The sequence below is a fragment of the Paraburkholderia sp. BR14312 genome (assembly GCF_040948675.1).
Lineage (GTDB): Bacteria > Pseudomonadota > Gammaproteobacteria > Burkholderiales > Burkholderiaceae > Paraburkholderia > Paraburkholderia nodosa_A.
In genome coordinates this window covers 1-57,671 of sequence record NZ_JBFPKI010000022.1, presented here as the reverse complement: position 1 = coordinate 57,671, position 57,671 = coordinate 1, and the positions used below count along the sequence as shown (strand labels likewise).

Genomic DNA, 57,671 nt, shown 5'->3' with positions numbered 1-57,671 from the left:
AGGCCATGCCGATTGTCGGTTAGCGTGTGGCCCATGTAACGCAATTCGCTGGCCGTTTTGCCTTTGCGATAGAGCCGCGCACCGGGATGCGGTCCTGGACTCATGCGTCTCGTTGCTACGCTTCTCGCCCTTGGAGTCGCCCGTACCACCACCTTCGCTGTCCTGATCGTCACTGTCGTTGGGCACAAAGCTCTTGTGCCCCGCCCACGCCTGGATCAGCGTTCCGTCCACACTGAAGTGCCCGCCCGAGAGCAGGCACTTCTTCCCGGCGATCGCCACAACTTTGAGCTTGCACTCAAACCTCCTATCTACCGTCAAAGCTACAAAGCATCGTGGATTTTTGCGACGGTAACCGATCATCAATCGGAGGATGTTATTAAACTCACACCATTGGGAGTGACGATCTCACCGGAATCCGGGTCGACCCAGTGCACCTGAAAGATGTTTTTTGGCAATGTCCACAGCGGGCGGCGTTATAGAGCCAATTCGGGGGCGGCCTAATCGAGCCACTGCATGGGCGGCGTGCAGAAGCCAGCGGCAACGGGCGCAAGCGCAACTCGAACTTTCCAATTCGGTTCACTCCGTTCATTTGAACGGAGCGCCTATGGCCAACAGTGCAGAAGTTGCTGCGTGCACAGCGCGTGACGTTACCTAGGCGCGGCGGCGTCGAGTTGAGCTGCGTTGAGGCATGTGAAGTGGATGCGCCCACCGGTGTGCAGTCCGTCGTCTGGCGCCTGCTGAGCAACCGCGAGGTGTCCGATGCACATGTATCACCGAACTGATCGACTGGTACCGCGCGAGGCGGGAGATCGAGATGTTCTTCAATGTGTTGAAGAACGCATGTCGGGTTGAAACGTTGCAGCTCTCACAGATGGAGCGCGTGGAGAAGGCGCTTGTGCTGTATATGATGGTGTCCTGGCGTATCGCACGGCTCATGCGGCTGGGCAGGACCTGCCCGGACCTGGATGCTTCGCTGTTCTTTGATGCTGACGAGACACACGGCGCTCACGTGCTCTCAAAGCAACCCCGCCCGAATAAGCCGCCGACGCTGAACCAGAAGATTCGGATGATCGCGTCACTGGGTGGATTCCTCGGGCGCAAGGGCGAAGGTGAACCCGGCGCGAAGACACTGTGGATTGGCATGCAGCGTGATGGACGCGGTGGTCACTATCCAGATCCTGCGCGAAGGGTACAAAACTTCTGGTAACGAGATGTGCTTAACCTGCATTGCGAACTACGCATCCCACGAATCCGCATCGCGCGACCACGCGACACATGCGGCATAACCGCTCAGGGCACGAAGCCAAACAGCGTCGAGTCTCGCAATCAAGTCGCGATTGCATACGCTCTCCTCGCTAACTAGGATGCTTGGTTCGTGCTGCCTGTCGCCAAGTACAGAAAACCATGTCATGCCCCCTCCGATGCCGACGCCAAGTGCCTTCAACACCGCTTCCTTTGCCGTCCATACGTCATAAAACGCGTCGGTTCGCCTGTACATCGGCAAAGCGGTCACTTGTGCCTCGTCGCGCGGCGCAAATACCGCTGATGCGAGCTTCCTCCAATTGATGTCTTTGCGCGCAAATTCGATATCGACACCAACCCTCCGTCGCCGGCCAATTGCGATCAGAGCATACTGCTCCGAATGCGAAACGTTAAAGTCGAGTTGCCCACCGAACCTGCTTTGCATCGACTTATCGAGACGCGGCCGTCCGCCGGTGTCTCGCTCGAAACGCAATTCACTGGCCTCCGAGTCTGTTCGTTCCGCGAGCAACTGACGCAGTACGACGCGCGTCACCGCACAACGCAGCGCATCGTCGCGGCGTCGGAAGCGCGCGACCTTCGCACGCTCATCGTCCGAGAGCGGAGCGAATGCGGGACAGTCGAGCATGACGCGAAAATCGAAGCTGATGCAAAATATTTCAATATCTGCTGCGGAGGCACGCGGTGGAGCGAGCTCGTGCACATTGAAAGCCGACGTTGCAGGGACGATCATCAATTCACTCCGTTAGTGACGGTAACAGGCAGTTGCTGTGCGATTATGCCGCGCGAGGAACAGAGGTGCTCAAGTTCCTGAAACAGGTTGCAGATCACGTGCGCTCGTCTGGAGCAAGTCGGCCGATGAAATTCTGTCGCGTCTCGAACGGTTTTGCGCACGCGTCTAAACGATACGAGATGAACGCCATGAACATGACACACCAGCGATTGACGACGCCGTGCTCGCGCTCCTCTATTCGACATTGCACGCCCGGCATTGTCACCCATTGAAAGGCCGTTGGAAAGACAGTACAGCACTACGCACAAGGCGCAGCCTTCCGTTGTTGCGAAACCTTCGCCAACCCCGCGCGAAGCGCCGCGACGCATCCGATATTTCGTTCGCCTAGTGGCGGAATTGATCCACGAGCACGAAAGCGCCGGATAGCGATCAAAGGAGGTTTGCACGAGAGCCGTCTGCGACGGCACCGACTCCCAGTCCATTGAACCATTGAAGTCCTACCGAAACTGGACAAGGGCCGTCCGGAAGATGAACCCCTCTTCTGCATGCAAACATGCTATGTATCTGATTTGACTTCACGGTTCGCTCGCAAACGGCCCGCTCACTCATGCGATGAGCCGACTGCAATGATTGCTGTTCGGCGCTTGATCGGTGCTGGATCAATGCCGGGTGTGGCACAGCTGCACAGATGGCGGAAGCATCATTCTCGTCGTTCTTGCCGCCGACCACAAAGGGTTTCACATATTGTGTCGGCAGCAGTCGAACCGTGTGCCCCCTGCGAGATAAATTCCAGAGCCCAGAAGTGCGAACCGTGACGGTGTTCGATGCCGATCAGGCTCGGTTCCAATCTCGAAAAGAACTTGCGCAGCTGCGGAAGTTTGCGCAGCTGTATCGGAGCAAGATCTGCGAACAGGCAAGGATGGTGACGTGGCCCCGGTGGACAAGTGGCCCTATGGCGTGTTCACGCTAATATCGTTTGATCGTCCACTCTGGCGATGGAAATCACCGAAGCCCAATATCAACGGATCGAGCATTGTCTGCCACGACAGCGTGGCAACAGTCAGTCCGACGAACCTGCAAGTGCAGTGCGATCTTTATGTCGCCGAGCACGGCTGCAAGTGGCGTGGACTGCCGAAGCGCTTCGGTAGATGGCATACGATTTACACGCGGATGAACCGCTGGTCCAGAAGTGGCGTGCTGCGTTGCGTGTTCACGGAATTGCAGCGTGCACAGAACAAATTCATCGATATCTTCTCCCATCGCGAATTCCGGAGTGTGTATTACCAAGTATCTCGTCGACGCAAAGGGTTTTATGACCCAGTAAGATTTGCGAAATGAGACGAGTTTCTGGCCTGCGGGCCGGCTCATCATCACACCACCACTTTGTGGCCAACGCAGACTGGTCTGATCCCGCGGTCTTGCAGCGGGTACGCGAATGGGTGATGCCCGCGTTAGATGCACACGCAAACGGGGATGAAGCCCAAATCGAGTCCAGTGGCCTGCTTTCGCCGCCTTCGTACGCTTTATCCATCAACAGGTGCAGCGGTCAATTGGCCGGCCCGAGGCTCTTTAGCAATTCGCGTCCCTGCGGCGCGTCGCCTGCGTGGCCGGCAGACAACGCGAACGTTATGGCTGTTCGAGTATCCGCGGCAACCATATAAATCTTGGTATTCCCTTCGCCTCGGGACTTTACGATTGTTTGAGGTCCGTTTTTTAACGCACCGGTGCCATCAGGATGAACCTTTACCATAGTGCTATCCAGCGAAACCGCGTCGATCCTGATGCGAACGCAAATAGCGGGAGCACTGATATCTTTGAGGCGCAGGTTCGTGAGATCGAATTCGGCGGCGGTCCGCGCCGGCCACGGCTCGGATGCGGCAAGATAAATTGCTGAACTTCTCAACGGTCAATATCGTGCGAATCGCCTGTCGGCAATGGTTAGCAGTCTTTCTCGTGTCCCCAAAGCCTTGCCTTTAACCCGTCCGCCCTCGCCAACCCCGCGAACCTTTCCCGACGGGGCACGCAGACAAATTCCGCCCCTTCGGAAAAACCCGCAATCAGCTGCAACTTTCGATGTTGCTGTTCTTGTCGCAATTGGATTTCCCCACTGGATTTGGCGAGCCATCGCCATACATGTCGTTCGCGAACTCATTTGCGATGCGAATCAGTGTTATCCAAACAATCGATTTTGTAGCTTGAGGTGAGATGCCTCATAGTCGCTTACTACGACTCGCGGCACAGCTGCCGACTATCCGCACCGGAAAGGGAAACTTTCCTGACGTGCCCCGATGCAAGCGACGCTATCGGAGCGAATATTCATGTGAACGTCAAAATAAATTTTCTGCGCGAGCGGATACGAACAACCATTGGAACCGTGGCAATGACTGTATCGATCGTGATAGTGGGTGCCGGCTTTTGCGGGACGATGACCGCCACATGGCTACTATCGGATCAAACCGCAAAGCCCCTGTCGATCGCACTGGTCGATGCCAGCTATAGCGTTTCGCGCGGCATTGCTTATCGGTCGGACGAGGAAGGCTGGCTCCTGAACGCCCCCGCACGGGCCCTCAGTGTTGAGCGGGACAACGGGAACGGCTTTGTCGATTATTGCCGACTGCGGGGCCGGCCTGCGGAACCCGATGATTTCCTGCCACGCGCCTGGTACGGTGACTATCTTGCACATCGGCTAAAACAGGCAGTAGGAAAGTCGGGGAAGCATCAGTTTTCTCAACACGACGGATACGCCGTTGCGCTGGCGCCCGAAGAGGATGGCCGAACGAAGGTTTACTTGCACACGGGTGTGGAGATTTCTGCCGATCACGTCGTCCTTGCGACGGGCCACAGCTATGGCCGCCCCTCCATCACTGTAGCAGCGACCGGTGGCGCTTCACTCGATCAACGTTTCCTCGCGAATCCCTGGGACGCAGTTAAACTGCGGGCCGTGCCGGATGACAGCCAGTTCTTCATGTACGGGTCTGGTCTGACGGCACTCGACGTTGTTTACGCGCTGCATCGGCGCAGCGAAAAGTTGTGCTTCACCCTTATGTCCCGCCGTGGTTTGTTGCCCCAACACCACTGCCGGTCACTGCCGAAACTTCAGCTACAAGCGCGGCGGGCGCTTCTCGATCAACTGACTGCTGGCCCTAGGCATTGCCTCACCGCCGTACGCAAAGTCATTGCTGAACATCGCGCGAGAGGCGGTGACTGGCGCGAGGTGATCGATAGCCTGCGTCCTGCGGTACCGCAGATCTGGTCAAACTGGTCTGAGGCCGACCGGCGCGCTTTCGTGCGTCATATTGCGCCTTACTGGGAAACACATCGTCACCGACAGCCACCTTCCACGGCAGCGCTCGTCGCGTCACTCAGGATGAGTGGCCGCCTCTCGCTTATGAGTGGGCGAATCGAGACAATCAGCGCACATGGCGACGGGCTGCTGCTGGCTATTCGCCCGCGCGCAGCAACGGGCTCGCGCGTTGTGCGCGCATCGTATTTCGTCAATTGCACGGGTGCCGGGATGGCTCCCGCTCATTCAGCTGCGGCGTCAGATACAGTACCGGATGCAGATCGCCTACATCGGCCTATAGCACACGGGTGCGATTCTCTTTTTGATCAGTTACGGCGCGACGGGATTGCAAAATTTGACTGGGCGGGGTTGTGTGTTGATGAGTCTTACCGCGTAGTCCGAGTCAATGGCTGCACGAATCCGTCGCTCTTTTATATTGGCCCCGCGCTTAGAAGACGCTTTTGGGAGGCGACGGCGGTGCCCGAATTGCTAATGCATATCGAGCGGATGACGGAGATCATGAGGCGGCAGTTTTCTGCACGTTAGACGCGAGCGCGTGGCCTGACAGGGTCATGGATGCAAGCGCACGCTCTGGTTCTGGCTCCAATATCGACGCCTGCCTTGTGATGTAAGCAACCGGTGAAGTCACCTTGCCCGGCGCGCGCGGAATCTATAGAGCGCTGGCGGAAGGTTCCCATCGGTGAGGCAGCAAGTCGTCGATGTCAGTCGCGAGATATGTGGGCAGGCGCGCGAGCACATCCTTCAGATAGGCGAGCGGATCGTGCCTGTTCAGTTGTCCCGAACGGATCAGGCTCATGATGGCAGAGGCCCGTTCCCCGGCGCGAAGTGAGCCCCGCAAACAACGAGTTTTTTCTCGCGGGGCCTAGGTGTCGATGGCGGTCAGTGTCCGCCCTTTTCAGGCGTCGTCGTATATCGACGTCGCGACAAAGGGCGAACAATCCAGATACTGCAAGCGCTAAGTGCGCTGTGAGCGGTATGACGACGATGCAGGTCGCGGCGTAGGGGCGCGTAGGGCGATTGGAGACACGCCCCGCGTCGCGTCGTGACAGCGGCATGGAAGAAAGGCGGTATGCGGTCCATTAAACTTGCGGCAACCCATGATTTTTTGAGAGTTCAAAGCCGAGTTGTATATCGATGAGTCTTCGCAAACCTCTCCAGATCGCGGTGTTTCCGGGCGGCGGGGCACTGGCTCGATCCATATCCGCCAAGCTGGGCAAGTTTGAGGAGATATCGTGTAAGAGGCGTAGCGTTCGAAGCTTCGCGTAGCTTCAAAGTGCCCGCGCACGATATCCTGCTCACAAGCTTTCGGATTTGAAAGAAATCGGTAAGCCGCCTTCGTATTGCACCTTTGGTATCGGAGTTGTAATAGGACTGGATGCAGAGAAATTCCCGGATTGCCGCATAGTGACGAAACAAGACGGGCGACCTTGCCCTGTTGTAGCCGAATGCGGCCTCGGCGCCTATGTTCGCGCTCGCCCGGATGTGCTCGATGACAGCGGGGGGGAATGGCGTCAACGAAGGGAAAGTAGTGCATCTGCTGAAAGGCCTTCAGCAAAACCAGCAGGCCCAGTCTCGAGGACTGGCCACGCGCGTTGCGGCGCACCCACTCGAGCTCTTCGACGTCCGGCGAATAGAACGCTTGCAATTCCTCCGGTGAAAAAACCTTGGGAAACCTCGGATACGCGGTACTTTCGATGGTCGCCATGCCGAATTCCGGATCTCGAATGGGCTGGCCAGTGTAGCGCAAAAAATCCGGCGAAGCCGTCACACCTGTGCCAGTCTTGAGCAACCAGTTGGCCGCGATAATTTTCGGATTCAGAACGCAGCGAAGGGGCAGAAACATGGGCAAAGCCAGCCAGCAGAATAAATCGTCGCGTGCCCGCAAACTGGGCGTTGGCGACCTGGATGCATTGCGACGGGGAGCGGTTCAGTCAGGGAACCCGACGCTATCGTTCTCGATCGGAATGAACTGCCGCCGGAGCAGAAAATCTCCTGGCGCTCTCGCGCAAATGCTTCAGGATGAGGTATCCGATCATCCAACACTGGAGGAATATCAGAGCGCGCTAACGGCGATTGCGGCGGCGTGGAATACCAGCCTCCCGCCCGAGAGAGCGTGCTGAAGCGCTACGCGATCAGTTCGGATTTGATAAAAGTGTTCCACCCGAAATACGGCGCGAGATCATACAGGGCATCGAGCGCCTGGTTGGGAAAATCTAACCCGCTTTCCCGTGACCTCCGTCGTATCGTTTCGTGGAAGGCAAGGCTCGAAGGTGACGTACTCCGGGTCGTTGCCGCAGCGTCCGACGGTCCCCGGCACGACACTCTTAAGTGATGTCATACGGGGTTTGGCGCGAACGATGTCCGCGTAAGAAATCGCACATTCAGACCAGTCGGCCAAGGACTCGGCCGTCCCGCGCTGGCTGACCACGTTGACCTATCTGCATCTCGACGACGCAAGCGGACGCGATAGCTCAGGGAAGCATCCGCAGCCCGATTTCCTTACTCCACCAAGGCATAAAGATCCGCCACCTCATAACTTCTACACTTATGATCGCTATTCGGCTGAATCGTGGTCAGGGGCATTCACGATATGCGGAAGGCCATTGCGAGTGGCCGCATTCGCGCCGAACGCCATTGAGGGCATGCGCCGGGTTATCTTCGTCATTTTTTCTCGAATCCTTTGCCCGCAATATCGTCGGCTCAAACTCCTACCGCCGTTCGCCAATCCGGTTTTATGCGCTTGCTCGCTATCTCTCTGCGGTGCTTCGAGGATAGCCGAGGGGTGGAAACTACAGGGCTTTGGCATTCCATGCCTTAACGCCTCGAAAACATGGATTTGCCATACCCATCAACGACATTGACTCTCGCATAAATTTTATTTGTTATGGTTAGCGCTATTACGGTATAAACTATGTGCTCGATTTCAGGCGATCACGCAATCGAAGTTCTAAAAAGACGGAATTAGACATCATCTAAACTACAATGGCTTGCATTTTAATTTTCGTTAAATGCATTGCCAGATGCTCAGATAATTTAGCCCACTGCCATTGCAAAATGGAGGAATAAAGCCGACGATGAGAAATCTCTTTCTTGTTACCCTTGCGCTCAGCGCATCGTATTGCGCTGCTGCTGAAACATACGAAAGCTGCCCGACGCCCGCCGTCATCAAAATTGCGCGGAACGTGTACACTGCAACAACCAGCGATAACGAGGGGGAATGGACGGGTTTTGCGAGAGGACCGGACGACGGCAATATCAAGGAATTCACCTCAGCCACGTTTGATCCACCGCAGCTTGATAATGACGGTGTTGTGCAATCGGCGTCAGTCCAGTGCTCCTACGAACTTGCCAAAGGCGGACATGTGAATCTACGGTACATGCCTAAGTCTCCGCTACCAAGTCTAAGGGTAGATCAAGGCTTATGGCGCCGGAAATCTGGCCTTCGCGACCTTGACTACTATGAATGCACTCAGCCGACCGCGTTGCGTTGTAGGTTCGTTGTCGTTCGACGGTCCTGAACAAGCTGAGCGTCCGGCAGCGGCGGCTTCCCGGTGGGAGCCGTCTTGGTGCAATTTCAAGGACATTGACCTGTCGCCTCGCGAATCCTAGCGAGATTCAGACGAGGTCAACGGTACGTTTAGCGGAGAAGAATCTGCTCCGGCATCCGCTGCGAGAACAGGTCAATGTGAAGCACCAACTGGTGGATCTGGCTGGAACCGACCTTCTGCTTGGTTTTCGCGTCCCAAAGGCCTCTGGTTGCACGGCAGCATCCGGACAGCAGCGCAACCAGCAGCAGCGTCAGACACGACACGGACCATTCCCGCACGAAGGTATCCGCGCATTGCGCGAATCGCGCCACCGCCGCTGCGCCCCGCTGGAGTTCGCGCAGGATCACGCCCACATCTCCTACCGGTGCGCGAGGCACTTTCCTCCTCCATCGATCCCAGCCGATGGCCAGCGCCGCGCCAGCCAGGACAGGCCACAGCGCCCCGGGCGCGAGCGCGTCGGGCAGCGTGCCAACCGGGATGTGCAGATACAGCACTCATAGCCCGATCAGCGAGGCCAGCACCATGGCGAACCAGGTGAGCGGTGCGGGGACGCGGGCATGGGCATCCGTCGATCAGCCCCTTCGTGCCGATCAACGCCAGAATGCCCAGAATCGCGACGATACCGAGCGGCCGGTTGAACACCAGCAGCGCTGAGCACCACGCCGATCAGGCCCAGCGGCATCACCGCAACCTCCATGGCCAGACGCCGGAAGCACACCAGCAGCACCATCATGCTCGTGAACATCAGCACGATCATGACCGGCACCACCGCAAAGACCGACGTCCGGGAGATCGCGCTTTCCTCGAATAGGCCGCTGGTTTCGACCCGGTAGCCGCCCGGCAGCTTCGCCTTGAACGCGTCGATCTTCGGTGCCACCGTCGCGACGACTTCGTCGGACACGCCGACCAACATAATTTATATGAACGCCCCCGATGCGCCAGTTTTTCTTGTGTGTTGATTCGACACGTTTCGCAACGAGAACCCGATCGACATCGCGGCCAGCCTCATTCGCTGCGGGCCCCGATGAAATCCGCTGACTCGTCCCTCATTTGTCGCACGAGCTCAACGCTCGAATTATGCTTCAAGTTCAGCGAGTCACGGTCCGACCAGTCTTGTCATCACGCTCGATTGCCAACGCAACCTTTCGACGTCATTCGTCCAAGCTTTACTCTGTTGCTCGATCTATCAAGCTGACTTCGCTAGAAGTCAGAGGCCCCGTAGCTTGGATAGCAGGGTGGGGGGAAACCAAGCCTCTGAAGCCTATCGACAGGCATTTCCTAGGGGAATGCGCGAGTCATCGGGCCGTAACAAAAGTGAACGTAGATGTGGCCTCGAAAATGAAAAGCTCCGAGGGCCGAGCCCGCAACCGTGAGGGTGAAGGCAGCATGGGTAGCGGAATTCTGACCGATACGGCTATTCCACTTCGGCGGGGTGGAAGCGACGGCACGAAGACAAGGACATGCTGAGCAACTGGAGAAGCCCTCCTCGCCCCGGCGCGAAATCGCCGGAGCAAGGTAGGTTCTATAACCGGCGAACCCGGGAAGTGGACCGAAGGCGAGAGGGTGGCGGATGGGCCCGTAGTAGCCGTGAAACCGGGTAACGCTGGTGGAGCGAAGGGGCCCTGCTGTTTGTAACTTCCTCGACAACATGGGAGGCAAGGACGAGATGACAAAGGCCAGTGTCGAACAAATGCGACACCGTTCCACGTGCCGCCAGTTTGCTTTGTATTTCACTGATTATCGAAGGTCTTCACCTCCCTACAGTCAGTTAATCTCACCGGTCGCTGGAACCTCGCTTGCGCTCAGCGGACACTGATCATACCCACTCGCATTCACTGATGGCATATAAATTGCCTCAAGGTAAGCCGACGACGTAACCGATACACCTATACATAGTCAAGGCCAAACATCCATGCAAAAAATTGTCACCATCTTTCTGCTTCTAATTTCCTACTGCACGTTGCTATCGGCTGCTGACAACCAGGGGAACGGAACCATACCCCCCCCCTTTCCTCTTACCCCCTCAGACTTTCAGCGGGCTCTCACAGTTCGTTATCAATACTCGGATAAAATTGTCAATTTCGTCGATACCCCCCCTTTCTGGCTTTCGCCCGAGACCCTTGCCTACCGACGGACGACACATGGTGAGCGCCAGTTCATTAAACTCAATATCAAAACTGGGAAGAAGCAACCAGCTTTCGATCATGGCCGCCTTGCCGAAGCATTAAATAAGGCGGCCTCCTCGAATTTCCGAGGCAATTCGCTGCCCTTTGACCGCTTCGAAATCGGACAAGACGGCAACCAGTTGCTGTTCTCCATTGGTTCCGTTCAGTGGAGTTGTGATCTTTCAAGCTACATCTGCACTAGGATCTCTCAGGGCGAAATCTTGCCATTTCATAACGACTTCACGCCAACGGCTGCAAGCGATAGTCGAATCACAATCGATTCACCGGACGGCAAGTGGAAAGCATATATCAAAAACTCCAACGTCTTTCTAATGAGTAAGGACGGATCCGTAAATGTACCGTTAAGTTGGGACGGGACAGAAGCGAACAATTACGTCTTCTCATCCCTAAAGTGGTCCCCTGACTCCAATCACCTCGCAGGTTACCGTGTCGCCTTCGGCCAACCGCGTCAAATCGTGCTTGTCAATTCCTCAGCAACAAACCATCAAGCCAGGTATGAGCCAATAGAGTATGCCAAAGCGGGAGATATTCTTCCGCGACCGCAACCGGTACTATTCGACATAGTCAACAAGCGCATGATCAATATCGACAATGCTTTGTTCCCGAATCCTTTTGACCTTTCCAAAATTAATTGGCGGAAGGATGGGGAAGGCTTTACATTTGAGTACAACCAACGCGGCCATCAGCTCTACCGAGTAATCGAGGTGGAGGCCGCCACCGGCCGTACGCGCTCTTTGATCGATGAGGTCAGCTCCACGTTCGTCGATTATACAGATTTAAGAAATAACCAAATAGATTCCGGAAAATACTTTCGCTACAATGTTAATGATGGAGAGGAAATTATCTGGGCATCCGAACGCGATGGATTTGAACATCTGTACCTCTTTAATGGCCGTACCGGTGTTTTAGAAAACCAAATCACCAAAGGTGACTGGATTGTCCGCGCGGTGGACCACATCGATCCAGTCAGAAGGGAAATTTGGTTTGAAGCAAGCGGAATGAATGTCGGCGAGGACCCTTATTTCGTTCATGCCTACCGAATTGGCTTCGACGGAAAGGGGCTGACATCACTTACGCCAGAACCGGCCAATCATCACATCGAGTTTTCTCCTGACGGTAGCTTCTACGTCGACCTCTGGTCGCGTATCGACCTTCCCCCACGCATGGCGCTTTTCCGGTCTAGCGACAACGCTAAACTGATGCAGATCGAGAGCACCGACATCTCCCAACTCGAATCTAATGGATGGAGAGCACCAATCAATTTTGTTGCCAAAGGGCGCGATGGTAAGACCGATATCTGGGGAATCATTCATCTACCAAATAGATTCGATCCACATCTGAAGTATCCTGTGGTGGAGGATATATATGCCGGCCCGCAAGGCTCTCGCGTCCCAAAGTCATTCACAACCACAACAGAGCCCCTTACTCAGTTGGGTTTTATCGTTGTGCAAATCGACGGAATGGGCACTAACAACCGTTCACGCCTTTTTCATGACGTCGCGTGGAAGAATCTGAAAGATGCAGGCCTTCCCGATCGCATTCTGTGGCATAAGGCGGCTGCCTCTCTATATCCCTGGTACGACATCTCGAATTTAGGAATCTTCGGTACATCAGCTGGCGGCCAGAACGCCATTGATGCACTGCTATTCCATTCTGACTTCTATAAGGTTGCGGTAGCCAACAGTGGTTGCTATGACAACCGTATGGACAAGATATGGTGGAACGAACAGTGGATGGGCTGGCCCGTCGGCATTGAATACTCACAGTCCTCTGCCATCGACAATGCCGACAATCTACACGGCAAACTTATGCTTGTTGTGGGCGAAATGGACCACAATGTCGATCCGGCCTCCACCTTTGCGCTCGCCGACAGTCTCATTAAGGCGGGAAAGGAATTCGAAATGGTCTATGTGCCTGGTGCTGATCATGGAGCCCCCGGTATCTTCACCGAGCGCAAGCTCATGGATTTCTTCGTTCGCAATGTTTTCGGACAAGATCCGCCTAATTGGAATGCCATATCGACGCGTTTTCCGTCGAGTTGATGACCCTTTATACTGATCGCCGTGGCATTGAGTTCGTAGGATTTTTGTATGGTCACATTCAATCGCTTACGTTGGGCTTAGGACTGCTATTGCTTGCCTTCGTTGAACGCAAGCCCGCAAGATTCGTGTGGGAGACCGGCGCAGTGTCATCGCTGGTCGCTGAGCGTCGCCGTCGTTCAGGCGCCACGCCGAAAGCAGTGGGGTCAATGCCTTTGCGCGTTGGCGATCGTACTCGCTCTGGCGCTTGAAAAATTTCTCGCCTCAGCGGTCTTGGACCTGAGGATTGAAAGTGGCACGGCCATTGGGATGCCAACGAGATCATTCGCTTGTAGGGGTTATAAGCTGGAACCGCCGATTTTTTCGAAATTCTTCGGGTTCAATAGGTTAGCGGCTATTTTCGGGCGGCAAAGGCCTGATCCATATCCCTCGCACGCTGGATTTCGTCGCCATGCAGGTACATCGATGTCGTCGCGATCGATGCATGGCGCAGGTTGTCGCGCACGCTGGCCAGTTTGGCCCCGCTAGCGAGCGCGTGGCTCGCGTGACTGTGGCGCATCCAGTGCGGATTCGCGCGGCGCAATTTTTCGGCAGCTACCGGATGATCGGCCTCGATCACGTCGGCTGCCTGTGCGAAGAAGCGGCGCATGACGCGCCCCAGACGCGAACCCGCGATACCCGCGTCGCCGTCTTCGCCCAGACTCGCGACCAGTGATGTCTTCGGGTTACAACGTTGTGGCGTGACAGGCAGGCGTCGCTGTGCAAGGTACTGATCGAGCGCAGTACGCGCGAGCGGCGGCAGTGCCACCTTGCCGGGCTTGCTGCCCTTGCCGACCAGATGCAGCCAGTGATCACCGTGCCCGTCCACGCGGATGCTGCCGAGCTCGGCGCCGACCAGTTCGCTCGCGCGCAGACCCGTCGCGTAGCCGAAGTCAAGCAGGACGCGCAGCCGCTGCGCCGCTGGCTCCGACCAGCCATAGGACGTAAGCGGTAATTTCAGCACACCGAATAAAGAATCGTTTGCGACAGACGAGCAAGCGCAGCCGTACCGCGATGGTCGGGGTCAACCGGCGATATCCGCGTCGAGGTGATGAGCCTGCGCGTGAGCCAGCATGCCGACGCGCATTCAGTTCGTCAGCCGGTCTCTTCCTTTTCCTTTTGTTGCCGGGCGTAATTGAACGGCAGAAGGTCGGTTACATCTGCGTCCGGCACACGCTGCGGCGTTGCCGCAACCGGTGTAGCGCCAGCACGGCCTGCTGGGCCTCTGTCTTCACGGCGACGCGCTTGCAGAGCATCTGCGTGGCCATCCCGATCGCACGAGCGTCGGCGGCATCACTCTTGAGCGGAGTTGCAATGGAGGGCGCTGGTGGCGCAGTGACAAACCGTCAGGAAGCAACGCCGCAACGGTGGCGCTCTCGGAACTGAGGTTCGCGGCGGCACAGGCGCGGCGATCGGCGGACAAAGATGTCAGGAAATTCGTGTGCTGAGGCCGGTATGAAGTCTCAGCTGATGGCGGTGTTGAATCGCTCGCAGGATGGCGACCTGATTGACTGCTTGCCGGCAAGTGATAGGTGGCATATTTCCAATCCTTGTCGATGGTGCGCAAGGCCAAGCGCAGCAGTTTGGTGGCGGCTCTTTGTTCTTGACCGTTGCCTTCGCCGCAGATCTTCAGCCGAAGCTCGTCGAAATACACGATCGAAGCCATGACTCTCGGCGCGCCCGGGCGAGAGCGGCAGCATCCGATCCTCGCGATCCAGCGCCTGGATGGCTGTTTTCTCGTCGACGCAGAACACCACCGCGTGCAACGGCGGATTGAGGTACAGCCGGACCGCGTCGGCTGCCTTCGCCTCAAAGTCAGGAGGTGCTGGCCGAAGTCGCGCAGTGGCAACAACGTCCGCTCGAGGCGATGTGGCATCGGCGCAGCCACGCGGAAAGGAGATTCACGTGATCTGCGACAACGTGAGCTGCCACAAAACCGACGCTGTTCAAACATCTCTGGCTGACCACCCGAAGATCTCGATACATTACACGCCCACGTATTCGTCATGGCTGAATCAGGTCGAGAGCTGGTTTGCCCGCATCCAGCGCGACGTCATTGCGCGTTGCGTATTCACCAGCACCAAGGATCTCGACAAAAAGCTCGTGCGTTACATAGGTCAATAAGAGGTGGCCTCATTCGTTCGGACAGGATCCGCGAGTTTTTAAGTGGAATCGCAGAGGCAATCAAGCTGCCGATTTTATCGCTGGCAGCGTGGCGAAGTACGCTTCATCCGGTGTCTGATCGGCCAGCCGAGAATGAGGCCGATTCTGGTTATACCAGTTCAGGTAGTTGCCGATTGAGCGGCGAGCGTGGCTGACCGAGTCGTAGGCTTTCAGATAGTTGAGTAGCCCAGCGGAATCGCACCGCCAGGCCCTCCCAGAACTGTACGTGAGCCTCTCGACTCATACAGCTCCTATCGTCCAGCCGTGGCTCCGAGCGTCCAATGCGCGAAGAGGGTCGGGCGCTGCGTTTTAAGACGCCGCAACCAATCCCACGCCCGCAGTTTGTGCGTTCGGAGTTTCTTGTATTTGCGCTGGGCCCAACGCACAATGAACGAATCCAGTGTACGCAAAGCCCCGCGAAGCGCAGAAGGCCGGAACCGCCCGTAGTAGCGAACCCAGCCCAGAAGCACGGGCTGCGTCCATCGAGCGACTTCGGCAAGTTCAAGATCATTGCGACTGTGCAGCCGCCATCGACGCATTCGCAACCGCATCGACTTGGCCGCCTTGTCGCTTACCGCAGGAGCGAAGCTAACGAACAGTGTTCCAGATCGACTCATTGAACTCCGCGGCCGAAAGCAGTAGCCCAGGAAATCAAAGCGTTGCACCGGATAGCTGCCGCGTCGGTTGTCGTCCTTGCAGTAGACGATTTTCGTCTTCTCCGGGTGAAGCTGTAATTTGCAAGCCGCAAGCCGGGCATCGAGCTCCGCTCGTAATTGCCTAGCCTGCGCCTCGCTCTTGCAGTGGCAAATGACATCGTCGGCGTAACGCTCAAACAGGACGCCGGGATAGTTCCGTGACATCCATTGATCGAACGCGTAATGCAAGAACAGGTTAGCCAATATGGGACTGACAGCCCCGGCAACAACATAGCAAACTCGCGGGTAAGATGGGGCCTTCGCATATCGAGGGAGTGTCTGGCGCCATGGTCCAGAGAATGTCCTGCCAGTAATGCGGTTCTCGTGCTTGAGGCCGTTGCTCCCGCTAACCGGGAGCCCAGTCGATGACACGGGGACGACGCAAACACTGGCGAGTGCGTCTCGCTTTCGAGCCGAACCGCTATTCCAGCGAACAACTGGAGAAGGCCTACGACCAGCTCAGTCCGATTGATGCCCGAAGCACGAGGCGCGCATCGGAAGCAAGGCCAGCAACGGCGAAAGCTATGAAGCGAGGGAAACGATGAGCAACGTTGCCATGGTCGCGCTTTACGCGCGAGTGTCATCCGAGCAGCAAAGCAAACGCGGCACGATAGACAGCCAGATCGCCGCATTGAAGGAACGAATTCAGGCCGACGGGGCGCAGATTGTGGAGGACATGTGTTTCGTCGATGCTGGGGTGAGCGGTGCAACGCTGGTCAGGCCGCAATTGGAGCGCCTGCGCGACGCCGCCGCGCTCGGGACGGTCGATCGGCTGTACATCCTCGCGCCAGACCGCCTGGCGCGCAAATATGCGCACCAAGCCCTGCTGATGGAGGAATTCTCCTCGTGCGGCGTACAGGTCGTGTTTCTCAATCATGCAATTGGCACGACGCCGGAAGAATCACTGCTGCTGCAGATGCAGGGCATGATAGCGGAGTACGAGCGGGCAAAAATCGCAGAGCGTCACCGCCGCGGCAAGCTTCACGGTGCGAAACGCGGTACCGTCAATGTGCTATCAGGGGCGCCTTACGGCTACCGCTATATCCGAAGACAGCTCGACGGGACGCCAGCCCGGTACGTCATCGAACTGCCGCAAGCCGCCACGGTGAAAGCGATCTTCGAGTGGGTCGGGCTGGAGCGCCTGAGCCTCGGAGAAGTGATACGTCGGCTTGGCGAGGCCGGTACCGTGACGGCATCGGGCAAGCCGTACTGGGATCGCAGCGTGGTATGGGGCATCTTGCGTAATCCGGCGTACATGGGGCGGGCTGCGTTTGGCAAAACGCAGGCGTGCGATCATCAGGTGCGCGTGCGTGCCCAGCGTCACAGCGCCGACGTGCCCAGGAAACCGTATTCAGCGAAACGCGCGGACCGGCAGCAGTGGATCGAAATTCCGGTGCCGGCAATCGTCAGCGAAGCACTGTTCGAAATCGTTCAGGAGCAGCTTGCCGAGAACCGCAAGCTGGCACGCCAGCGCCGGGATAATGCGCCGCTTCGCCTGCTGCAGGGGCTCACTGTTTGTGGACAGTGCCGTTACGCCTACTACGCGAAGAAAGTGAGCAAGTCGGCGGCCAAGGGACATCAGCGAGACTATGCCTATTACCGCTGCGTTGGAACCGACGCCTACCGGTTCGGCGGCGAACGTATCTGCGACAACCTGCAGGTACGGACAGACAAGCTCGATGAGCTGGTATGGCATCAGGTTGTGGAATTGATCAGGCATCCAGATCGACTGAAAGAAGAGTATGAACGTCGACTCGACGTGATGGAGCGTAGCGAAAAGCGCGGCTTCGATACCGGCAGTCTGGAAAAGCAGCGGCTTCAGCTCGAAAAGAGCAAATCGCGACTGATCGACGGCTACTCCGACGGTATCATCGACAAGGCTGACTTCGAGCCAAGGATGCAGCAGTTGAAGAGTCGGCTCGAACAGATTGAACAGCAGATCCAGGAATCACGGCGCCACGGCGCGATGCAAAGCGAGCTGTTTCTCGTCATTAACCGGCTTGAGGAGTTTGCAGCCGCCGTCACTGAAAAGCTGGATGCGATTGATCTTGAAACGAAACGCAAGATCGTTCTGGGCCTGGTCAAGCGCGTAGAAATCCACAAGGACGAGATCGTCGTCGTGTTCCGTGTCGATCCGCAACCGCCGGTTCGCGGCAGCGAAAATTCGACCGACTCAGACGCAGGAGAGAAAAGTATGCAACATTGTAGGAGGCGTAATAACTGCCCCTTGCGGTGTCCCCCGATCCCGCATTACCAAGGCGCCATCGGGCATACAAACCGGTGCGACTAGCCATCTCTCAACGTATAGAAGCACCCACTTGCAGTTCGTATGCCGTCGCAGCGCGCGCATCAGAAGTTGATGGTCGATATTATCGAAGAAGCCTTTAATATCGAGATCCAGCACCCAGTCCGCGCGCCAGCAACGCTGACGCGCAACTGTGAGCGCCTGATGCGCTGAGCGGCCCGGTCGAAAACCATACGAATCATCATGGAACACTGGCTCCAGGATGGGTTCGAGATATCGCCGTACCACCATCTGCGCGATGCGATCTGACACGGTTGGTATTCCTAACGGCCTAGTCTTACCATCAGCCTTTGGAATTTCAACGCGCCGCACGGGAGGCGGAACATAACTTCCCGAGGACAGCCGGTTCCAGAGTCGATAGAGGTTATTACTCAGGTCCTCCTCAAGCTCGGCAACCGATTGACCATCGACGCCCGCCGCGCCGTGATTTGCCTTCACCCGCTTGAACGCTTCCCACACTTCGCGTTTGGAAATATCAAACGGCTTTGCCTTATCCATGCGAGTCCTCCCCTGGCGGGTTGCTCGCACGGTCAAGCCAGACGACGGCGTTCCTTCGGTCCAGCCCCATTACAGAGCCTTCAACCCTACTACGAACGCCTCCGCCCCTGTGCCCCGCATCGGTACTCTCACCCTTGCGGAGGCTATCCGCTTGGATTTCTCCCTTAGCATCGGGGCGACAGGTTCCTACGTTCCTTATCAAAGCCTGGATCAAGATCACGCCGCCTTCATGCCGGAAGCCAGTTGGGCAGTAAGCAGGTTAGCCCCCAACCTTTGGTGCGGGATAGAGATCCGGATCCCGGTTTCGACTCCAGTTCGTACGTTTCGACACGTCATCAGCGGTTCACTCGCGTTCGTCTTCCTGACCCTCACCTGACGGAGTCGAGCCCCGCCTTTTCCATCAACGCTCACCACGCGAGCTCTTAACTCGCGCAGCTTGTGGTGGTTTGAAGCCTGCTCCTGCAAGCCGACTCCGAGGGGCCCGCCCTCATCTTTGATAAAGCATCGCAACGGCCCGGACTTCGAACCATCGCGTTCGTAGCACACGACCTCTTCGTATTTGACGCTGCGCCACACCCGTTCAACGAACACGTTGTCACGCCAGGCACCCTTTCCATCCATGGACAGAAGAACGCTCCGGCTGAGCACCGCGTCGGTGAATTCGGTTGCGGTGAACTGGCTGCCTTGATCCCTGTTGACGATCTCAGGCAGGCCGTATTTCGCAAATGCTTCCTCCAGCGCCTCGACAGCATGGCAGCTCTCCAGCGTGATCGCCACCCGGTGTGCCAGCACCCGACGGCTCGCCCAGTCCACGACAGCCGTCAGATATACGAAGCCGCGCGCCATCGGGATATAGCTCGTATCGAGCGCCCAAACCTGATTGGCCCGGTCGATTTTCCGGTTGCGAAGCCTTAATGCCTTCGCGACGCAGCAGCCGTACCAGCATTCGCGCCCCCGCAAACGGATGCTCGAGGTGAAGCTCGTCAATCCGGCGCATCAAATTTCAGATCCGCTTCGTTGACCCCACGTGATTGGTAATAGGCGCTCGACCGGCTGATGCCTAACAGCCGCGCCTGCTGCGTCCACCGGCAGGGCGTGATCACGATCGATCATCGCTTTACGCCCAGCAGTCCCGCCTTGCTGAGCGCGCTTTCTAAAAAATCACCTTCACGTCGACTGGCGGTGCCGATGGCGCCGAGTTGCCCGTGTCGAACACATCGGCAACCCGCTCCTGCAGTTGCTTCTTCCAGTCCGTAATCTGGTTCGGATGGACATCAAACTGCTGGGCCAGCTCTGCCAGCGTCTTGTCCCCCTTGAGCGCTGCCAGGGCCACCTTTGCCTTGAACGCTGGTGAGTGGGTCCGTCGGTTTCGTTTCGTCATCTTCTGGTTCCTTGTTGCCGGCCATTATGGCCGACTCACGCCCCAGCTTTCCACTCAACGTACTGTCCGAATTCTCGAAGCCACCTCTATACAACAAGCAGGCGCTTCCATTGAAATGGAAGTACACCGACCCATCGCGGCGAATCCGGTGCAATTCAACACAACAACGCGACGAAATCGCCGCCGATGTTAAGCGGTTGGTTGTTACCACTTCTTTTGCCAGTCCTGACAAAAATGCCGGGAGTCGGAGGCAGAACCGCCGCCAGACCCTCGCCGAGGCCTTGCATTAACCATTCAATTCGGCAGGTCACTTGGCGACCCACCTGGCGTCGCACCAGTTTCCCGGCGTTCAGGCTCCTCTATCCGTGCCGAGCCCCCGTCCAAGCGCTGCAACAACGTGCTCGGCGACTTGCTTCTATCGACCCTCGTCGCCTTAGAGACCTATCTTACGGCCCTCTCTACGCACGCAAAGTCCAGCAGTCCAAGCGACAAAACCAAGCGCTCATTTCACTGGCACGGCGACGCTACGACGTCCTGTTCGCCATGCGACGGGACCTTTTCCGAACACAAGTCAGCCCTTAACGCTTGATGAACCGCATAGGGGGGCATCCCAACATGAAAACCAAGACATCGATCTACTGGCGACGCATCTTGTCGAGATCGAATAGATTCAGGGTTGACCCGCCCTGACTTGGGCCTACCGGCTTCTGCGGCACGACCGGGTCGTCGTCGTCCTTCATCAGGTTGTTGTCCTGACGATACGCGCCCTGCACACCTTGAATATAGTCGTAGCGGTTCGACGTGACAGCCTGCGCCTTATCCCGATCGTCTATGATGACCGGACGCAGGAATATCATCAGATTCGTCTTTTCGCGGCTCTTCTGCTCCGAACGGAACAGCTGGCCGATCCACGGCACGTCGCCTAGCAGCGGCACCTTGCTGTTGCCGTTCGCGTACCCATCTTTTATCAGGCCGCCGAGCACGATGATCTCGCCATCATCGGCCAGCACCGTCGACTGCACCGAGCGCTTGTTGATTGTCACGCCGCCCTGATTGTTCGTCGATGCCGAATCGACGGACGAAGCTTCGGCATAGATTTGCAGCTTTATGATGCCACCGTCGGTGATCTGCGGCTTCACGTGCAACACGATCCCGACATCCTGTCGATCGAACGTGTTGAATGCGGTCACGGACGTTGCGGCATTCGCGGTCGGCGTGGCGTATGAACCCGTCACTACAGGCACGTTCGAGCCAACGACGATCTTCGCCTCTTCGTTATTGAGCGCGATGAGGTTAGGTGTCGATAGGACGTTCGCGTCGCTCGACTGCGACAGCGCCTGCAACAGCCCCCCGAGACCGAACACGTCGCCGAAGCGGTGCAGCAGGCCTACGTTCAGGCCGTTGTTCAGCAGGTCCGCGCCCTTCGTCGCGAGCGCTGCGGCGGGGGCGTTCGCGATGATCGCCCCCTGCGCAGTCAGGTTCACGATGCCCTGGCTGCCGTTGGAATTGAAGTTGGAGCTGCCGTAGAGACCGTTGTTTCCACCATTCGAAAGCAGCGCACCCTGCCACTGGATGCCGAGGTTCGCGTTTGTCGTCGCCGACAGTTCGACGATTAACGCCTCGATATATATTTGCGCGCGGCGGACGTCAAGCTGATCGATCACGCTGCGCAGATTGCCGTAGACGGCGTCCGACGCGGTAATGATCAACGAATTCGTCTCCGGATCGGCCTGGATCATCCCGCCGGGCTGGTTCTCTTCACTGTCACCGCCTTCCTTTTCGCCAAGAAACGCCGCGTTGTTACCTTGACCGCCGTTGTTGCCGCCGCCTGCAAGTCCATTGCTTCCCATCGACGAGAATGACGAACCGCCCAAGGATCCGCCTGGCAGTGGGGGCTGGCCCGGCGTGCCCGCCGACGAGTCCATGTTTCCTTGGTTGAACGAGTTCGCGGCACCACCGCCCACTGTGGACATCAAATCATTGCCGCCCTTGCCGAGCATGCCGCGCAGCGTCTTCGCAAGACGCCCGGCATCCGCGCCCCGCAGTTGCACAACGTGGATGTTACCGGGCCGCCCGGTTGCCGCATCAAGCTGCTTCGCCAGCGACTTCGCCCCCGCGAGGCGCGCTGCGTTCGACGCTCGCAGCATTAGCGAATTCGTGCGCGGATCGGCCTGCACCAAGACTTTCAGCGTCGCATCCGTATTGCCGATCGACCCAAGGTCGAGCATCTTGGTCATCTGCGTCGCAACGTCGGTCGCATTCGCGTTCTTCAGTTCCACTACCTGCACCTGCTGGCCGGCCGCAGAATCGACGCCCGCGATGATCTGCGCAATGCGGCGGACGTTATCAGCGTAGTCCGTGACGACGATCGTATTATTCGATGGATAGGCCGCAACCATATTGCTCGGCGAGATGAGCGGACGCAGCACTGGCAGGAGGTTGTTCGCCGATTCGTTCCTGAGGCGAAAGATCTGGGTGACGACCTGATCGCCGTGTGCCGAAGGCGCATTTCCAATGTACGTCGGCACACCCTCCACTTTCGCGTCCGCTTCGGGCACGACCTTGAGCACACCGTGATCCTGCACCAGCGAGAAACCCTGCATTCGCAGCGCAGACTGCAGAGTTTTCAATGCTTGATCCTCGGAAACAGGGTGCTCAGAGACGAGATTCAGCCGCCCTTCGACGCGCGGGTCAACAATGATCGTCTTCCCTGTCGCCGCGCCGACCGCCTTGGCGACCTGATCGATGCCGGCATCGACGAAATTGAGCATCACATCTGCCTGCGCGGTATGGGCGGTAATCAATCCAGCCAGCAGTAATGCGGTTGCGATGCGACGTAAAGCCATACGGTTTGTTCTTGTTAGGTTAACAGTCTATGTGGATTTGCCGGCAGTTGAATCAACACGCACAGCGCATTTACGTTGTGGACAGCTGCCGCTTTGTTCGCAAGTCGTCGTCAAACTTCAGCAGGACCGCATGAGGGGAAACACGATCGCTACGCATGCAACGGTGGGAAGCAATCAGTTGCACGGCAGGCCATGGCCGCCACATTGCAGAAGAACGAACGGCGTGGCGATGAACAGCGACGTCAAGAGGCCTTGGCAGACCATGGAACAGCGCGCCCATCCGCCTCATCATCACGATGCAGTTGAGGCAGCCGAGCTGCTGAGCCGATTCCGACCACCAGCTCGGTGAACGAGGTGGTCAAATATCCTGACCGTCGCTACACGGAGCCGCCCTACGACGCAGATGGCGACTGCTATTGCGAGACCGCCTTAGCACACTTTGACCGGTTCGAAGTAGACAGGGCCATCCTTGCGAGGACACACGGACAATGGCAATCCAGCGCGGCCGCCGCATCACGCTCTCGAGCTCCAAGCTCGCGAACAAAAAAGGCATCGGAGGCGCGCTGAACTAGCTTGTCACGGGCCGCGACAACTCCGCGCACGCTGGATTCGACAGATCGCCGTGTGCCACCAGCGCAAACCCTGTGGCAATGCAATCCGCTTGGACGGCGTCCAACTCCGCGCTCGCACCTAGCCCCGTGGCAACGATGTACGAATCGTAACAGCGCGGGTTCGTTCCGTATAAGTCGCTATTTTTTTTGGATGCATCAAGCACATTTATGAGTCGCGATTTGTGCCAAAAGCGAGCTTACGTTGGCAAGGGCGGTTAGGTTAGGGAACTTAAGGAAAAGCCGAAATAGGTGATCACGGCCACCGGTATTCCATCCGCCGTTGGCGCAATAAGAGGTGTTAACAGAATGACTTTTGCTGGTGTCGCCAACATATGATGCAGCAGCGGAAAGCCTTGTGGATGGAAGCGAGTTGTTCGAAGCGGATGCGCGGTCGGCGGAAGTTGTGAAGCCGCGAGATGGTCCGCTCAACAACCCAGCGTGTTTTGCCTAGCCCACTACTATGTAGGCAGACCACGTCGAGCGATTTCGGTTGCAATGCCGGCAGCATGCAGTGGACGTCGATATTTGTCGTGGTCGTAGCCTCTGTCGCCCTGAACGAACCGAGGCTTTGATATGGTCTGCCATGCTTGGCCGGAAATGCCTCGACCAGCGCTTGAAGTTGAGTGACGTCATTGCGGTTCGCGACGGTCAGAATCACCGCGAGCGGGATACCCTGCGCTTCGGTGATGGGATGGTGCTTTGAACCGGGTCGCGCGCGGTCTGTGGGATTTGGTCCTGTTTTTGACCTGAGCCCACAGCGCGGATTGAACAGGAATCGACGATGACGCGAGGCCAGTCGATTTGCTCGGCTGCGCGCAATCGCCCAAGCAGCACCTCGTGCAAATGCTCCCACACGCCAGCGGCTTGCCAGTCACGCAGGCGCCGCCAGCAACGCATGCCGCTGCCGCACCCCATCTCTCGAGGTAGCAGGTCCCAACGCAGGCCTGTCTCTAAGACGAAGAGAATGCCGGTGAGCACCGCACGATTGTCGAGCGGCTTGCGCCCCGGATAACGGGTTCGCCGTGGTTTGAGAGGGGGCAGCAGCGGTTCGATGAGTGCCCACAGTTCGTCTATATGAGCGCCTCCCTTTGCACAAGGTCCGTATGTTCAATCCTGACAGGATGGGTTGCTGCTCTATATCCGGGCTTGTTGCAGCCTACGGCCGCGGCCCTCTATGAAATCCGCTGACTCGACCCTCATTCGTCAAGCGAGCTCGAGGCTCTACGAACTGTCCAGGTTGTCGGGTAAGCGCGCGCTGTTGCCAGCACGCGCTCCCCTAAGAACCGGACAGGCAAGTCACCTCGCATCCGGCTCAAGCCATGCTTCAGCACCATGGACTGGCACCGGGCAGCCTGACAGAACGTTTTGAAGCTCGACGACGAGCAAAGTAAGTCGTCCATTCCGGGTCGAACGGATCAGCTGGTCCACGGACCTTTGCATGGCGCGTAATCGCGACCGTTGAAGCACGAAAGAGCCAAGCATCGCCGCTGCTACTGGCGGCCAGCCCCCTCGTTGCAAAGTTCCAAGACCTTTGTCCGTTCGCGCGGAAGTAACGCTGCTTAACCCATCGTGCTCCCTTCGTGGGGTGTCTGCGTTTCGCCCACTTCCAGAGCAGGCGCCAGATGTGCGAGTCTATCAATGAGAAGGTTGCTTTCGCCACGATGTGACGATGGTACATGGCCCAGCCCCGTATGACAGGGTCGAGTTGTCGTATCAGCATCTCTTGCGTGACGCTCGCGTTACCCTTGATGATCTCCCGGACCTTGTCAAGCAGCGATTTAATACTCTTCTTCGCTGGCATGATCAGCAGCTTGCTGCCGTACTTGCGCACGTTCTGCCCAAGGAACTCGAATCCTTCCGATATGTGCGTGATTCGCGTTTTCTCCTCCGACAGTTCCAGCCCGCGATCCGCCATGAAACGTCGGATCGCGGGAAGAACGCAGGATTCGAGTACGTCTTTCGACGCACAGGTCGCCACGAAATCATCGGCGTACCGGATGACGTTGAGTTTGAATTTTTGGCGCGCGAGTGCCGTTGCACCGACACTCGCATAGACTGCCGCCTCCAACCCGTCTAACGCCATGTTCGCGACCACGGGCGAGACAGCCCCGGCAACAACATAGCAAACTCGCGGGTAAGATGGGGCCTTCGCATATCGAGGGAGTGTCTGGCGCCATGGTCCAGAGAATGTCCTGCCAGTAATGCGGTTCTCGTGCTTGAGGCCGTTGCTCCCGCTAACCGGGAGCCCAGTCGATGACACGGGGACGACGCAAACACTGGCGAGTGCGTCTCGCTTTCGAGCCGAACCGCTATTCCAGCGAACAACTGGAGAAGGCCTACGACCAGCTCAGTCCGATTGATGCCCGAAGCACGAGGCGCGCATCGGAAGCAAGGCCAGCAACGGCGAAAGCTATGAAGCGAGGGAAACGATGAGCAACGTTGCCATGGTCGCGCTTTACGCGCGAGTGTCATCCGAGCAGCAAAGCAAACGCGGCACGATAGACAGCCAGATCGCCGCATTGAAGGAACGAATTCAGGCCGACGGGGCGCAGATTGTGGAGGACATGTGTTTCGTCGATGCTGGGGTGAGCGGTGCAACGCTGGTCAGGCCGCAATTGGAGCGCCTGCGCGACGCCGCCGCGCTCGGGACGGTCGATCGGCTGTACATCCTCGCGCCAGACCGCCTGGCGCGCAAATATGCGCACCAAGCCCTGCTGATGGAGGAATTCTCCTCGTGCGGCGTACAGGTCGTGTTTCTCAATCATGCAATTGGCACGACGCCGGAAGAATCACTGCTGCTGCAGATGCAGGGCATGATAGCGGAGTACGAGCGGGCAAAAATCGCAGAGCGTCACCGCCGCGGCAAGCTTCACGGTGCGAAACGCGGTACCGTCAATGTGCTATCAGGGGCGCCTTACGGCTACCGCTATATCCGAAGACAGCTCGACGGGACGCCAGCCCGGTACGTCATCGAACTGCCGCAAGCCGCCACGGTGAAAGCGATCTTCGAGTGGGTCGGGCTGGAGCGCCTGAGCCTCGGAGAAGTGATACGTCGGCTTGGCGAGGCCGGTACCGTGACGGCATCGGGCAAGCCGTACTGGGATCGCAGCGTGGTATGGGGCATCTTGCGTAATCCGGCGTACATGGGGCGGGCTGCGTTTGGCAAAACGCAGGCGTGCGATCATCAGGTGCGCGTGCGTGCCCAGCGTCACAGCGCCGACGTGCCCAGGAAACCGTATTCAGCGAAACGCGCGGACCGGCAGCAGTGGATCGAAATTCCGGTGCCGGCAATCGTCAGCGAAGCACTGTTCGAAATCGTTCAGGAGCAGCTTGCCGAGAACCGCAAGCTGGCACGCCAGCGCCGGGATAATGCGCCGCTTCGCCTGCTGCAGGGGCTCACTGTTTGTGGACAGTGCCGTTACGCCTACTACGCGAAGAAAGTGAGCAAGTCGGCGGCCAAGGGACATCAGCGAGACTATGCCTATTACCGCTGCGTTGGAACCGACGCCTACCGGTTCGGCGGCGAACGTATCTGCGACAACCTGCAGGTACGGACAGACAAGCTCGATGAGCTGGTATGGCATCAGGTTGTGGAATTGATCAGGCATCCAGATCGACTGAAAGAAGAGTATGAACGTCGACTCGACGTGATGGAGCGTAGCGAAAAGCGCGGCTTCGATACCGGCAGTCTGGAAAAGCAGCGGCTTCAGCTCGAAAAGAGCAAATCGCGACTGATCGACGGCTACTCCGACGGTATCATCGACAAGGCTGACTTCGAGCCAAGGATGCAGCAGTTGAAGAGTCGGCTCGAACAGATTGAACAGCAGATCCAGGAATCACGGCGCCACGGCGCGATGCAAAGCGAGCTGTTTCTCGTCATTAACCGGCTTGAGGAGTTTGCAGCCGCCGTCACTGAAAAGCTGGATGCGATTGATCTTGAAACGAAACGCAAGATCGTTCTGGGCCTGGTCAAGCGCGTAGAAATCCACAAGGACGAGATCGTCGTCGTGTTCCGTGTCGATCCGCAACCGCCGGTTCGCGGCAGCGAAAATTCGACCGACTCAGACGCAGGAGAGAAAAGTATGCAACATTGTAGGAGGCGTAATGATTCCGCCCTGGGGTGTACCCGCCCGCGTCTCAAACAAGGATCCCTCATCGATATATCCGGCTTCAAGCCATCTGCGCAGAACCGTCTTATCCATCGGGATGTGCATCAGAAGCCAGGAGTGACTGAAGTTGTCGAAACAGCCGCGAATGTCACCCTCCAGAATCCACTCCGACGAGGTACGTCTTGCCAGAGTGATGAAGCACTGCTCGATGGCGTCGGCAGTCGAGCGCTCGGGCCGAAAGCCGTAGGAATTCGGGTCCGCCAATGTTTCCGCAATGGGTTCCAGTGCGAGTTTCCATAAAGCCTGCATCGCACGGCACCGCATACATGGAATTCCTAACGGACGCTTCTTTCCATTACTCTTGGGGATGTAAACACGTCGCAATGGCATCGCGCGATAGCCTCGATGACGCAGTGACAACATCCCATTCCATCTGGCCGCCGGAGATAGCCAAATCCTGCCGTCCACCCCCGGCGTTCTCTTGCCGCGATTTTCCGTCACTCGCCTGACGGCCAACATCTTGCCGTTGTGCGAGCGGGTCAGCAGACGTTGCAAGGCTTTCGCCTTGCCCCATCGACCTTCCCGAACTGCCTTGGCGATACGCATCTGAAGCCGCTTCACCTCCGCCTCGATGTGTGACCAGTTCGCCTGGTCCCACTGTCGTGCGGCGTGCGAGGGCGCACCAGTGTCCGACACCATCGCGTCGTTCTCCGTCATCTGCCTTCCCTCGTGCAACGGTTAATCAAGATTCTCTCGCCATGAATGACCGCGCGGAAGTCTGCCCGCTTTCGCGTCGGGCAATGTCGCAGCCCGTATCCCGGCCATTACAGCCAGGCATTCGCTTTCTCCGCATTCCTTTACCCACCGCGCCAACAGCGTTCCTTACGGTTCGCCTGCCGTTAACCGGCAGCGCGATGGGCTTACCCTGTTCCGCGTGTATCTCCGGATGGTGCGGACCCGTCCTATGCGCCGGCGGCGTTCTGTCCATGATGGTCCATCACCAGAAGACCATACCTTGCCGCGTACCTTTTGGTGCAAGCCTCTCAGCACGTTTGGCTTGTTCCGTATAACAGCGCCTTCCAGACGTTCACGTGTGTTGGTCGTACCCATCCATCCCTTGCGCCTCTCCGCCTTCGTGCTGGCAGATTCCGCCTCACCTCACGGCTCGGCGTACCGCGTGACCGGTGGCTACGTTGTCCCCGAAGCTTCACACCGAGCCGTTACCAGCTCCGCATGTCCGGGTAGGGAACAGTTGATGGAACAGCCGGTTTCATCAGGTCATGCAGCCCCCGTGAAACAGAGATACATGCGACTTTGCAGGTCGCACTGGCGAGTCCCGGTCCGACATGTTTTGCCATCACTCTCAAGTGCCAGCGCAACCTTTTGACGTCCCATCCTCCGACTACAGAGCTGATTTCATGTGCGTTCGAAAATCGCTCAAACTGGCCTGGCGCTCACATATCCACTCCGATAGGAACAACCATGTGCGAGGATGGCCAAAATGGTACGGGCCATCTTGTCCGCCAGTGCAACGATCTCGACGTTCAGTGGCCGGCGCTTCTTCATCTGCTCGATTGCGCGGTTTGCGAAGTACGCGAGAAACTCCGCCCGTTTGATCGGCTTGTTGACGATTTCGCCGGTCTCTTCGTCCACGTGGTGTACCTGAAAGACTTTTTTTGCGATATCGACACCAACTGGCATAGGCTTCACCCGTCAGCATTGGTGAAGCTCAATACTCAGTCCATTCGCTCCGCCGCGTGAACTCCTCCCCCCCGCCGGGCCACCATTGGAGGGTAAAACTCTCTAAAGGGTTTTCCGCATCCTGCCACGTGCATTCCTTATCCGAAGCAGCAGCCAACACCGCCGCCCCGACCAGCGCAGCGACCATCAGAGCACCACACAGCACCCTCTTTAGCTTCTTCATAACTGCCCCCGTCGGTCAACGTTAATATCCCTAATGGTCTTCGTTTCATATCACTCTCCGTACTGCCCACCAAATCACATACATTACGCGATTCTTCCTGCAACCGACAGGGAAACGAATCAAATATACCTACGTCAATCGGAGTCGCCACTGATCCGCACATTCATTCCGGCCCAAAGCAACTGGAATATTCCGCACATTCCCCGCAGCTTGAGGCCCGGCAGACGTTCAACGCCTCGGTCCCGCAAAGTTCCTTGTAGAGAAACTTCTTCCACCTCATGCCGTGAACGTTCTTTTCAGCAAGCGCCGGAAACCAGTACTCGAGAAGCGCCGACAATTCGCCGCGCGAAGAAAGGCGCAACTCCTGCCACAGATGTTTTTTGCCTGCGCAAGCGTAGACCAGCGCGTGAGAAATGCAATTGATCTCGGTCGTTGTGCCTGCCCCCGGATTGGCGTGTGTCTTTAACAACATTACAAGATCGATGTCGTCATAAGACGGTCCTAGCTGTGAATCTGCAGCCGACGCGCCAAAGTAAAGACCCAGAGAACTCTCGGCATCAGGGAACCAGCGAGCAAGCATCCAGTGTGTCTCCGCTGCATCCAGTCCGGGGATAGGCAATCTTTCCGTACCGCCTTCGTCGAGCGCCGCCGCGAGCACACCGGCGACCGCAAGCACCGTCAAGTCGTCCGGGCTTTCCGCATGGCGCATTAACACCGCGTAGTAATCCATAGGAATTCTCGCTTGCTCACACTTGAGCCGCAGCATGTGTGTAGCACCCTTTCGGGCATATCTTCGCACATGCCGTGCAGCCAACGCAGAGACCTCGATGCGCAATTGTCATGACCTTCTTTTCATGCTCGTCCTCCTCTTCATCGTCATCATCCAGTGGAACATGATCGCCAGCTTCATCGATGCCTAACAGTTGAAGTACGCCGCGAGAACAAACCCGGAAGCATCGCCCGCAACCGATGCACTTTTGTTCGTCGAGTGAATCAACAAAGTGAGGTATCCAAGCCTCTCCGCTTGGGAGTATCACACTAAAAGGATGGCTCATTTGAAGGTCCGGAGTTTAATCGGAAGCCGAAACTGCGGTCTGACGTGCCTGCATCAACGCCGCATGCGCGTCGTGACAGCGTTGCGCGACTACCATTATCTGCTCCCAACCCGTTGGTAGATCTTCTGACAGATCATGCAGATCCATCTTGGCCTGCGTGGCCAACGCGTTGAGTTTTTTCAGGCGCGTCTTAAGTTCCCGCGAGTCGTTGCACATCATGTCCTCCTTATCGGACGACGCACTACAGGCGTCACTGGCAACAAGAACCGTCATACTAGGGAGATCGGTTTTAGCCAGGGGGCAACTCGTCATCCCCCGCAAAATCGTACGATGTGCCACGTTCCCTGGTGAGCTTCTTGCGCAACCACGGAGGCGGCGTGCCTTTCAGAACCCTGCTCAGCTTGATTAGAATCTCTTCGATCGGCAATGGCTGCGGCACCTTCACTGGATGGACCTTAAGCGCTACTACGCGCGCAGCCGCCGTACCGCCTATGGCCGCGACATACAAGATCGCGCAGTCGCGGATCACTTCGAGCTTCGGCGCAAGTTTCTCATCATCACCGTCCTGCATCAGCTTGTCGCCGAAATCAAAAATCTGTAAAAGTGAATGTCCTTCCGTCGTCACGTCGTATACCGCAATGCCTTTCGCCCAGCCAAAATGAGCGTCGACGTGCACTTTGTCCTGTGTCGCAAAGGCGATCTTCATGCGCTGGTCTCCTCATCAAGTTCAAGTTACGGCATGTAACACCCTTCTCTTAAACCTAACCCTGAACCGAAACATCAAGGCCGCCCGATGATTGCGCCAGTTTCCAGTCGCCGGGATGAGGTTGCGAGATCCTCTCGAACATAAGATTGGCAATCTCGAAAATAAGATTCATTGTGCCGCGATAACCTATCTGGCAACGATGGGCGTTGCCGACGCGGTCAAACACCGGAAAGCCCGCGCGCATCAGCGGCTTTCCGAGGCGACCTGCCATCTGCCTGCCGTGCGAATGCGTGATCAGCAGGTCGCAGTTACTCGCGCCTCGTTCCATGTCCTCCAAGTCCCCCAATATGACTTCGCTTGCCGGCAACAGCGCATGCGATGCCGAAGCAGTGGTACTGATGCAAACAGATAGTTCCGCACCCATTTCACGGAGCAGCGAACCGATCGAAAGCAGCATGTCCGGCTCCGCACCAATCGCCACTTTTAGACCACCCGTGTAAAAATGGCTGTCGAGCATCGCATCCAGTAGTTGGCTGCGCTGCCGGCGATACCGGGCCGGGACTGCACGCCCCGAAAGTTGTGCAAGACGTTGCAAGAACCGGTCGTTCGGCTCCAGCCCCGTTAGCCGCTCGAGGATCTCGAACGGCACGCCGGCAATTGCTTCGAGCGTCTCGGCGGCGTCGCGCGTTTGCTCACCAACGCCAATTGTGAATGACGACGCCCCCGCCGCACGGATCTGATCAATCGTCGTTCCGCCCAGCGTCGTCCCACGCCACGCAGAATCAAGGTGGCCGTCGAGGGAGCCGGAAACATCTGGAAGCACAATCGGCTCCAGCCCGAATGCGCAAATAATCTCCCGAAGCTCGTCGATGTCACCAGGCGATAGATGACTGCCCGGCACCAGATTGATCTGCTGAGGTATCGTCGGCAACGGCTTCACCAGTGTCTCGACGATCGCGGTCACCGCGCGCCTGTAGCCGTCCTCAAAGGCACCAATATAGTCCGGTGTCGATACGAGGATGAGTTCAGTATCGTCCAGTTCGCGCTTACGTTTTCGCACCATCGCAAGGTGCCCCTCCACATCTTCGCCGTTCGTCTCAGTCAGGCCAGTCGTGCAGAGCACAATGATCTTAGGCGCCGCGCGCTTGCGAATGTTCAGCAGCGCTGTCTCTACGTTCTCGTATCCGCCGAGAATCGTGGTGACCTCGCTCATCGCCGTTGTTTGCAGCGGAATGGCTTCTTTGAAATGGCGCACCAGTAGTACGAGCGCGAACGACGTACAGCCCTGCGAGCCGTGCATTACCGGCATGCATGCGTCAAGCCCCATGGCTGCATACGTCGCGCCGAGCGGTTGACTCATTCTTAGGGGATTAACGGTACAGGCTTTTTCTGACTCGACGACTATCGCCATGATATGTGCTCCACTCCGAAACTCAACTCGATAACGCCGCGCGGAGGTTCCAATCGTATGCCTCACCGTCTGCGCCCCGCGGAATCGGATTGATGTGCGTGGAAGACTTAAGAATCCCCTCGCGATGCACTACCTCTTCGTCGTCCCACGGCGCAGGAATACGCACCTGCTGCCAGACTGGGTTCTGGATTGCGCGGTCGATCTCCTGCACCAATTTAACAATGCCCTCGTAGCCAGCGTACGGATGGTGTCGCTCCTGATTCACGTCGAGCCAGGGCATGCGCGCCTTAAGCGCGACAAACTGCGAGCGCCCGCCAGACAGCATGATGTCCGCCTTCGCATCCCGGAGCATGTTGTACATCTCGCGCGCCGTCAAATTGTCGACCATGCGCGTGTCATTGCCCATGATCTCCTTGATTCTTTCCTTATCCCCATCCGTACTTTTCTTCACACTAGTGCCGACGATCTCGAGCCCGGCCTCCTGCAGCGCCGCGACCACTGACCATGACTTCACGCCGCCCGTGATGAGCAGCACACGTTTGCCATCGAGCCGCTGCCTGTACGGGGCAACGCGCCCCCATACGCGCGCCTCTTCTGCCTTGACAAGGTGCTCGGTGCGCACGATAAGATCGTCCGGCGCACCCTGCTCCACCAGTAGCCTCGCGACCCCGCGCAGCGTGTCGCTCGTGTCGCCAATTCCGTAGAATGAACCCTCGAGGTATGGAATACCGTAGCGCTTCTGCATTTTTGTCGCAACGTTGAGCATGGACTTGGAGCACACCACCAGGTTGACCTTCGCGCGGTGTGCGCTCGCGATCTCGCTGTAGCGGCCGTCTCCCGAGATGCAGGACAGGAGCCGGATGCCGAGCGCCTCGAACAACGGCTTTATCTGCCACAACTCGCCCGAGAGGTTATATTCACCGATAAGATTAATATCGAATGGTGTCTTGTACGCCGGCTCGCGCGTGCCGATGACGTAATCGAGGATCGTCTCCCCTGCGAGCTTGTTGCCGAAGTTTTTGGATCCTGCGAAGCCGGGCGCATTCACCGGTATGATGGGCTTACCGAACTTTGCCGACGCGTGCCTGCATACGGCGTCTATATCATCGCCGATCAATGCGGTCACGCACGTCTGATAGACGAACACGGCAGGCGGATCGTACTTTTCAAAAATTTCACGCAGACTCCTGAAAAGCCGCCTCTCACCGCCGTAAATTACATCGAGTTCATTGATATCGGTTGTGAACGCGGTGCGGTAGAGAGTCGGCCCAGACGATGCCGAATGGCGGTTGTCCCAAGAGTTTCCTTCACATGCAATAGGCCCGTGCACCAAGTGTGCAACGTCGACCACGGGCTGCAATGCGATCCGCGCGCCGTCGAATGCGCATCCGCCAGCGGCCGCCCCCGGCGAAACCTGCTTCGAACAGCCTTGCTTGCGCTCCTTTTCGCTCTTCGCGAGGTTCTTTGCGCAACCCGGTTCGTTGAAGATCTCGACAGCGCTCGTCTTTAGCCACATCGTAGAGTCCTGACAATAGAAGTCCACGACTACAGGCAAATTGCGTACCACCATCGTAGCCCAAGCTAACAGTCATAGTGACGCTATGCCGAAGCCGGATTTGTCGTCCTTGTTACCTGCTTTGAAGGAGTTGAACCAATCACTACAATGTTGCGACACGCGAGAGCCTGCCGGTAGCCTTCTCGCCCAGTCTCTCCAAATGCATCCGCGCAACCGCCGCTGCCTTCAGAAGCGGCGCAGCTTGATCCCGTGCTTACGCAGTGCGTAGCCGATCTGCCGCGGCGTGATATGTAGGAGTCGTGCGGCCTTCGCTTGCACCCATCCACAGCGCTCCATTGCCCACACAAGCTGTTCCCGCTCGCTGCCCGGCATGTCGCTACCGCTTGGCGTATCGAAGCTACGCCCATTCCAATCACCGGCACTTACGCTCGCCAGGGCATTCGGCACTTCACTGTTTGTAGCGTCCAACGTGCGGGCAGCACGCACAGCGTCTTCTCGTTCGATGTAATGTAGCTCTTTGGTGAGGCACCGGCCTCTCTCACACAGAAAGGAAAATCGATCTATCGTGTCGTGATCCGCCATGGTCGCGGTACGCTCAACGCAATTTTCCAGTTCGCGCACATTGCCAGGCCAGTAGCAGCTGGAAAGAACCCGAAACGCTTGTTCATTGAAATGCAAAGATCGACGATTGTCGCGGTTAAAGCGATCCAAAAAGTGCTGCGCCATTGCCGGAATGTCCTCACGGCGTTCGCGCAACGGCGGCAAAAGGATACTAACGACGTTGATGCGGTAGTAGAGATCCGCACGAAATTCCCCCGCCTTCACCATTTGTTCGAGGTTGCGGTTCGTGGCAACGATCAGCCTCACGTCGACTCTTACCGGGGTGGTGCCACCCACCCGCTCGAACTCTCGTTCCTGCAAAACTCGCAACAATTTGGCTTGGAACGAAGGCGAGATGTCGCCGATCTCGTCGAGGAAAAGTGTCCCACCGTGCGCCAGTTCAAAACGCCCTTTGCGTTGATATTGCGCACCGGTAAACGCTCCCTTCTCATGGCCGAATAATTCGCTTTCTAGCAGTGTTTCAGTGAGCGCCGCACAGTTCACCGATATGAACGGCCGGCCCTTGCGGGGCGATAACCCATAAATCGCGCGCGCGATCAGCTCCTTTCCAGTTCCGCTCTCGCCGCGCAAAAGCACCGTCGTCCGCGCTGGCGCTACTTGATGAACTTGCGAAAAGACGCGTTGCATGGCGGCAGATTCTCCGAGCACATTGTCGATACGAGACGAAGTCTGGTCTGCGTTGACCGCTCGTTTCATCTCCTGTCGCGCGGTTTGGTCCATCTGTCCCGACGCACGATCAAGCAGAAGTGCCTGGCCCATCGGCGCCGCGACGACCTTCATGAGTTGGAGGTCGCTCGCAAAGGCGCGCTGTCCGTCCGTGTTCTCGCAGAACGCAACAAGTACGCCGAGCGGCCGCCCTTCATACCTGATCGGCGCCCCGAGCAGTGCCACATGCTCACCTTCCAATCCGTCGAAGATATCGATGCTGTCCACGAAGAGTGGTTCATCACGCAGTCTCGCCACCACGACCGCTGAGTCGTTTGTGTGTATTCGCCCCAATACCCCGTCATTGGGCAAGAAACGCAGACGTTCACGCCAGCCCGCTGACAACCCCGTGCCACACAGGCCGCCCAGATGGCCGTCTGGCTCAGTGACCGCAATAAACGCGGAGCGCCATCCACACGCATATGAGAGGTAATGCAAAGATCTCTCCAACGTCCTTTCGGTATCTCGTGACGAGGTCAACGTCTTTACTACTTTGTAGACCACATCAAAATTGAGATGACTCTCATTGACATCGAGCTGCGACATAGATCTGAACTCCGGAAATTGCACGTTAGCGCCGCGGGACCCGGGTCCCAACACAATGAATGGCGGCGCTACATTTGCGCAAGCCACGGTGAATTCTTATCGCAACGGGCACGAAAGCCGACAAAACAGACAGAGACGCGACAATCGGAGTCGCGGTGTCAGAAATACGACAAAAACACGAGGTATCTTTGTGCGCAGATGGGATACTACCGAAAGAAAGCGTTGGTTTTACGACAAATTTAGATTTGTGCGGCAGTCTATGTTTAAATGCATGAGTCGCACTTGATTTGTGGGGAAATAGCATGACTGCGCGTGAATTAGAGAACGCGCTTCACGTAGCATTGATGCTGGATTCAAAAGACAGGACGTTATCGTCTGCACCTCCATTTGGCGCGCCGAAGTTCGGCCCTTCGACGCGTTTTACCTCAGAGGCTCATTAGTTTGAAGCACGCAGTGGCAAGCCTGATGACGCTCCGTCGTGTACACCGTCTCCAAGAGTACTCAATTGCAGCGAACGGAAGAGAAAACGCTGAAGTGTGTTGGCCGCAGACGAGCGGTCTTCTAATCGCCCAGGACTAAAGAGACCGAATTCCGCCACCGGCGGCAGCGGCAACCCTACTGCGCTGGGATCGATCGCACGCATCGTATCGCGGCGCACCTGCCAATCCAGAAGTAGCGCAACGCCGAGCCCAGCTTCAACGGCTGACTGAACCGCAGAGAGGCTCGTGCTTTTGCAGGCCACGCGCCAAGCGATACCTGCTTCAAGCAACGTGGCAAAATAGCTCTCCTGCCACCTGCATGCACCGCCGAATGCAACAATCGACAGCGGACCGTCTCCGAGATCATCATTGCGCGTGCGCGCAGCCGCCCAGCGAAGGGGATGTCGCCAGGTGACGAGCGGTTCCGCGGGGATCTGGGCTGGATCACCAATCGCGAAATCGAGTGTGTTGCTCATGAGCCGCTGCGATAAGGCCGGACTCGCATCAACGACGATCTCCAGGGCTACATCAGGAAACAATGTCGAAAATTGCCGCAGTGCATGGCGGAGGTGACTCATCGCGATGTCCTCGGGAAGTCCAATTTTCACGGTACCCGCAACTTCACCCGAAGTAAGAGCGGAACGCGCCGCAAGGCCAATTTCGAGCAGCTTGTGTGCATACGGCAACAGAACATTGCCCGCAGAGGTCGGCTTCACGCCGCGCGGTGAACGCTCAAGGAGGCGCTGGCCGACTTCGTCTTCGAGCCGCCGGAGGGCCATGCTGACGGCAGCCTGTGTACGATGCAGCTCCATGGCAGCATTGCTCACACTGCCGGCTTCCACTACCGTCACGAACGTACGCAGTAGTGTGCTGTCGAGATCGCGAATCATCAATTTCCCTCATGCAAACATAAACATTATCAGCTTATACCACGCATACCGCTGCAGTTAGTATCCTTCCGTCGCCCAAGTCGAGAGCATGGGTGAGCAAAAAACGAATGGGAATGGAGCCTAGATACCTGTTACAAAAAGCATTCGCTGTGTTTAAGGAAACGATTGGGTCAGTTGTCGGTTGACAGCAATCATTTCGATGCGATGGCGTTTGCCAAAGCAGACCGCTCTGCAAAGAGCGACCCAATTTGGGGCCACCCGAGAGCGGTCGGCCTTCAACGCCCTCTCGTTGCACGGCGTCCGGTGCGCTGCTTCGAGGCCAAGCGTGGGGACTTTCGCAAAGCTAGCGAGCCACCATTGCTTCGTGCCACGCGCAGTTCGTGTCTCCGGTTTATTCGCCGCTGACCCGCTACGCAGCGGGCCGCGTTCGCTCCTTCTCATCCTATCTGGAGATCACATGAATACACCCAACGATCGGGTTCGCTTCGAGGAGCTTGCCAAGCATGCCATGGACCAGGCACTCGCAATTTCGCCGGAAACCGCTGCGTTCCACTGCGGCGACTGGATCGACAGTGAGTACTATCGGCGCCATCTCGTCGAAACCGTGTTGCGCATCCGGCTCAACAACGAGGTAGGCGCATTCGCGCTTTACAAGATAGGCTGCCAGGACAACTCGCTCGCGCAGATGCTGGCGCAACACCTCGCACAAGAGTATGGGCAAGAATGCCTTCTTCTGCATGACCTCGAGAGGTTCGGCCTGACCGCAGCAAGCGTGGACAGCATTAGACCATTCAATAGCACAGACAAGCTAATCGGATATCTCTACCTCAGCATTGTCCGCGATGGCCCGCTCCCTACGATGCTCTTGAACTGGTTGCAGGCATGGTATTCGGGCCGCTACAACAAGGTCATCGCGGAATCAGCCGCGCGCGCATTCGGGCACGATCACGTAAAGGGTACACTCAGCCACATTGAGTACGCCGAATCGCGCAGCCTGGAAGACTCCACATGGATCGCTCTGAAGCTCGCGATCGGTGGCTGGGGCGGAATGGAGAAAGCAGAAATCTATTTGAACAACTTTGTCGGAATGATTCACGAGTATTTCGAAGAGTTGCGTGTGGCGACCCTACCCCGGCCGGAAACCGGCACTGAACAGGCAGCGATCAAATGACCGCCATCATCGTGATTGAGCCGCGCTCGTCCGGGACCGCACTGGTCGCCTCAGCCGTGCGCCTTGGCGTGGCCACCCACGTATTTTCGGCCAAAAGCGATGAGCCCCCCCTGTCACGCGAACTGCAGGCCGCCGCGGTGTCGTACACGATGGTGGACACTGCCTCGCCGAACGCCGTGGCGGCCGCCGCATGCGCCATCGGCGTCGATGCGATCGTACCCGGTTGCGAATACGCAACCGGCGTAGCAGCTGAATCAGCGGCGCTCCTTGGTCTTCCCCATTTGCAGCCGGAAGCGGCAGCACTCACGCGTGATAAATATCGCAGCCGCATGCATCTCGCCGCCGCCGGACTGGCGGTTCCTGAGTTCGCCCTCATCGCACATCGTCGCGACGTCATAACAGCCGCTTTACACGTAGGTTTTCCAGCCGTCCTCAAGCCTGTCCGCGGCGGCATGCATGTGAGGTACGTCAATTCTCTTTCCCAGTTGCAACTTGCGGTCGAGTGTGCCATGCATCACGGCGTTGTCGATATCGGCCACAAGGCCGGCAACGTGTTGCTCCTTGAACAGTATCTGAAGGGCCCAGAGTACTGCATCGAAGGCTATGTCAGCAGCCAGCACGGACCCCGCGTCGTCGCAGTAACCGAAAATCTTTTGTGCGCAGAGCAGAATTTCGCAAAATTGGGCCACTTTGTCGAAGCCTCTTTGAGCGCGGACCAAGGAGCCGCGCTCGTCAATTACGTCGAGCACACCGCGGCGCAGATTGGACTGACCGTCGGTGTTTTCCACGCCAAAGTGCGCATAACACGCGACGGTCCGGTGCTGATCAAGATCGCGGCCTGCCTCGGAGGTGATCGCACCTATCGGCTCATCGAACTCAGCAGGTCAATCTCTCTGCCGGAAATAGCGATACGCAGCCACCTCGGCGATCCTGATCCAGCCCCCGACGTCGATGCAAGACCTGCCCTGTGTGTCAGCGGCGTGCGGTTCTTCGCACCGGTAGGCGACGCGGCCGCCGTCGAACGCGTTCGCGCCATACCAGTTTTCCAGGAGGTGGTGGTCCATTCTCAATCGGCGGCTCAGTCCCGCGACGAGCGGCCGTGTCGGCCATGTGTTGTTCATCGCGCCTGATCGGTCGACCTTGATTTGCGCCTTGCTGAAGCGCTGAGAGCGCTCGGATCCGGCCGCGCCTGTAACGATATCTGAACGGTTTGCCCTTCATGACAACCAACAAACACGCCCCGCGTAGCCGCATAGTCGTGCTTAACCGATGGTCCGACGGCTTTGCAGCTTACCATCGCTACATCGATCACGCGACGAATAACGTCGCTTACATCTGCACGCCGAACGGCGCGGCTGCGCTCGACGCCTCTCAAACCGCGCATGTCGAAGAGCTAGCAGACATCCTTGATGAAGATGCGCTGCATAAGGCCATGAGCTCCTGTCAATCGGCGCTCGGCGGCATCGACAGGCTGATCGCATTGTCCGAATTCGACCTTCTGAAGGCCGCGCGACTGCGCAATTCGTTCAATATCCCTGGCGATCTGCCAGATACCGTCGTCCGCTTTCGTGACAAGACCGCTATGAAGCATACCGTTGCTGCCGCGGGCCTGCGTGTGCCACGCGTTGCAGCGTTGGAAGATGTGGCCTTTGCGAAAGCAAATTCGTCCCCTGTGATGCGCTTTCCGATCATGGTAAAGCCACGTACCGGCGCGGCAGGCCTAGACGTACCGCGCATCGACACCCGTGCGCGATTGGATATGTTGTGGCCGACACTACCGCTGGTTGAGTACGAGTGCGAGGAGTACATCGAAGGACCCGTCTATCACGTTGACGGTTTCGTGCGAGACGACACATGGGTAATTGCGCGCGCGTCCCGCTACATCAACAACCGTCTTCAGTTTGCACAAGGAAAACCCCTAGGCTCGGTGATGCTCGACCCGGGGCCGCTCAATGATGCGGTGCTTGAATTCGCGGCGGCATGCCTGAAAGCGCTCGCCTTGAGCAATGGACCGTTTCATCTCGAGATAATCGGAGCTTGCGACGGATTCTATTTTCTGGATGTCGGTGCCCGTGTCGGCAGCGGGGAAATTCCCTTTCTCTTCCATGAATTGTACGGCGTCGACCTCTTCGACCTCTGGGTCACTCACCAATCAGGTGACGAAGCGCGGTACGCCGCACGGGCGCAGGCGGCGTTAATCGCGTCAACCTCGATCACACGCGGTGGATTCCTGATGCTGCCAGAGCCAGTGGGCAAGATATTCGTCGACGCACAATTGCCGAACACTATCCCGGGGCTTTACGAAGCTGTGCTCCCGGCGAGACGTCACTTATTCAACGGTTCCAGCTGCTCGGGCAACATCCTCGCACGCTTCCGCTATCGCGGCGCATCGGAGGAAGAAGTCGACAGGGCAATTCGCGCGACGTTGCGCGATTTCCGCTACACGCTGGCGGAGAGTGTGGGCTCGCCGAATAGCAGTACACATGACATCACGCTACGCAAGACTTTGCGCCTCCTCCAGCAATAGCTCGCGCATCCAGATACTTGCAGGATCACCGCTATGCAGCGCAGGCCATTGGATAGCCTCAGTAAAAGTGGATAGCGGAAGCGGTACTTCGGCGATCCGCAGAGGAGAGGCTTCCCCGAGATGCCTAGCGAGCCTCAAAGGGATCGTCGCAATGCGACGGGTACCCGTTAGCACCGACGGAATGAGGTGAAAGGTCGGGACGACGACCTCTTCGCGCCGTTTGAGACCGAGATCCAGTAGGAAAAACTCTTCGATCGAAGGCCTGCGTGCCCGCCCGAACCTCACCGTCACGTGTCCCATGGACATATACCGGTCGAGCGGAAGCTGCTCCGACAACTGCTTGTTGGCAGGACAGCCGACACACACAAGCTTCTCGTCGAAGAGCGGCGCTTTCGGGTGAGTATCCGGCAGGAATAGATCGGGCAGAATCAAAAAATCGACGTCGCCACGCCGCAGCAAATCCCCAGGCTCGTCATCTGGGAAAAGCAATTCGAAACTGACCGCGGGAGCTTCGCGTGCAACGCGCTTAATGACCTTCTGGAAATAGACGAGCGTCATGAAATCAGATAGGCAGACCCTGAACCGGCGATCCGACTTGGCCGGCTGGAAAACGTCGCGCGAGATGATGGAAAGCTGGATATGCGATAGAGCCTCCCGCACCGGTCCGGCAAGCTCTATCGCTCGTGATGTGGGCACGAATTCTCGGCCTCTCATCACGAAGAGGTCGTCGCGAAAATAGTCTCGCAACCGCGACACCGCTGCGCTCATGGCAGGCTGACTCAAATTGATGTCGCGTGCCGCGAGCGTGACGTTACGCTTCGCCATCAATGCGTCCAACGCGACGAGAAGATTCAGATCGAGGCCTTTGAAGCGCATCTTTAATTATCCGCGTTATGGATGACACATATCGAAACAATCGATTGTACAAATTTATTGAGGTACCGCAAAGTTACGGCAATTCAGCTTGACATGCAAGTCATTAATATGAGTATTCATGTCGTTCTACTGAACGACACTCGACATCAACTCCCAGATATTGATCTGCTACGCCGCATTTCGCGTTGCGACTGGGGACGGTTCCAGGGTAGACGGTGACTCATCAAAAGATGAGTGAAAGACCATGAGAAGACTCAGCGATTGGGAAATGCCGCAATTTATTGCGGAAGTGCTAAACGAGCGTAAGCGTAACGGTGAGCGTAAGGTTTACCTTACCTTTGACGACGGACCGCACCCAATATGGACGCCGAAAGTACTAGATCTGCTGGCGCGGCAACAGGTACCGGCAACCTTCTGCGTACTCGGTGCCTACGCGGCGGAGTATCCGGAACTTATCCGGCGCATGGTTTCCGAAGGCCACGATGTCGCGAATCACAGTCTCTCCCATCGGGATTTGTCGAAATGTGAGCCAGATCAGATACGGCACGAGATAGCAGAAGCGAACGCGCTTATCCAGCGTGCTTGTCCTGCGGCAGGGGTGCGATATATGCGTGCGCCATATGGCAAATGGACGAACGACGTTATCGCCGAATCCATGAAATCGGGACTAATGCCACTCCACTGGTCGGTAGATCCACGAGACTGGTCCCGTCCGGGCGCCGAGGCGATTGTCGATTCCGTATTGGCATCAGTGCTGCCCGGCTCGATCGTACTGCTGCACGACGGGGCTCCTCCCGAAGAGTGCGACTTGCAGCATCGCGATGCTTCGCGCGCGCAGACTGTCATTGCACTATCACGCCTGATTCCAGGATTGAAGAAAAGGGGCTTCGTCATCGGTTCACTTCCGTAAGTTCAACGGAAAATCTCGCTTTAGGAGTATCTCTGACCCCAAGCCGGTCGACAAGTGGACGATATGGTCCCCTAGGGACGTTTCACCAACAGCTTCAAGTATGCGCGTGGTCCGCGCGCGGACGATCATGGATAGAACTAAGGAAATACTGACCCAGAAGCAGGCGTTCGCTGATCTGACTTTCAGCCGATACCGATGGAAGCGTCCTGGGCGACCTCGCTACCATGAGGTGCGTTACTGGAAATTTCTCTCGTACGCCATAACAGCGTCTTTCCTGCCCCATGGAGAAACATCAACTCTACAGGCACGAGAATAATTGCCCCTCGAATCATGCATGAACCTGGATGGTATTACCGCGCCTGACTCCCGCGCCATCGCTCACGGCAGGCCTGTACTGAGAATCCCAACGTCTCCTAGCACACTGACCCGATGAACATTCCTGCCGCAATCAACACGACATCTGTCCTACTATACGCGTCACTTTCGGCCATCTATAAAAGCGCGCAGGTTCTTCACACTCTACCGACTAGCGGCGGCCCACCTGCATGCATCAAGGTATTCGACATAGAGTATTTGCCGGACATCGACGTCATCGTCCCGTGCTTTAACGAAAACCCCGAAACGCTGCGGGCGTGTCTCGACTCGATTGGCGCCCAGGATTACGCGGGCGCTATCAAGGTTCACGTAGTCGATGATGGATCCGCCAACCGCGATGCGTTGACCGTGGTGTATCGGGAGCACGAGCATGATCCGCGATTCAAGGTACTGCTTCTTCCACAGAATGTGGGAAAGCGTAAAGCGCAAATCGCCGCGATACGTTCTTCGACCTCAGATCTCATACTTAACGTAGACTCCGACACCACTCTGGCGCCGGACGCAGTAAAGAAACTCGTGCTGACAATGAGCGACCCATCGGTCGGTGCAGCCATGGGTCAATTGGTAGCCAGCAATCGCAGCGACACGTGGCTGACCCGCCTGATCGATATGGAATACTGGCTTGCGTGCAACGAGGAGCGCGCGGCGCAAGCTCGCTTTGGCGCTGTGATGTGCTGCTGCGGACCGTGTGCAATATACCGGCGCACAGCGCTTCTGCTGCTGCTGGACCAGTACGAAACGCAAATGTTCCGGGGCAAGCGCAGCGATTTCGGCGAAGACCGCCATCTGACAATTCTCATGCTCGCGGCGGGCTATCGGACGGAGTACGTTCGAGATGCAGTCGCCGCGACCGTGGTTCCGGATAGGCTGCGACCATACCTGCGCCAGCAACTGCGCTGGGCGCGCAGTACCTATCGCGACACGCTGCTCGCCCTTCGCCTTTTGCCTCGTCTTGACCGCTACCTAACTCTTGATGTGGTAGCGCAGAACATTGGCTCTCTGCTGCTGGCCATTTCAATGATCTCTGGCTTTCTGCAGATCGCGCTCACAGCCACTGCTCCTTGGCAGGCATGCTTCGTTATTGCTTCAATGACGATGGTCCGTTGCTCCGTTGCGGCCATTCGCGCTCGCGAGCTTCGATTTCTCGGATTTTCAGTGCACACACTCATAAATCTTTTGCTCCTGCTTCCTGTAAAGGCATACGCTCTATGTACATTGGACAACAGTGACTGGCTTTCCCGCAGTTCTGCCGTCCAAGACCGCGACGAGCACCATGTTCCCAAAAGCGAGTAATGCGTAGCATCGCGCGCGCTACGGAATCTTCCTTAAACAGTGGTCTGTATACATTTCCGGCTCCATGTCTAATGCAGCGATCACCTTCTCCAGCGTAAGGAAATCTTATGGCGGTAAGCTTGCCGTCGACGGATTGTCCTTCCGTGTAGAGCCCGGCGAGTGCTTCGGTCTGCTCGGGCCTAATGGTGCCGGCAAAAGCACTACCACGCGAATGGTGCTGGGTATGGCGCTGCCTGACGCAGGCGTGATTACCGTCCTCGGAGAACCGGTGCCAGCGCGGGCACGCCTGGCGCGGAGGCGCATTGGTGTCGTTCCGCAATTCGACAACTTGGAGCCAGGTTTTAGTGTGAGCGAGAACCTGAAACTCTTCGGGCGCTACTTTGGGATGAGCAAAGGCGAAATCGAGGCGGTCGTTCCATCCTTGCTGCACTTCGCACGTCTCGAGGACAGGGCTCACGCACGCGTCACAGAGTTATCGGGCGGGATGAAGCGCCGCCTAACCATTGCACGCGCGCTCATCAACGATCCGCAACTTATTGTCATGGACGAACCGGCAACCGGGCTAGATCCGCATGCGCGCCACCTCATCTGGGATCGTTTGCGCTGTTTACTCGCACGCGGTAAAACAATTCTTCTCACTACCCATTTTATGGAAGAGGCAGAGCGATTGTGCGATCGGCTATGTGTAATCGACAGGGGACGCAGCATTGCTGAGGGTGCACCTAATGCATTAATCCAGGAGCAGATTGGAAGTCATGTTATCGAGATATACGGCGGCAACCCACATGAACTCAAAGCGCTGCTCATGCCGTTTGCGCAGCGTACAGAGGTTAGCGGTGATGCACTCTTCTGCTACACGGCCGATCCACAACATGTATGCGCGCGACTGCGTGAGCGTAACGGTCTGCGTATTGTGCAACGTCCCGCGAACCTGGAGGACGTTTTTCTTCGGCTGACCGGACGAGAAATGAAGGATTGAATAATGCGCGAAGTGTTTATGATTACTCTACCCGGCAACGCCTGGAACTGGCGCACAGTATGGCGGCGCAATTATCTGGCGTGGAGAAAAGCGGCACTTATCTCCCTTCTCGGCAACCTGGCTGACCCGATGATGTACTTGTTCGGTCTCGGCTTCGGCGTCGGAATAATGATAGGTCACATCGATGGCACTCCTTACATTGCATTCCTGGCGGCTGGAATGGTTGCGACAAGCGCCATGACCTCAGCGACTTTCGAAACGATTTACGCTGCCTTCGCTCGCATGCAAGTTCAGCGCATGTGGGAAGCCGTGCTCTGTACCCAACTGACAATTGGCGATGTCATTCTTGGCGAATTGGCATGGGCCGCTACAAAAGCCCTTCTTGCGGGCTCCGCCGTGATGGTAGTTGCGGCGACGCTCGGTTACGCGGCGTTTTCGAGCATCGTATCTGTGATCCCTGTCGTTTTTCTGACTGGCCTCGCTTTCGCGAGCGTGGCAATGGTACTCGTTGCGATCGCGCCCAGTTATGACTATTTCGTTTTCTACCAGACGCTCGTGCTTACGCCCATGTTGTTCCTGAGTGGTGTCGTCTTCCCTGTGGGCCAACTGCCCGGCGCGCTTCAAGACCTTGCACAGTTCCTGCCGCTTGCCCACTCCGTTGAATTGATCCGTCCGGCGATGCTTGCACGTCCGGTCGGCGGAATAGGGCTGCATCTGGGCGTGCTTTGTGTCTACACAATACTGCCGTTCTTCCTGTCTGCGACACTGGTCCGCCACCGGCTGATGTCTTGATGCCGACGGCGTTGCGCCTCAGCAGCAGTCTTGTGACAAGCGTCAGACTGGGGCTACACCCGAACCACCGCTTTCAACCTAATGAAATGGACGCCATGACCCACTTGATGCCGAAAACTCAGCCGTTCGTGATTCTCGGGATGCCCAGAACCGGCACTCACTATCTGGAAGAACTGCTGAATGCTCATCCGAGCGTGTTGAGCAATGGCGAGTTGCTCAACACCTATGACACCAATTGGCCTGATACCAACCGGCTCAGGTGCAGCAATCTGGAACTTCTCGAGCTTGCCTATCTTCGCTATCCGGTCCAAAAGGGAAAGGCACACGCCACGCATATCGGTTGCAAGATCAATCAGCCGCAATTTCTGGAACGCCCAGGATTCTTTGAGGAATTGGCACGGTGGCCATGCCTGAAGGCAATGCTTGTAGTCCGCAGGAATACGCTGGAATCGCTGCGATCCCTGGTGCAAGCGAGACAAAGTGGTGAATGGCTGAAGTACGGTTCGGACAATGGATCAGCTCCGCCTCCTCAGGTCGCGTTGACCATTGAATTATGCGAATCCTACTTCAAAGCTGCAGACGATTTTCATCGTCAAGTCGTCGACTCTTTCGCGCCAGAGAATCTGCTTTCAATAGACTATGAAAACCTCCTCGATGATCCCGCCGGATGCATGGAAGCGGTACAGACGTACCTTGGGACTTCCATGCATCCCTGCTCTCACAGGACAGTTCTTCAAAGGCAGGAAGTACGGCCTCTGGAGCAGACCGTACTCAACTTCGACGAGTTGAAATGTCACTTCAGTGGCGGGAAACATGAGAGATTTTTTGAAACAGGGAGAGGTGGACTTTCCTGTAATGGCAGGATCCATGTTCGCCCATGCTCATTTCCATAGAAGCAGCACCAAATCTATCCTTCAAACAAGTCTGCTATCGAAAGACTAATTTTACGATCTTGCGTTCCCTACTGGCGCAACATCCCGAATGCGAGGCTTCCGCCTCCTGGGTAATCGCACGCCACTGGTTGCGCGTAGACGCAATTGAACAAGGTATCTTTCCATGTCCTCAAAGGTGCAGTGGAAACTGTGCTGGGAAAATGAGCTCCAGCTTTCCGATCATCTCGAATTGGCCCATTTTTTTCGGACGACGTATGGCCCGACCGGACCGTTCAATGCTAAGCCGTTCGATGGCGGTCGAAGTTGGGCCGGGGCGAGGCCCGAACTCCGCGCAATTGCCTACGATTCGCAAGGTGTGGCGGCGCACATGGGTTCGTTGCGCCGCTTCATCAAGGTTGGCGCAACCGATGTGCTGGTGGCGGAACTGGGTCTGTATGGAGTGCGGCCAGACCTCGAGGGGCTCGGAATTAGCCAATCCATTCGCGCGATGTATCCTGTATTGCAGGAGCTTCGCGTCCCATTCGCATTTGGCACCGTCCGCCATGCTTTGAAGAACCACTTCACGAGGTTGTGTCGACATGGAATGGGAACGATCATTCCGGGAGTTCGCGTCCGTTCAACGCTTCCCAACGTTCACCTCGATTTGCCGGCAACACGTGTTGAAGATGTACTGGCGGTGATTTTGCCAATTGATAGGGCTATGAGTGAGTGGCCGCACGGGACTCAAATCGAACGCAATGGCCCTGAGCTATGACTCGCCTGCATCTGTACCGGACATGCGGTCAGCGGCTCGATCTGTCCTGCAACGAGATTAGAACGCACACTCTCGGGTAAGTAAATTGAAAACCGTAACGCATTTTGACTTGCTGCGACGGGAGTTGGACGCGGACGACCCGTGGCAACTGGACAGTAATCCGTTCGAGCATGAGCGTCATATGCACATGCTTCGATTATCCCTCTCTAAAGGCCCCGTTGCCCATGCCCTTGAGGTTGGTTGTGCGGGGGGCGCGTTCACAGAGAAATTGGCGCCATACTGTGGGCGCCTCACCGTGATGGATGTGATGCCGCAAGCGCTTGCGAGAACACGCAAGCGCTTAAATTACCCGCCGAACGTGAACTGGATCGTTGCAGACGTCCAGCACTTTTCTAGCGCAGAGCGGTTCGAACTGATCGTAGTCGCGGAGGTTTTCTACTATCTCGCCGACATCGCCGAAGTGCGAGATGCTATCCGCAATCTGGCATGCGTACTCGCGCCTGAGGGCCAGTTGATATTCGGTTCAGCACGTGACGCCAATTGTCGACGCTGGGGACATATTGCTGGTGCCGAAACGGTGCTGAAGATGCTAAACGAACGGTTCACCGAGATTGAGCGAGTCGAGTGCGTCGGCCAGTCGTCCAATGAGGATTGCCTGCTCGCACGCTTCCAGAACGCAGTGCATTTTTCCCATCAATCAGATTTACCTCGCTAGGGTGAAAGATACCATGCGCATCTGTGGCCTCAAGCTGACACACGACGGAGCGATCGCCGTTGTCGAAGATGGAAAGCTCCTTTTTTGCATCGAACAGGAGAAGCGGGACAACAATCCGAGATATCACGATATACGGAACCTCGATGAAATTGAAACCGCATTAGCCGAGCACGGTCTACAGACAGACGACATCGACGAATTTGTGATAGACGGCTGGGACGGCGATGTGACGTCAAAGTTCCAGGCGCTGAGCGGCCCCACCCCAATCGTCCTCGAGGGTGCCCCCTATACGGAACGAAGAAACGGCGATCTTCTGGCTTCGGTCGACGGCACTGGGCTGCTGATCGGCGGCAAGTCATATCGGTACAGGAGCTACCCTCACGTGTCCGGCCATGTCGCCGCCGCATACTGCACGAGTCCATTCGCACAACTAGGGCAACCTGCGTTATGCCTAGTGTGGGATGGCGGCATGGTGCCACGGTTGTACCATGTAGGACGCGACGACGTGCGGCTCATTGACCAGCTGTTCCCCATCATCGGTCAAATGTATGCGGCGGCCGGACATCATTTCGGGCCGTACGCAAAGGCGGCGGGTGCTGAGTGGGACCTGGGAGTGGCTGGCAAGCTAATGGCGTACATCGCGCTGGGGTCAGTCGACGAAGACATCGTTGATATATTTCGTCACCTTTACCTGGAACGCTTCGCAGGCGACACAGAACTCGCGCGAAACTATCGCCAGAATCTCCACCTTCCGAGTACATCGCTCGCAGCGATACGCGATTTCTTCCACGCATGCGTGCCGGACCTGCAAGCTAAACCTCCCGAAGACGTACTCGCCTCTTTCCATACTTTCCTTGAACGCCTACTCGTCCGCGAAATGGAGAAGGCCCTGCGGCAGCATTGTATTCCCGGGCCGCGCAATCTGTGCATATCCGGCGGCTGCGGGCTCAATATCAAATGGAACAGTGCATTACGCACAAGTGGCTTGTTCGATGCTACCTGGATTCCGCCCTTTCCGAACGACAGCGGTTCGGCGATCGGTACCGCATGCTGCGCGATAGCCGCGAACGAGGGCTTCATGCCGTTAGAGTGGTCGGTATATAGCGGCCCCGCAATGAAAACGGGCACCCGAGTGCCCGGCTGGTCTGCGTCGCCTTGTTCCTTAGCTGAACTTGCACATATTCTCGCCGAAAATAGACCCGTCGTTTTCCTTGCCGGACGCGCCGAGCTGGGCCCACGAGCACTTGGGGCGAGAAGTATTCTCGCCGCTGCGACTTCGCCGAGCATGAAGGCTCTTCTCAACGATGTCAAGCATCGGGAATATTTCCGTCCTGTGGCACCTATATGTCTTGAAGACCGGGCGCCTGCTGTATTTCTCCCCGGCACTCCAGACCCCTACATGCTGTTCGATCATCAAACACGCGACGAATGGCGGGACAAGATACCTGCCGTCGTGCATCTCGACGGTTCTGCGCGGTTGCAGACCATTGCAAGGTCATCCGAACACCCTGTTGCGCAGCTGCTAATCGAATACGAGAAGCTCACAGGCCTTCCCTTGCTGTGCAACACCAGCGCCAACCACCTGGGACGAGGCTTTTTTCCCGATGCTGCGTCGGCGTGTGAATGGGGGCGTGTCGAACACGTTTGGTGCAATGGTCTTCTATTTACCAAGACATGCAGAGACGAGATTTCGGCGTCAGTCGATGAGCCGGTCTCTTTTGGACTCGCATGACTTTGGATCTTCACCGCAATGCCGCAACAAGTGAGCGCTAGCTCATGCCCCGACCGGACCGATCCAAGTAGGCAAGTATGGCGAATGAGCCTTCCACTTCAGAGTTGTATGCGCACGGCTTCCGGGTTCCCCCGGAGGCAAGAGCACGCTTGCTTCGGCAAACGCCGGCCATTCTCTGGTTTACCGGCCTATCAGCCGCGGGAAAGTCGGCTATTGCTGACACCGTGGAGGCGCGTCTCCATACAGCTGGCCGACTCACCTACATTCTTGACGGCGACTCCGTCAGGCTCGGTCTATGCAAAGACCTTGGCTTTACCGATGCAGACCGTCACGAGAACGTACGGCGCGTCGCAGAGGTCGCAAAATTAATGGCCGACGCCGGCATCGTAGTTTTGGTATGTCTCATCTCGCCGTTCCGCCGCGATAGGGAACTCGCCCGCTCTACGGCGGGCCGACGTAACTTCGCCGAAATCCATGTCCACGCGAGTTTAGCCGCGGCGGAAGCCCGTGACCCCAAAGGGTTGTATCGGCTGGCAAGGCGCGGCGCAATCCAGCGCTTCACCGGCATCGACTCCCCGTATGAGGCGCCGACGGATCCGGACGTCTTCATCGACACATGTTGCAAGTCCATCGACGAAGGTGCCGATATGGTCCTGAATTGGCTCCGCAGTTCAGACCGTTGCCATCATTCGTGATTGCATACACGCTCGCAGCAACACCGTTGAAACTGGAGGAGTTCTGCATCCAACAATTGAGAACACCCATCGCTCGCAAGCCAGGTAGATAGATGAATGACGAGGTCAAATGCAGCTCCGGTCGTGCACGTTTGCATCCGCAATCCAGCGCGGTAGCTTTTCACTGCACAACAGGCCGGGTTGTCACGCGTGCCGCAGTAATCGCTGTAGTGTTTCCACTCCTCGGCTCGCTGGCCGGCTGCACGGTCGGCCCCGAATACCACACGCCAGCGCCACCCGCGATTCAGCATTACACAGCAACGCCTTTACCTGATCGCACGGCTTCGTCGCAGGGCGAGGCGGGTCTCGAGCAGCGGTTTGCGGCCGGCGGCGACCTGCCCGCTCAATGGTGGACGCTCTATCGCTGCGAGCCGCTCAACACGCTGATAAGCGGAGCACTTAAAAATAGCCCAACGATCGCAGCAGCCAGTGCCGCGCTACGCCAGGCCGCCGAGAATATGAGCGCACAAGAAGGCAGCGCACTCTCCCCGTCTGTCGATATCAAGCTCAACGCGATACGGGAGAAGCTGAACGGCGCGACGTTGGGGCAGCCCAACATCAACAAAATACTGACTCTATACAACACGTCGGTAAGTGTTTCGTATGATCTGGATCTGTTTGGTGCAGTTCGGCGCGAGCTCGAATCGCAGGGCGCGCAGGTCGATTTTGAGCGCTTTCAGCTGCAAGGCGCCTACCTAGCACTGTCGGCAAACATCGTGACGACTGCCGTCAAGGAAGCGTCGCTGCGTGAGCAGATCAGCGCGACCGAGAACATCGTAGCCGACGAGGAGACGCAGCTTGGCGTTTTGCGCAAGCAATTCGAATTCGGCGGTGCGGACCGGATTGCCGTGCTCTCGCAAGAGACGTTAGTCGCGCAAACACGGGCGACGCTACCGCTGCTGCGGCAGTCGCTCGATCGGACTCGACACCAGCTTGCCGTGCTTTCGGGCAGATTACCGAGCGAAGCAGGTGTGTCCGAATTCACGATGTCGATGTTCACACTACCGCAAACCTTGCCGGTCAGTCTGCCTTCCTCGCTGGTCCGGCAGCGGCCGGATATTTTGGCCGCTGATGCCGTGCTGCACCAGGCGAGCGCCGAGGTCGGTGTCGCCACGGCAAACCTCTATCCACAACTCATGCTCTCCGCGAATTACGGCCCACAGTCTTTAACGCCGGCTGGCATGCTGAAGTATGCCGACATGATCTGGAACATCGGCGCGGGACTCACGCAACCAATATTCCATGGTGGGCAATTGACCGCAAAAAAAAGAGCGGCGGAAGCCGCCTTTGACGAGGCCAACGCGCGATATCGGCAAGTCGTGCTGCTCGCATTCGAAGATGTGGCGGACACGTTGCGCGCGCTCGATCACGACGCGGCTGCTCTTGCCGCCCAAACCGACGCCTGGCGCGCGGCTAGCAGTTCACTGGATGTGGCGCGCGGACAGTTTCGAGTCGGCGGAGTCAGCTATCTGTCGCTGCTCGACGCACAGCGCCAATATCAGCAGGCCGTCGTGAATCTCGCGCAGGCGCAAGCAGCTCGCTATGCAGATACAGCTGCTTTATTCCAGGCACTGGGTGGCGGTTGGTGGAATGACACGGCGTATGACGAGAAGGGGCATGCTGGGCATGCAAACGCCGGCGCCCGCTCCCAGTGACTGCTCATGACGATTGCTGCCGCCGCATACGTTTCACGGGTAGCGCGCCAAAGACGCTTGTGCCTCGTGAGTTTGCCGTGCAAGGACACTACGATGACGATGAAAAGACTAACAGGAAAACGGATGACCATCATGCTGATCTGCGTGGGCAGTCTACTCGGCACGCTGATCGGCTTCAATCTTTACAAAGCGCATATGATTAAAAAGTTCATGATGCGCGATGGCATGGCCGCGGCCACGGTCACGTCAGCTGTGGTCAGCTATCAGACTTGGCAGCCGCAGCTTTCCGCCACGGGCAGCCTACGCGCGGTGCGCGGCGTCGACGTGACGACAGAAGTCGCAGGCCTCGTGCGCGAGCTCGAATTCAGTTCCGGTGAGGAGGTGAAGGCCGGACAGGTTCTCCTGCGCCTCAACGCCGACTCTGATCGCGCACAGCTCGCATCGCTAAAAGCTGCCGCGGACCTTTCGCAAACGGTTTACACGCGCGACAAGGCACAGTATGACATACAGGCCATTTCAAAAGCCCAGTTGGATGCCGACACAGCCGAACTGAAGAGCAGACGGGCGCAAGTCGAACAGCAAGCTGCCCTCGTCGCCAAGAAAACCATTCGCGCACCTTTCGCAGGACGCGTGGGGATCACCACCGTTAATCCCGGCCAGTACATCAACCCGGGGGACGCAATTGTTACCCTGCAAGTCGTCGATCCCATTTACGTCGACTTTCACCTACCCCAGGAACAACTGGCGAAACTCGAGGCCGGACAGCACGTCTCCGTAAATACAAGCACATTTGCGAGCCTTAGCTTCGGTGGCCAAGTCCGCGCGATAAATCCGCGCGTGGACAGCACAACCCGCAACGTTCAGATCGAAGCGGTCCTGGACAACCACGAGCGCAAGCTGTTGCCCGGCATGTACGCGAACGTGAAGATAGATGTGGGCAGCGAGCAGCGCTATCTGACCTTGCCGCAAACCGCGATCGCGCACAATGCGTACGGTGCAACGGTATTCGTCATTAGACGGCGCGAGCAAAAAAACGCGCACGGTAAAACAATGCCGGTGGCGCAACAGGTATTCGTGACGCCGGGACCCACGCGCGGGGATCAGGTGGCGATCCTGAGGGGTCTCGACGAAGGCGCGCAGGTCGTCACGAGCGGTCAGCTCAAGCTACAGAACGGCACACCGCTCATCATCAATAATCGTGTGCTGCCTGCGGACAGTCCTGCTCCGACGCCTCAGGAGGAGTGAGAGGCCTCCCAATGAAATTCACCGACATTTTTCTCAACCGGCCAGTCCTCGCGTCAGTACTGAGCGTGCTGATCCTCGTACTAGGCTTGCGTTCGCTCTCCACGCTGAAGGTCAGTGAATATCCTCAAACCCAGACGGGCGTAGTCACGCTTACCACTTCCTATTACGGTGCGAGCGCGGACACAATGGCTGGGTTTATCACGCAGCCGCTAGAAGCCGCCATCGCTCAGGTGCAGGGCATTGACTACATGTCGTCGAAAAGCAGCACGGGCGTGTCGACGATCAACGCGACGCTACGCATGAATTATGATCCGAACCGCGCACTCACCGAGATCAATACACAGATAGCGTCTGTGCGTAACCAGTTGCCGCGCGAGGCCCAGCAGCCAGTGCTGACGATGCAGGTGGGTCAGACCACCGACGCGATGTATATGGGCTTCTACAGCGACGTGCTGCCGCCCAACAATGTCACCGACTATCTGCTGCGCGTTGTGAAGCCGAAACTCGACTCCATTCAGGGCGTGCAGACCGCGGAAGTACTGGGCGGTCGCCAGTTCGCATTGCGCGCATGGCTAGATTCAACCAAGCTCGCAGCGCACAATGTCACTGCTTCTGATGTCTACACAGCACTCAACAACAATAACTACCTCGCGACACTCGGCACAACAAAAGGCCAGATGACCAGCGTCAGTCTAAACGCGCGTACCGACGTCCGTTCGGTGGAGGACTTTCAGAAACTGGCTGTCAAACAAAAGAACGGAGTGATCGTGCGTCTCGAGGACGTTGCCAATGTCGTGCTAGGCGCGGACAATTATGATTCCAGCGTCGCATTTGGCGGCAAGCGTTCTGTATTTATCGGAATTAAGGTAGCGCCTGACGCAAACGTGCTCGATGTGGCCAGACGCGTTAAATCCGTGTTTCCCGATCTGCAGAAGCAGTTCCCGACGGGGATGGCTGGTGATATCGTCTACGACGCGACAGACTTCATCAACAGCGCGATTGATGAAGTAGTGAAGACGCTCGTCGAGACGTTGCTGATTGTCACGGCCGTTATCTTCCTCTTCTTCGGTCGTTTGCGCGCCGTCATCGTACCCGTGGTCGCGATGCCGCTTTCGCTGATTGGCACGTTCTCCATGATGCAGTTGCTCGGTTACTCGATCAATCTGTTGACGTTACTCGCGATGGTGCTCGCGATTGGGCTGGTGGTCGACGATGCGATCATCGTCGTCGAGAACGTCGACCGCCACATGAATGAAGGCAAGTCTCCCATGGAAGCCGCGCTAACTGCCGCGCGCGAGCTTGGCGGCCCGATTCTGGCAATGACCGCCGTGCTGATCGCCGCATATCTGCCTATCGGCTTTCAGAGCGGCTTGACAGGCACCCTTTTCACTGAATTTGCGTTCACCCTTGCGAGCGCCGTCGCGGTGTCAGGCGTGATTGCGCTAACCCTGTCGCCGATGATGTGCTCGCGCATTTTCCAAAATGTGCACGAGTCCGGGCGTTTCGCCGTTTTCGTCAATCGACAGCTGGATCGTGTGCATGCCGGCTATGCGCGACTCTTGCATGCGGCCCTCGACACATCTTCCGTGTTCGTCGTCATGGGAGTTATGCTGCTTTGCGGAACCGTTTATCTCTTTTCGACTTCGCAGGCAGAGCTTGCGCCGCAGGAGGACCAAGGCATCGTCCTATCGCTGATCCAGGGGCCGCCGAATGCCACAGTCCAGCAAATGCAGACATACGCCGATCAGGTGTTAGAAATGTCGAAGCGCTTGCCCGAATATGCCCAGCTGTTTCAGCTAACTGGCCTGCCAACATTGAATCAGGGCTTCGGTGGCGTTCTCTTCAAGACTTGGGACAAGCGGAAAAGAGGCGCAACCGAACTACAGCAGGAGCTCCAGCAGAGGTGGAATGGCATTGCTGGTGCTCGTGTCGCCGCGTTCCAGTTCCCGCCTTTGCCGGGCGCACAGGGTTTCCCCGTGCAATTCGTGATCAGCACGACAGAGCCCTTCGAGAATCTCGACCAGGTGACGAAAGCCGTACTCCAGAAAGCGCGTGCAAGTGGCATGTTTCTCTTTATTGATAGCGATCTAAGGATCGACAAGCCGGAAACGGTCGTCATAGTTGACCGCGACAAAATCGCGTCACTCGGCCTCACGCAAAGCGATGTAGGACAGGCGCTAGGCGCTGCACTCGGCGGTAACTACGCAAACTATTTCTCGATCGCTGGCCGCTCATACAAGGTGATTCCGCAAGTCCAGCAAATAGATCGACTGAATCCGTCACAGGTACTCGACTATTACTTGCGCACGCCGGACGGCAGCATGATTCCGGCATCGACGGTTGCGCACCTGAAGCAAGCAGTCGTCCCTGAATCGATCAATCGGTTCCAGCAACTCAATGCGGCAACGATCTCCGCTGTGATCTCACCTAGCGTCTCCCAGGGCGAAGTTCTCGACTTCCTTCGTCAGTCCACGAACGAAGCAGCTCCGGCAGGTTACAACACCGACTACGCAGGGCTATCGCGCCAGTTCATGCAAGAGTCCGGTAACTCCTCGGTCACGCTCATGTTCGCGACGATTATCGTGTTCCTTGCGCTTTCAGCGCAATTCGAAAGCTTCCGCGATGCCCTGGTCATTTTGGTGTCCGTCCCGATGGCGCTCTTCGGTGCTCTCGTCTTCATCAATGCCGGCTTTTCGACGCTCAATATCTATACGCAGATTGGACTTGTCACGCTCATGGGACTCGTCAGCAAACATGCGATTCTTGTCGTGCAGTTCGCGAACCAGCTTCAGCGCGTGGGCCGCGGCAAGCGAGAAGCCTTGGAGGAAGCGGCAGGTGCACGCTTGCGCCCGATCCTCATGACGACGGTCGCCATGGTGCTCGGCGTACTGCCCTTAGTCGTCGCCTCGGGCGCGGGCGCAGCAGGCCGCAACGCAATGGGTCTGGTGATCCTCACCGGACTATCGATCGGCACTGCGTTCACACTGTTCGTGGTACCGGCGATGTATATGTTGCTGGGTGCAAATCATCAGGGGACGCCAAAAGACCAGTCATAACCTGGTTGTCCAACTGTGCAGTAGCGATGTCTTCGTCTATTCAAAATACACACTCCCCGGCACCCGTGCGTCAGCATGATTGCCGTGCGAGGACGAGCGATGCGCTGCTTGGCATTGGATTTCGTCGAGCACGCCTAACCCACCCTTTTGCAGTTAGGGAAGCCAACGCTGGAAGGTCCACCGGTCGTGCTCCTCGAGCGCTCTTGAGCTCACAGGCAATGAGATGGACAAGAGGACGATGAAGCGTCAAACGCTTGCAATGGCACCTAGCAGGCTGTTGAAATACACTTCGCTGATACGCGGCCCATCGTTCCAACGAGCCGCCGCGCGAGGTTGGTCCATGTCGATTTGATGCCGGATGTCCTTAACTCAGGTGGAACCAATGTCATCTTCT

Annotated in this window: 37 protein-coding genes and 16 pseudogenes (1 of these 53 running past the window's edge); 24 read left to right on the top strand and 29 right to left on the bottom strand. The window is 57.2% G+C overall.

Translation table 11 applies throughout. The features are described from left to right. A pseudogene (locus tag AB3X98_RS39160) lies at positions 1–285 on the bottom strand (IS5/IS1182 family transposase); its annotated part reaches 259 nt to the left of the window's first position; the annotation flags it as partial. A gap of 347 nt (positions 286–632) precedes the next feature. On the opposite strand from AB3X98_RS39160, the pseudogene AB3X98_RS39155 reads away from it, so the two are divergent. Further along, positions 633–1,187: pseudogene (locus AB3X98_RS39155) on the top strand (IS4 family transposase); the annotation flags it as partial. A 47-nt stretch (positions 1,188–1,234) separates the two neighbouring features. Here AB3X98_RS39155 and AB3X98_RS39150 read toward each other — a convergent pair. Next, the gene (locus tag AB3X98_RS39150) at positions 1,235–1,993 is read right to left on the bottom strand and encodes a 4'-phosphopantetheinyl transferase superfamily protein (RefSeq protein WP_368605765.1); all 759 of its coding nucleotides are present in this window, start codon (positions 1,991–1,993) and stop codon (positions 1,235–1,237) included. A gap of 995 nt (positions 1,994–2,988) precedes the next feature. Here AB3X98_RS39150 and AB3X98_RS39145 point away from each other — a divergent pair. Continuing rightward, a pseudogene (locus AB3X98_RS39145) lies at positions 2,989–3,217 on the top strand (transposase); the annotation flags it as partial. 242 nt (positions 3,218–3,459) lie between these two features. On the opposite strand, the pseudogene AB3X98_RS39140 reads toward AB3X98_RS39145, so the two are convergent. Beyond that, positions 3,460–3,782, bottom strand: a pseudogene (locus AB3X98_RS39140) (transposase); the annotation flags it as partial. Positions 3,783–4,373: 591 nt separating this feature from the next. Here AB3X98_RS39140 and AB3X98_RS39135 point away from each other — a divergent pair. Next, positions 4,374–5,822, top strand: coding sequence for an FAD/NAD(P)-binding protein (locus AB3X98_RS39135; protein ID WP_368605766.1), 1,449 nt, complete (start codon positions 4,374–4,376; stop codon positions 5,820–5,822). A 124-nt stretch (positions 5,823–5,946) separates the two neighbouring features. On the opposite strand, the pseudogene AB3X98_RS39130 reads toward AB3X98_RS39135, so the two are convergent. The 3 genes and pseudogenes from AB3X98_RS39130 to AB3X98_RS39120 all read right to left on the bottom strand — a co-directional run. Then, positions 5,947–6,151 (bottom strand): annotated as a pseudogene (locus tag AB3X98_RS39130) (transposase domain-containing protein); the annotation flags it as partial. A 499-nt stretch (positions 6,152–6,650) separates the two neighbouring features. Then, a pseudogene (locus AB3X98_RS39125) lies at positions 6,651–7,002 on the bottom strand (DUF4158 domain-containing protein); the annotation flags it as partial. Between the two features lie 1,299 nt (positions 7,003–8,301). After that, positions 8,302–8,574 carry a hypothetical protein gene (locus AB3X98_RS39120; RefSeq protein ID WP_368610423.1) on the bottom strand — a complete coding sequence of 91 codons (273 nt, stop codon included), beginning with the start codon at positions 8,572–8,574 and terminating at the stop codon, positions 8,302–8,304. On the opposite strand from AB3X98_RS39120, the gene AB3X98_RS39115 reads away from it, so the two are divergent. Further along, positions 8,480–8,815 (top strand): DUF3757 domain-containing protein, encoded by a 336-nt coding sequence (locus AB3X98_RS39115; RefSeq protein ID WP_368610422.1) that lies wholly within the window; start codon positions 8,480–8,482, stop codon positions 8,813–8,815. The genes AB3X98_RS39120 and AB3X98_RS39115 overlap by 95 nt on opposite strands. Before the next feature lie 119 nt (positions 8,816–8,934). Here AB3X98_RS39115 and AB3X98_RS39110 read toward each other — a convergent pair whose 3' ends face one another. Together AB3X98_RS39110 and AB3X98_RS39105 are read right to left on the bottom strand one after the other, a co-directional pair. Next, positions 8,935–9,339 (bottom strand): hypothetical protein, encoded by a 405-nt coding sequence (locus AB3X98_RS39110; RefSeq protein WP_342950216.1) that lies wholly within the window; start codon positions 9,337–9,339, stop codon positions 8,935–8,937. An 11-nt stretch (positions 9,340–9,350) separates the two neighbouring features. After that, positions 9,351–9,746: a hypothetical protein gene (locus tag AB3X98_RS39105; RefSeq protein ID WP_368605768.1), complete on the bottom strand. Its 396-nt coding sequence runs from the start codon at positions 9,744–9,746 to the stop codon at positions 9,351–9,353. A 1,011-nt stretch (positions 9,747–10,757) separates the two neighbouring features. On the opposite strand from AB3X98_RS39105, the gene AB3X98_RS39100 reads away from it, so the two are divergent. After that, positions 10,758–13,073 (top strand): prolyl oligopeptidase family serine peptidase, encoded by a 2,316-nt coding sequence (locus AB3X98_RS39100; RefSeq protein ID WP_368605769.1) that lies wholly within the window; start codon positions 10,758–10,760, stop codon positions 13,071–13,073. A 391-nt stretch (positions 13,074–13,464) separates the two neighbouring features. Here AB3X98_RS39100 and AB3X98_RS39095 read toward each other — a convergent pair. The 3 pseudogenes from AB3X98_RS39095 to AB3X98_RS39085 all read right to left on the bottom strand — a co-directional run. Next, positions 13,465–14,052: pseudogene (locus AB3X98_RS39095) on the bottom strand (tyrosine-type recombinase/integrase); the annotation flags it as partial. A 238-nt stretch (positions 14,053–14,290) separates the two neighbouring features. After that, positions 14,291–14,410 (bottom strand): annotated as a pseudogene (locus AB3X98_RS39090) (IS110 family transposase); the annotation flags it as partial. Between the two features lie 378 nt (positions 14,411–14,788). Beyond that, positions 14,789–14,905 (bottom strand): annotated as a pseudogene (locus AB3X98_RS39085) (IS630 family transposase); the annotation flags it as partial. Positions 14,906–14,975: 70 nt separating this feature from the next. Between AB3X98_RS39085 and AB3X98_RS39080 the strand changes: the two are divergent. Beyond that, positions 14,976–15,233: pseudogene (locus tag AB3X98_RS39080) on the top strand (transposase); the annotation flags it as partial. A gap of 60 nt (positions 15,234–15,293) precedes the next feature. Here the strand turns inward: AB3X98_RS39080 and AB3X98_RS39075 are convergent. After that, positions 15,294–15,455, bottom strand: a pseudogene (locus AB3X98_RS39075) (integrase core domain-containing protein); the annotation flags it as partial. A gap of 68 nt (positions 15,456–15,523) precedes the next feature. Then, the gene (locus AB3X98_RS39070; protein ID WP_368605770.1) at positions 15,524–16,339 is read right to left on the bottom strand and encodes a reverse transcriptase domain-containing protein; all 816 of its coding nucleotides are present in this window, start codon (positions 16,337–16,339) and stop codon (positions 15,524–15,526) included. A 169-nt stretch (positions 16,340–16,508) separates the two neighbouring features. On the opposite strand from AB3X98_RS39070, the gene AB3X98_RS39065 reads away from it, so the two are divergent. Then, positions 16,509–18,257, top strand: a complete 1,749-nt coding sequence (locus AB3X98_RS39065; RefSeq protein ID WP_368605771.1) for a recombinase family protein — start codon at positions 16,509–16,511, stop codon at positions 18,255–18,257. Here AB3X98_RS39065 and AB3X98_RS39060 read toward each other — a convergent pair. Next, positions 18,141–18,770: a reverse transcriptase domain-containing protein gene (locus tag AB3X98_RS39060; RefSeq protein ID WP_368605772.1), complete on the bottom strand. Its 630-nt coding sequence runs from the start codon at positions 18,768–18,770 to the stop codon at positions 18,141–18,143. The two genes, AB3X98_RS39065 and AB3X98_RS39060, sit on opposite strands and share 117 nt — an antisense overlap. A gap of 546 nt (positions 18,771–19,316) precedes the next feature. After that, positions 19,317–20,151, bottom strand: a pseudogene (locus tag AB3X98_RS39055) (DDE-type integrase/transposase/recombinase); the annotation flags it as partial. Positions 20,152–20,312: 161 nt separating this feature from the next. On the opposite strand from AB3X98_RS39055, the pseudogene AB3X98_RS39050 reads away from it, so the two are divergent. Then, positions 20,313–20,733: pseudogene (locus tag AB3X98_RS39050) on the top strand (transposase); the annotation flags it as partial. A 53-nt stretch (positions 20,734–20,786) separates the two neighbouring features. Here the strand turns inward: AB3X98_RS39050 and gspD are convergent. The 3 genes and pseudogenes from gspD to AB3X98_RS39035 all read right to left on the bottom strand — a co-directional run bounded on the left by gspD (position 20,787) and on the right by AB3X98_RS39035 (position 25,703). After that, a complete protein-coding gene (gene gspD, locus AB3X98_RS39045; protein WP_368605773.1) occupies positions 20,787–22,997 on the bottom strand; it encodes a type II secretion system secretin GspD in 2,211 nt (736 codons plus the stop codon). A gap of 909 nt (positions 22,998–23,906) precedes the next feature. Continuing rightward, positions 23,907–24,682, bottom strand: a pseudogene (locus AB3X98_RS39040) (IS5 family transposase). Positions 24,683–24,932: 250 nt separating this feature from the next. Continuing rightward, positions 24,933–25,703 (bottom strand): group II intron maturase-specific domain-containing protein, encoded by a 771-nt coding sequence (locus tag AB3X98_RS39035; RefSeq protein WP_368610419.1) that lies wholly within the window; start codon positions 25,701–25,703, stop codon positions 24,933–24,935. A 334-nt stretch (positions 25,704–26,037) separates the two neighbouring features. Between AB3X98_RS39035 and AB3X98_RS39030 the strand changes: the two are divergent. Beyond that, positions 26,038–27,186, top strand: a pseudogene (locus tag AB3X98_RS39030) (recombinase family protein); the annotation flags it as partial. Positions 27,187–27,669: 483 nt separating this feature from the next. On the opposite strand, the gene AB3X98_RS39025 reads toward AB3X98_RS39030, so the two are convergent. The 10 genes and pseudogenes from AB3X98_RS39025 to AB3X98_RS38980 all read right to left on the bottom strand — a co-directional run bounded on the left by AB3X98_RS39025 (position 27,670) and on the right by AB3X98_RS38980 (position 37,570). Continuing rightward, a complete protein-coding gene (locus AB3X98_RS39025; protein ID WP_368610421.1) occupies positions 27,670–28,416 on the bottom strand; it encodes a reverse transcriptase N-terminal domain-containing protein in 747 nt (248 codons plus the stop codon). A gap of 876 nt (positions 28,417–29,292) precedes the next feature. Further along, positions 29,293–29,418 (bottom strand): annotated as a pseudogene (locus tag AB3X98_RS39020) (IS110 family transposase); the annotation flags it as partial. A 386-nt stretch (positions 29,419–29,804) separates the two neighbouring features. Beyond that, entirely contained in the window at positions 29,805–30,371 is a 567-nt protein-coding gene (locus AB3X98_RS39015; RefSeq protein WP_069268350.1) for a nitrogen fixation protein NifQ, read from the bottom strand. A gap of 16 nt (positions 30,372–30,387) precedes the next feature. After that, on the bottom strand, positions 30,388–30,696 hold the full coding sequence (fdxB, locus tag AB3X98_RS39010; RefSeq protein WP_083245591.1) for a ferredoxin III, nif-specific: 309 nt from the start codon (positions 30,694–30,696) through the stop codon (positions 30,388–30,390). Between the two features lie 15 nt (positions 30,697–30,711). Continuing rightward, the gene (locus AB3X98_RS39005; protein WP_069268349.1) at positions 30,712–30,912 is read right to left on the bottom strand and encodes a CCE_0567 family metalloprotein; all 201 of its coding nucleotides are present in this window, start codon (positions 30,910–30,912) and stop codon (positions 30,712–30,714) included. Between the two features lie 73 nt (positions 30,913–30,985). Next, the gene (gene nifX, locus AB3X98_RS39000) at positions 30,986–31,402 is read right to left on the bottom strand and encodes a nitrogen fixation protein NifX (protein WP_069268340.1); all 417 of its coding nucleotides are present in this window, start codon (positions 31,400–31,402) and stop codon (positions 30,986–30,988) included. Between the two features lie 55 nt (positions 31,403–31,457). Next, entirely contained in the window at positions 31,458–32,813 is a 1,356-nt protein-coding gene (gene nifN, locus AB3X98_RS38995; protein ID WP_368605776.1) for a nitrogenase iron-molybdenum cofactor biosynthesis protein NifN, read from the bottom strand. A 22-nt stretch (positions 32,814–32,835) separates the two neighbouring features. Beyond that, positions 32,836–34,329 (bottom strand): nitrogenase iron-molybdenum cofactor biosynthesis protein NifE, encoded by a 1,494-nt coding sequence (nifE, locus tag AB3X98_RS38990; protein ID WP_368605777.1) that lies wholly within the window; start codon positions 34,327–34,329, stop codon positions 32,836–32,838. A gap of 225 nt (positions 34,330–34,554) precedes the next feature. Next, entirely contained in the window at positions 34,555–36,201 is a 1,647-nt protein-coding gene (nifA, locus tag AB3X98_RS38985) for a nif-specific transcriptional activator NifA (protein WP_368605778.1), read from the bottom strand. 436 nt (positions 36,202–36,637) lie between these two features. Continuing rightward, positions 36,638–37,570, bottom strand: coding sequence for a LysR family transcriptional regulator (locus AB3X98_RS38980; RefSeq protein WP_368605779.1), 933 nt, complete (start codon positions 37,568–37,570; stop codon positions 36,638–36,640). Positions 37,571–38,027: 457 nt separating this feature from the next. On the opposite strand from AB3X98_RS38980, the gene AB3X98_RS38975 reads away from it, so the two are divergent. From AB3X98_RS38975 to AB3X98_RS38965, 3 genes are all read left to right on the top strand, one after another. Beyond that, complete coding sequence (locus AB3X98_RS38975) at positions 38,028–38,741, top strand: hypothetical protein (RefSeq protein WP_342950207.1); 714 nt, start codon at positions 38,028–38,030, stop codon at positions 38,739–38,741. After that, positions 38,738–39,871, top strand: coding sequence for an acetyl-CoA carboxylase biotin carboxylase subunit family protein (locus tag AB3X98_RS38970; protein ID WP_368605780.1), 1,134 nt, complete (start codon positions 38,738–38,740; stop codon positions 39,869–39,871). The genes AB3X98_RS38975 and AB3X98_RS38970 overlap by 4 nt, the downstream gene beginning before the upstream one ends. A gap of 89 nt (positions 39,872–39,960) precedes the next feature. Continuing rightward, positions 39,961–41,268, top strand: coding sequence for an acetyl-CoA carboxylase biotin carboxylase subunit family protein (locus AB3X98_RS38965; RefSeq protein WP_069268332.1), 1,308 nt, complete (start codon positions 39,961–39,963; stop codon positions 41,266–41,268). Here AB3X98_RS38965 and AB3X98_RS38960 read toward each other — a convergent pair. Continuing rightward, entirely contained in the window at positions 41,236–42,144 is a 909-nt protein-coding gene (locus AB3X98_RS38960; RefSeq protein WP_069268331.1) for a LysR family transcriptional regulator, read from the bottom strand. The two genes, AB3X98_RS38965 and AB3X98_RS38960, sit on opposite strands and share 33 nt — an antisense overlap. A 244-nt stretch (positions 42,145–42,388) precedes the next feature. Between AB3X98_RS38960 and nodB the strand changes: the two genes are divergently transcribed. The 12 genes from nodB (at position 42,389) to AB3X98_RS38900 (ending at position 57,277) form a co-directional block, all read left to right on the top strand. After that, positions 42,389–43,054 (top strand): chitooligosaccharide deacetylase NodB, encoded by a 666-nt coding sequence (gene nodB, locus AB3X98_RS38955; protein ID WP_368605781.1) that lies wholly within the window; start codon positions 42,389–42,391, stop codon positions 43,052–43,054. A gap of 429 nt (positions 43,055–43,483) precedes the next feature. Next, a complete protein-coding gene (nodC, locus tag AB3X98_RS38950) occupies positions 43,484–44,722 on the top strand; it encodes a chitooligosaccharide synthase NodC (RefSeq protein WP_368605782.1) in 1,239 nt (412 codons plus the stop codon). 64 nt (positions 44,723–44,786) lie between these two features. Continuing rightward, a complete protein-coding gene (gene nodI / locus AB3X98_RS38945; protein ID WP_069268330.1) occupies positions 44,787–45,701 on the top strand; it encodes a nodulation factor ABC transporter ATP-binding protein NodI in 915 nt (304 codons plus the stop codon). A 3-nt stretch (positions 45,702–45,704) separates the two neighbouring features. After that, positions 45,705–46,493, top strand: a complete 789-nt coding sequence (locus tag AB3X98_RS38940) for an ABC transporter permease (RefSeq protein ID WP_368605783.1) — start codon at positions 45,705–45,707, stop codon at positions 46,491–46,493. Between the two features lie 95 nt (positions 46,494–46,588). Next, entirely contained in the window at positions 46,589–47,386 is a 798-nt protein-coding gene (locus tag AB3X98_RS38935; RefSeq protein WP_368605784.1) for a sulfotransferase, read from the top strand. Positions 47,387–47,549: 163 nt separating this feature from the next. After that, positions 47,550–48,140 carry a NodA family N-acyltransferase gene (locus tag AB3X98_RS38930; RefSeq protein ID WP_368605785.1) on the top strand — a complete coding sequence of 197 codons (591 nt, stop codon included), beginning with the start codon at positions 47,550–47,552 and terminating at the stop codon, positions 48,138–48,140. Positions 48,141–48,225: 85 nt separating this feature from the next. Beyond that, positions 48,226–48,855 carry a nodulation methyltransferase NodS gene (nodS, locus tag AB3X98_RS38925; protein WP_069268326.1) on the top strand — a complete coding sequence of 210 codons (630 nt, stop codon included), beginning with the start codon at positions 48,226–48,228 and terminating at the stop codon, positions 48,853–48,855. 13 nt (positions 48,856–48,868) lie between these two features. Continuing rightward, complete coding sequence (nodU, locus tag AB3X98_RS38920; RefSeq protein ID WP_368605786.1) at positions 48,869–50,587, top strand: nodulation protein NodU; 1,719 nt, start codon at positions 48,869–48,871, stop codon at positions 50,585–50,587. Between the two features lie 77 nt (positions 50,588–50,664). Then, complete coding sequence (gene cysC, locus AB3X98_RS38915; RefSeq protein WP_069268325.1) at positions 50,665–51,282, top strand: adenylyl-sulfate kinase; 618 nt, start codon at positions 50,665–50,667, stop codon at positions 51,280–51,282. Between the two features lie 92 nt (positions 51,283–51,374). After that, positions 51,375–52,976, top strand: a complete 1,602-nt coding sequence (locus AB3X98_RS38910; protein WP_368605787.1) for an efflux transporter outer membrane subunit — start codon at positions 51,375–51,377, stop codon at positions 52,974–52,976. Positions 52,977–53,069: 93 nt separating this feature from the next. Then, positions 53,070–54,221, top strand: coding sequence for an efflux RND transporter periplasmic adaptor subunit (locus tag AB3X98_RS38905; RefSeq protein WP_368605788.1), 1,152 nt, complete (start codon positions 53,070–53,072; stop codon positions 54,219–54,221). Between the two features lie 11 nt (positions 54,222–54,232). Beyond that, positions 54,233–57,277 carry an efflux RND transporter permease subunit gene (locus AB3X98_RS38900; RefSeq protein ID WP_368605789.1) on the top strand — a complete coding sequence of 1,015 codons (3,045 nt, stop codon included), beginning with the start codon at positions 54,233–54,235 and terminating at the stop codon, positions 57,275–57,277. The last annotated feature ends 394 nt before the right edge of the window (positions 57,278–57,671 follow it).

Excerpts from the sequence above, each read along its gene's own strand:
- AB3X98_RS39150 (WP_368605765.1), bottom strand. The coding sequence starts at position 1,993 with ATGATCGTCCCTGCAACGTCGGCTTTCAATGTGCACGAGCTCGCTCCA.
- AB3X98_RS39135 (WP_368605766.1), top strand. The coding sequence starts at position 4,374 with ATGACTGTATCGATCGTGATAGTGGGTGCCGGCTTTTGCGGGACGATG.
- AB3X98_RS39100 (WP_368605769.1), top strand. The coding sequence starts at position 10,758 with ATGCAAAAAATTGTCACCATCTTTCTGCTTCTAATTTCCTACTGCACG.
- AB3X98_RS39065 (WP_368605771.1), top strand. The coding sequence starts at position 16,509 with ATGAGCAACGTTGCCATGGTCGCGCTTTACGCGCGAGTGTCATCCGAG.
- AB3X98_RS39060 (WP_368605772.1), bottom strand. The coding sequence starts at position 18,770 with ATGGATAAGGCAAAGCCGTTTGATATTTCCAAACGCGAAGTGTGGGAA.
- gspD (WP_368605773.1), bottom strand. The coding sequence starts at position 22,997 with ATGGCTTTACGTCGCATCGCAACCGCATTACTGCTGGCTGGATTGATT.
- AB3X98_RS39025 (WP_368610421.1), bottom strand. The coding sequence starts at position 28,416 with ATGGTGTCGGACACTGGTGCGCCCTCGCACGCCGCACGACAGTGGGAC.
- AB3X98_RS39015 (WP_069268350.1), bottom strand. The coding sequence starts at position 30,371 with ATGGATTACTACGCGGTGTTAATGCGCCATGCGGAAAGCCCGGACGAC.
- fdxB (WP_083245591.1), bottom strand. The coding sequence starts at position 30,696 with ATGAGCCATCCTTTTAGTGTGATACTCCCAAGCGGAGAGGCTTGGATA.
- AB3X98_RS39005 (WP_069268349.1), bottom strand. The coding sequence starts at position 30,912 with ATGTGCAACGACTCGCGGGAACTTAAGACGCGCCTGAAAAAACTCAAC.
- nifX (WP_069268340.1), bottom strand. The coding sequence starts at position 31,402 with ATGAAGATCGCCTTTGCGACACAGGACAAAGTGCACGTCGACGCTCAT.
- nifN (WP_368605776.1), bottom strand. The coding sequence starts at position 32,813 with ATGGCGATAGTCGTCGAGTCAGAAAAAGCCTGTACCGTTAATCCCCTA.
- nifE (WP_368605777.1), bottom strand. The coding sequence starts at position 34,329 with ATGTGGCTAAAGACGAGCGCTGTCGAGATCTTCAACGAACCGGGTTGC.
- nifA (WP_368605778.1), bottom strand. The coding sequence starts at position 36,201 with ATGTCGCAGCTCGATGTCAATGAGAGTCATCTCAATTTTGATGTGGTC.
- AB3X98_RS38980 (WP_368605779.1), bottom strand. The coding sequence starts at position 37,570 with ATGATTCGCGATCTCGACAGCACACTACTGCGTACGTTCGTGACGGTA.
- AB3X98_RS38975 (WP_342950207.1), top strand. The coding sequence starts at position 38,028 with ATGAATACACCCAACGATCGGGTTCGCTTCGAGGAGCTTGCCAAGCAT.
- AB3X98_RS38970 (WP_368605780.1), top strand. The coding sequence starts at position 38,738 with ATGACCGCCATCATCGTGATTGAGCCGCGCTCGTCCGGGACCGCACTG.
- AB3X98_RS38965 (WP_069268332.1), top strand. The coding sequence starts at position 39,961 with ATGACAACCAACAAACACGCCCCGCGTAGCCGCATAGTCGTGCTTAAC.
- AB3X98_RS38960 (WP_069268331.1), bottom strand. The coding sequence starts at position 42,144 with ATGCGCTTCAAAGGCCTCGATCTGAATCTTCTCGTCGCGTTGGACGCA.
- nodB (WP_368605781.1), top strand. The coding sequence starts at position 42,389 with ATGAGAAGACTCAGCGATTGGGAAATGCCGCAATTTATTGCGGAAGTG.
- nodC (WP_368605782.1), top strand. The coding sequence starts at position 43,484 with ATGAACATTCCTGCCGCAATCAACACGACATCTGTCCTACTATACGCG.
- nodI (WP_069268330.1), top strand. The coding sequence starts at position 44,787 with ATGTCTAATGCAGCGATCACCTTCTCCAGCGTAAGGAAATCTTATGGC.
- AB3X98_RS38940 (WP_368605783.1), top strand. The coding sequence starts at position 45,705 with ATGCGCGAAGTGTTTATGATTACTCTACCCGGCAACGCCTGGAACTGG.
- AB3X98_RS38935 (WP_368605784.1), top strand. The coding sequence starts at position 46,589 with ATGACCCACTTGATGCCGAAAACTCAGCCGTTCGTGATTCTCGGGATG.
- AB3X98_RS38930 (WP_368605785.1), top strand. The coding sequence starts at position 47,550 with ATGTCCTCAAAGGTGCAGTGGAAACTGTGCTGGGAAAATGAGCTCCAG.
- nodU (WP_368605786.1), top strand. The coding sequence starts at position 48,869 with ATGCGCATCTGTGGCCTCAAGCTGACACACGACGGAGCGATCGCCGTT.
- cysC (WP_069268325.1), top strand. The coding sequence starts at position 50,665 with ATGGCGAATGAGCCTTCCACTTCAGAGTTGTATGCGCACGGCTTCCGG.
- AB3X98_RS38910 (WP_368605787.1), top strand. The coding sequence starts at position 51,375 with ATGAATGACGAGGTCAAATGCAGCTCCGGTCGTGCACGTTTGCATCCG.
- AB3X98_RS38905 (WP_368605788.1), top strand. The coding sequence starts at position 53,070 with ATGACGATGAAAAGACTAACAGGAAAACGGATGACCATCATGCTGATC.
- AB3X98_RS38900 (WP_368605789.1), top strand. The coding sequence starts at position 54,233 with ATGAAATTCACCGACATTTTTCTCAACCGGCCAGTCCTCGCGTCAGTA.